Here is a 55,018-nt window from a genome sequence, read left to right as displayed (position 1 = left end):
CGACCGGTTCGATGCCCTCGGCCCGCAGTGCCGTCAGGGGGTCGCCGGGCAGGTCGCGCTCCCTGAGGAGGACGGCGTCCTGCAGCAGGGAGGTCACCGTCTCCTTGGCGCAGGACCGGTTCGTGCCGATGACGCCCGTCGGGCCCCGCTTGATCCAGCCCGCCACGTACTCGCCCGGAGCGACGGTGCCCCCGCGCAGCACCCGCCCGGCGAGGTGCGGCACCGTGCCTCCCGTGGCGTCGAACGGCACCCCCTCCAGCGGTACCCCGCGGTACCCCACCGACCGAAGCACCAACTGCGCCTCGATCTCCTCGAACCGCCCGGTGCCCGTGATCCCTCCGTGCCCGTCCGGCGCCGTCCGCTCGAAACGCACCGCGCCCACCCTGCCCCCGCGGGCGATCAGCTCGGCCGGGCGGAGGAAGAAGCGCAGACGGATCAGACGCCGCGCGCCCGGCTCCGCCGTCCCCCCGGCCCAGCCGCGCAGCACCTCGACGTTGCGGCGCTGCGGTGCGGGCAGCGCGGACGGGTCCGTGTACGCCGGATCCAGCGCGGAATCGGCCGGATCCACGGCGACCGCGGTGTCCGGCAGCGTCCCCAGCTCGCGCAGCTCCTTGGTGGTGAACCGGGCCTGGGACGGACCGCGCCGGCCCACCATGTGAACGAGCGTCACCCGGCTCGCCGCGAGTGCGGTCAGGGCCGCGTGCGGCATGTCGGTCGGGGCCAGTTCCGTCACGCCCCGGGCCAGCATGCGCGTGACGTCCACCGCGACGTTCCCGACGCCGATGACCACCGCCGACCGCACTCCGCGCAGGAAACCTTCCTGGACCGTGTCCGGATGCGCGCTGTACCAGGCCACGAACTCGGTCGCCGACCAGCTGCCCGGCAGATCCTCGCCCGGGATGCCCAGCCGCCGGTCCGTGGCGGCCCCCACGCAGTACACCACCGCGTGGTACAGCTCGCGCAGCCGCGTGACCGGCACGCCGCCCGGCCCGACCGGCACCCCGCCGAGGAAGCGCACCCGCTCGTGCTCGAGCACCGCGCGCAGGTTGTTCTGCAGGGACTTGATCTTCTCGTGGTCCGGTGCCACGCCGTAGCGGACCAGGCCGTACGGGCAAGGCAGCCGGTCCAGGACGTCGACGCGCACCTGGGGGTCCTGCTGGACCAGGCTCTGGGCGGTGTAGCACCCGCTCGGTCCGGAACCGATGACGGCGACACGCAGCACGGCGGAACTCCTCAGCCCCGGGGGATCGACAGGAGATCGCTGTATGTCTCCCAGCATGGCACCGTCCGCACTCCGCTGACAGGGTGCCGTCCGCCGGACGGGGAGCGTGTTCCTACGGAGGGAAACTGATCACACGGTTACGTTGCGTGTGTGCTCGAGGCATCTTTTCTTCATCTTTCCGATCGCTCTCCGGCCGAGGGTGCGGTGTCCGTGTGGCCCGCGTGGGAAGTGCGGGAGGGGGAGCGGGCGACCCGGTGGCTCCATGTGCGGCTGGCCTTCGGCGACGGGGCCAGGATCGACGCGCTCGCGATGGTGTGCGAGGGGTGGGTCTGCGTCGAGGACGTACAGGCCCGGCCCGCGCTCACCCTCGAGGACCTGGCGGTGCTGGCCGACTGGATCGAGGGCCCGCTGGCCCGCGCCTGCGGTGCCGAGGGTGAGCCGGACGCCGGGGGCGACCCCGGTACGGGTGCGCACCGTGACGGCTCCGGCCGGCCGCGAGGGCCGGAGGAGCGCCGGCTCGTGGCGCGGGCGTACCGCGCGGCCCAGGAGCGGGGGACCGATCCGGTGCTGGCGGTGATGGCCGAGACCGGCTACAGCAGGCGCGGTGCGCTCCGGCTCATCGGCCGGACGCGCGACGCGGGTCTGCTGTCCCCGAGGCACGCCCGCCGCTGAGCCGCCGCCGGCGGGAACCGGGTGGCGCCGGTGCGGGCCGGCGTACCGTCACATGAGGTTCCGCATCCGGCCGATCTCGCTCGTCTGCTGGGCCACCACGTCGTCCGCCATCTCCTCCATGGCGATGTTGTTGCCCTGCCCCTTCACGTCGGTGGACATCGTGATCGCGCCCTGGTGGTGAGTGATCATCAGGGTGAGGAACAGCTGGTCGAAGGCCTTGCCGTCGGCCGCGCGCAGCTGCCCCAGCTGGGCCCGTGTGGCCATGCCGGGCATCGTCGCGTGGTCGTGCCCGTGCCCCGTGTCCCGCTCCGCCTTGTCGTGGCTCTTCAGCCAGCCCTTCATCGCCTTGATCTCCGGCTGCTGGGCGGCGGCGATGCGTTCGGCCAGCTTGACGATCTTCGGCGATTCGGCGCGGTCCGGTACGAGTTCGGTCATCTCCAGGGCCTGCGCGTGATGCTCGATCATCATCCGCGCGTACGTCACGTCGGCCGAGTTGGGGGAGTCGTCCTCCGCGCGCTGCCGCGAGGCCTCCTCGGCCGACAGGGTCCGGTTGGCCTCCCCGGGTTCCCCGGGTGCGATGACCGCAGGCCCGCTCGATGCGGCGGACCCGGAGTCGTCCGAGCCCGAGTCGCAGCCCACGAGCCCGAGGACGGCCCAGGCGGTCAGCCCGGCGGCGACGGCGGACAGGCGTGGCACACGGCGGTGGTGCACAAGGACCTCCTGTGGTTGGGAGTACCCCTCTGGGGGGAGGGCTGCTGGACACCTCGTGAGTGTCGACGACCGTCCTAGCACGCTTCCGCGCAACTTTGATCAAAAAACTTTCTTGAGACGGCGCGGCCCTCTGTTGGTATGTGCATGTCCAGACGATACTGCCGATGCGAAAACCCGTTCCGAAGTGAACGGAACCAGGGAGGAAACAGTGATCCTGTTGAGAGATTCCCGAACCCGGCGCAGACGGCTGGGAGTTGCCGCGGTGGCCGGCGGCCTGCTGGCCGCCCTGCTCACCGCCGCCCCGGCCGGGGCGATCCCCGACCCCGGGGACTCGCCGGCCGACGGCAAGGAGGTCTCGCGCAGCGACCAGGCCGAGGCGCGCAAGGCCATCGAGAGCGGCGAGATACCCGCCCAGGACGAGATCGTCCATTCGGACAACATCAAGCACGTGGCCAACATCCCCAAGGACGTGCTGCCCGGCACCAATTCGGACCTGGCCTTCCAGGGCCGGTACGCCTTCGCCGGCAACTACGACGGCTTCCGCATCTTCGACATCGGCAACCCCAAGGCGCCGAAGACCGTGGCCCAGGTGCTGTGCCCCGGCTCGCAGAACGACATCTCCGTCTCCGGCGACCTGTTGTTCCTGTCCACGGACTCCTCGCGCAGCGACAGCAGTTGCAACAGCACCACGCAGCCGGCCACCGAAAAGTCCTCCTGGGAGGGCATGAAGGTCTTCGACATCAGCGACAAGCGCAACCCGCGCTACGTCGCCGCCGTCGAGACCGCCTGCGGCTCGCACACCCACACGCTGGTGCCCGAACGCAAGAACGTCTACATCTACGTCTCCTCGTACTCGCCGAACGCGGCCTACCCCGACTGCCAGCCGCCGCACGACGGCATCTCCGTCATCAAGGTGCCGCGCAAGGCCCCGCACAAGGCGGCGCTGGTCGGCTTCCCGGTGCTGTTCCCGGGTGAGGGCCCGGACGGCGGCGGCAATCCGGGCGGGCCCACCAACCCGGGTGTCTCCAAGACCACCGGCTGCCACGACATCACCGTGCTGCCGTCCAAGGACCTGGCCGCCGGTGCCTGCATGGGCGACGGCATCCTGTTCTCCATCAAGAACCCGGAGCGTCCCCGGGTGATCGACCGGGTGCAGGACAACGTCAACTTCGCCTTCTGGCACTCGGCGACCTTCAACCAGAGGGCCGACAAGGTCGTCTTCACCGACGAACTGGGCGGTGGCGGCGGCGCCACCTGCAACGCGGAGATCGGCCCGAACCGCGGTGCGGACGGCATCTACGACATCATCGGCAAGGGCGACCGCAGCAAGCTGGTCTTCCGCAGCTACTTCAAGATCCCGCGCCACCAGGCGGACACCGAGAACTGCGTCGCCCACAACGGTTCGATCATCCCCGTCCGGGGCCGGGACCTGATGGTCCAGGCCTGGTACCAGGGCGGCGTCTCCGTCTGGGACTTCACCAACTCCGCCAAGCCGAAGGAGATCGCGTACTTCGAACGCGGCCCGCTGACCACCGACCGGATCGTCACCGGCGGCTCCTGGTCGGCGTACTACTACAACGGCTACATCTACTCGAACGACATCGCCAAGGGCTTCGACGTCCTGAAGATCGACGACCGGCGCACGGACCCGGCCCGCTGGGTCCACATGCGTGAGCTCAACGTGCAGACGCAGCCGGACTACTTCGACTGAGCGTCCGGCTCCGTCGCGAAGAACCGGGCCACGTCCGTCCGGTCCTTCTCACACGTCCCGCCGGGCTTTTCGGTGTCCGGCGGGACGCCCATTGCCCAGTCGAGCCGGTAGCGCTTGAACAACTCCGCGCGCAGCACCGGCACGGGCATCGGCGCACCCGGCATCAGGGCCGCGTAGACGGCGCCCATCAGCAGGGCACGCAGCATCGGGTAGTCGGACTCGACGTCGGCGGAGCCGTGCCGGGCGACGGTGTCGCTCAGCAGCTCGGCCAGGCGCCGCTGCTCGGGACAGGGCACGAATCCCTCGGCCTGCAGCAGTCCGGCCATGTGCTGACGCATCAGCACCGGACGGTCCCGCGCCAGACCCAGGATCGCGTCGATGGCCCGCGCCATCCGCTCCCGGCCGTCGTCCGTGCACGGCTCGCGCTCCAGGGCCTCCTCCAGCGTCCGGTGCATCAGACGGTGCACGGCGGACTGCACGAGCTGGCGTTTTCCCGGGAAGTAGTACGAAACCAGGCCCCGCGCCGAACCCGCCCGGTCGGCGATGTCGCCGAGCGTCGTGGCCTCGTACCCGTGCTCGCTGACCAGCTCGACGGCGGCGTGCAGAAGCCGCTCCTTCGAACGCCTCCGCAACTCTTCATTGACCAGGGCGCTGCGCGGGGACATGCTGGACTCCTGCGTTGACTGGCTGCCAGCCAACTATACTCAACGCATGCGGCCGGACCTTCGGGCCCGGTCCGGGCTGCCGTCCGCCTCGGGCGACGCGGGGGATCGTCCGAGGCGGACGGCCCTGGCCTGTTCATGCACCGATGCGCGCCCTGGTGGGCGGGGCGTGCGGAAGGCCGCTAGCGGCTTCGCGCGGGCGAGCGGTGGCGGTCAGGGTGACGTTGCCTGTGGACGACCACGGCCCCCGTCATCAGCAGGGCGCCGAACAGCCAGCCGCCCAGGACGTCCGTCGGCCAGTGGACGCCCAGCCAGACGCGGGTGAGGCCCACGCCGGTCACCGAGACCACCGCCACGGCCAGCGCCGCGCGCCACAGGGCACGGTCCACCCCGTGGCGGTGCAGGAGCCACAGCAGGAGGCCGCACACGATCGTCGCGGTCATGGCGTGGCCCGAGGGGAAGGCCGCGTAGTGCGCTGAGTCGACCGGGTCGGGCCAGACGGGGCGGGCACGGCCCAGCGCGGCCTTCAGGCCCTGCTGCACAGCCGTCCCGACGGCCACCGTCAGCACCAGCCACGCCGCGGTCCACCGGTCCGCGTACCGCCACACCAGCAGCCCCGCCGCCACACCGCACAGCACCCGCATGGTCCATGGGTCCCAGACCCAGTCCGTCAGGATGCGGGCGGCCCGGGTCAGCCCGGGTTCCGCCACCGCCCAGCGGTGGGTGGCGCGGGAGATGTCGCCGTCCAGGCCGAGCAGCGGTCTCCACTCGACGGCGACCAGGGCCAGCAGCAGCACGGAGCACACCGCCAGCGCTCCGGCGTACAGAGCGGCGGGACGGTGCTGCGGCGGTCCGGGCGGGGATGCGGTGTGGGGGGTGCTCATGAGGCGATCCTTGTCGACCGGCGGCGTCCGGGGCCAGTCAGGTCTCCGCCGCCGGCCCCTTCTCGGCCCGCGGACTACCCCAGTGCCCGCAATCCCGGTACGAACGCCACCAGGACGGGCACCACCGGCACCAGCGATGCGACGGCGGTCAGCCGCAGCCGCTGCCCCGCGGGCAGCCGGTCCGCGGGGGTGAGCAGCCGGTGGACCCGGGCCGGTACCTGTGCCTGCGGGTCCGGACCGGGGCCGAACACGCCGCGGTGCTCGTTGAGTTCCACCAGGGCGAGGGCCGTGGTCAGCCGGCCGAAGCGGCGGGACGCCGTGTCGTCGGCGGCGAGTTCGACGAGCCGGTGCATCTCCTCGCGGAACGCCGCGAACACCGGCACCTGCGGGAAGCCGCCCGCCAGCGCGGACGAGCAGTGCAGCAGCCAGTCGTGCCGGGCCCGCGCGTGCCCCTGTTCGTGGGCGAGGACGGCGTCCAGCTGTCGGCCCTTCAGCCGGCGCAACGCGGCCGTGGTGACGACCAGTCGGGGTGGCGTGCCGGGCAGCCACCACGCGTCGGGCCGCTCGCCCTCCAGGACCACGAGCCGGTCGGTGCCGGGCTCCTCCCCGGGCAGCAGCGGTGCCCGCAGCCGCAGGTCGGCCCGGCGGGTCCGTCGGCGCCCGCGAGCCCGTACGACCTCCCGGACCAGCATCGCGGCGCTCCACAGCCCGCCGCACGCGAGTGCCACCGCGGTGGTCTCCGCCCAGAGTCCGGACGTGCCGAGGGCGTAGGCCTCCACGACGGCGCGGGGTGCGGTGGCGAACACCTGGCCGCCCACCGCGTGCCAGGCGGCCGCCGCGCTGAACGTCATCGACAGGGCGCAGCACAACAGGACGGCCGCGATGACGCACTGCCACGCCCACAGCGCCACCACCGGTTCACGGTCGGGCCAGTCGGCCCGGGCGAGCAGCCGGGGACCCACGACAGCGGTCAGGACGCCGAGCAGCAGCAGGACCGCGGGGAGGATCATGTCTGCAGCCTATGAGCGCGGGCCGCCCAGGGGTACGGGGGCGGGACCGAAGTGACACAGACAACGCCCGCGGTCCGCGGCCACCGGGCGGCCGTCACATCGTCAGCAGCATCGCCACCATCGCGATGCCCATGGACAGCCGGCAGGCCCGCGCCAGTTCCGGCCGGTCGCCCCAGCCGGGCTCGGGGCCGCTCCCCGACGGGGCGGTCACCGGCACCAGACGCGCGCCCGCCACGAGGACGTACGCGACGAAATAGAGCAGCAGGACGCCGGTCAGCAGGGGTATGCCCGTGCCGGGCCCCGGCGGATGTCCCTGCCCGTGTCCGGGAGAGGCGGAGGCCATGGTCACGGCCATGTACACCATCGCCCCGGCACCGATCAGATGATGCAGATGGCATGCGCCCGTGCGGGCCGCCCACAGCGCGTGCAGTCCGGCCGCCCCGAACACCGCGGCATGCGCCGGCCAGGCCCACGACGGCGGGCTGAACGCCGTGGCGGGCACGGCCATCACGGCCATGCCGAAGCCCATCAGCGCCTCGCCGCCCGCGGCCCGGCGCTGCTCCTCCACGAAGCTGCGCATCCGCAGCAGACAGTAGGCGCCGGTCGCCGCGCACAGCGCGACCAGCAGCCAGCCGGCCGACCCCGGTCCGTGCACACCCACCTCCCCCTCGACCCGTACAGCGGTCGGTCAGGGGATGCCCAACCCCGGCGGCGGGCACGCGGGCGCACGGGGGTACGTGAGGAGCGTTCGGGGGAGCGCAGCAGGTCAGCGCATATGCTTTACTAGTAAATTATCTGTTAACGTTGTCCGTCATGAGCAGTTCCCTCTCCACCCCGGCCGCCCGGCGCCTGCCCCTCGCCGGGCCGCTGCGCCTCGGGCGGCCCTCCGACATCTGGTTCAAGCCCGCCCTGAGCGTGGTCGCCGCGGTGGCCCCGCCCGGCCTGCTCCTGGCCGCACTCGGCCGGCTCGACCTCGCGATGTACACCATGGCCGGATCACTGTGCGCCCTGTACGCCCACAACCGCCCGTACGCGGTACGGGCCAGGGTGCTCGCACGGGTCGTGCTGGGCATGCTCGGCGGCCTCGCCGTGTCCCTGGTGGCCGCCTCCCTCACCGGGGACCCCGTCGTCCTCGTCACGGTCGGAGCGGTGCTGGCCGCCGTACAGAAGGCGCTGTGCGACGCCACCCGGATCGGACCACCCGTCAACGTGGTACTCACCTTCGTCACGTCCGCATCCCTCTTCCTGCCGCAGACCCTCGGGCAGGTCCCCGGCCACCTCGCACTCGCCGCCGCGGCCGGGCTCTGGGCCTACGCGGTCGGCATGGCGCCCGCGCCGCTGCGGCCGCACGGCCCCGAGCGCCGAGCCACCGCCCACGCCCTGAACGCCGCCGCCGCGTACGCCGAGACCGGCGGCACCGGCGCCCGCACCGCCGCCTACGCGGCCGTGCAGGCCGCCTGGCAGACCCTGCTCGCCGCGGGCAACCGGCCCTCCGCCGTCCGCCGCGGCCTGGAACGGCTCGCCGTCCGCGCCGAGGCCGCCCTCGCTGCACCGGCCGACGTCGACCCCGCGCGCCTGCGCACGTGGGCCCGCGCCCTGCGCGGCACCGGTGCCGTCCCGCGCCCCGAGGAGCCCCGCGCCGACGCCGGTGAACTCGTCGGCGTGGCCGTCGAACGCGCCACCCCGCCGCCGCCCCTGCGGGACCGGCTCGGTGCGCTCACCCCGATCGCCGTCCGCACCGCGCTCGGCTGCGCGCTCGCCGGCTACGCGTCCCTCGCCCTGGGCATCGGCCGCCCCTATTGGGCCCTGGTCACCGCCGCCGCGCTCTACCAGGCCAACCTGACCCTCACCTGGAGCCGGGCGGTGCAGCGTGTCGTCGGCAACCTCGTCGGCGTCCTGCTGTTCGCCGCCGTCGCCCCGGTCGCCCATCTCGGTCCGCTCGCGCTCGTGCTGTGCTGCCTGCTGTTCAACTTCGGAGCCGAGGCTCTCATCGGCCGCAACTACTGGCTCGGCACCGTCTGCGTCACCCCGCTGGCGCTGCTGGTCACCGAGTTCGCCGGCCCACAGCCGACCGGAGCCCTGGTCACCGAGCGTGCCGTGGACACCCTCGTCGGGGCGCTGGTCGGGTTCGCCGCCGCCGTGGCCGTCACCAACCGGCGTGCGGGCGACCGCGTCCAGCGGTCCCTCACCGCAGTGGACCGCGCCCGCGAGGCCGCCGCACGCGCCCTGACCGACCCGTCGGCCACGCCGGCGGACCTGGAGGCCGCCCGCCGCGGCCTCGCCGCCGCCCTGGTCGAACTGCGCGCCACCGCCGACGCCGCGTCCGGCGAGTGGTGGCAGCGCACCCCGGCGCAGGAGCGGGTCGTGCTCGCCGAGCAGGCGGGACACCGTACGCTCGCGGCGACGGTACGACGCCGGGGAGAGCTCCCCGACCCCGGCACGGGCACGCACACGGAGGACGCACGGCCATGACGGCGACCGAAGGACCACGGGCGAGAGGTGACGAGGAACCCTCGCCGGGCGACGGGAACCCGCCCGGACGGCGGGGCGACACCGTCGCCGCGGTCGTCCGGCAGTGGCGCGCCGTCCACCCCGGCCTGGACACCGGCCCCATGGAGGTCATCGGCCGCATCAACCGCTGCGCCGCCCTCCTCCAGCAGGCGGAGGACGCCCCGCTGCGCCGGGCCGGACTCTCCCGCGCGGAGTTCGACCTGCTCGGCGCGCTGCGCCGCACCGGCCACGAGCTGACCCCGAGCGAACTGGCCCGCGAGACCTTCTCCTCGGGCGCTGCCGTCACCAAACGCCTCAAGCAGCTCACCGAGCGCGGACTGGTGGAGCGCCGGGGCGACACCCGCGACCGCCGGGTCGCCCATGTCCGCCTCACCGACGCCGGACGCGACACGGTGGACCGCATCCTGCCCGCACAGCTGGCCTACGAGACCGCCGTGCTGTCCGGTCTGGACAGCCCGGAACTCGGCGAGCTGGCCGCCCTGCTCGGCGAACTGCTCGGACAGCTGGAGGGCCGCCTGGGCGCGCTGCGCGCGTGACGGCACACCCCGCGCCCCCTTCCGGCGCTCACCGTTCGCCGGCGGCCCGGTGGACGCCGAACATCGCGCCCTGCGGGTCCCGGAGCACCGCCATGCGCGGCCGCTCCGGGTGCGAGACGGGCTCCATCAGCACCGTGCCCTCCACCGTCGTGGTGGTCACCGCGGCGGCGTCCACGTCGTCGACGGCGAAGTACGGCAGCCAGTGCGCGGGCACCTCGTGCGGGAACTTCTCGTCCATCGTCACCATGCCGCCGAAGTCCGCGCCGTCGATGCCCCACTGGGGGTAGCGCAGGGACGGGTCCACGCTCCAGCCGAACACGGCGGTGTAGAAGGACACGGCCTGCTGGGGCGCGCGGGTCAGCAGTTCCACCCAGCCCAGCGACCCCGGGACGTTGAACGCCCCGGCGCCCGGGAAGGTGCCCGCCTGCCACAGCTGGAACACCGCTCCGGTGGGGTCCGCGGCCACCGCGAAACGGCCCTCGTCGAACACGTCCGTCGGGCCGAGCAGCGCGTGCCCACCCGCCGCGCTCACCGCGCGGAGGGCGGCGTCCGCGTCGGCCACCGCGAAGGACACGTTCCACGCGACCGGCTGGGACTCCTGGTACAGCGGTGCCAGCGCAGCGACCGGCGCGTCACCGAGGTGGGCGACCGTGTAGCCGCCCGCCTCCTGCCGCTGATCCGTCTCGGGGCGCCAGCCGAACAGCCGCGTGTAGAAGCGTGCGGCCGACTGCAGGTCGGTGGTGCCCAGCTCCGCCCAGCAGGGCCCGCCGATCACCGGTGCGGACAGTTCCATGGCGCTCCTTCCGTCCTCCAGCACGCCAAGGCCGGCCCCCGGACCCGGCCATCCGGCGCGAAAGCGGCTGGCGCGCCCCGGCGGTCCGGCCGTACCCTCGCCCCGTACCGCACCGCGTGGCGGCCCCCGGCTCCTTCACCCTGCCCGGAGGTACCCCGTGTCCGCGCTCGCCGTACGTCCCTTCCGCCGCACCGACCGCGACCAGCTCACCGATCTGGTCAACATCCATGTCGCGGCCGTCGTCCCCGGCGTCTCCGTCTCCGTGAACACCGTCCTCGGCGACCTGGAGCGCCAGCCCGGCGAATTCATCACGGACCCCTGGGTGGCCGAGCGGGCGACGCTCGTCGCCGAGCGCCGTGGACAGGTCGTCGCCGGCGCCCATCTGCTGCGCTACCGCGCCGACGCGGAAGTCGGCGAGAGCTACCGGGACGCCGGGGAGATCGACTGGTTCGTCTGCCGCCCGCCGACCTCGTTCCTGCCGGACGCCGCGGACGCCGGGCACCTCCTGATACGGGCCTGCCTGGCCCTGCTCGCCCGCTGGAACGTCCGCGTCCGCTACGCCGACGGGGCTCTGCCGGCCCCTGTCGTGTACGGACTGCCCCGGAACTGGCCGCATGTGCGGGCCGTCTACGAGGCCGCGGGCTTCCGGCACGTCGGGGACACCGAGGTGATCCTCCTGGCCCGCGTGGCCGACCTGCCGCGGGACGAGTCCGGTGAGGACCTCACCTTCCTGCGCACCGTGGGGGAGTGCGGCACCCGCTTCACCGCGTACGCGGACGGAAGCGCCCGCGGCTTCATCGAGGTCGACACGGCACTGGCCCGCCCCGAACGCCTCACGCGGGCCGCCGGCTTCGCGGACGTCGGCAACCTTCACATCGAGCCCGCCGCCCAGGACACCGGCCTGGAGAAGCGGCTGCTGGCCCGTGCCGCCGACTGGCTCCGCCTGTGCGGCGTGGACCGTCTGGCCGCCTACGAAGCGGAGACCGACCACACCGCGCTCGACCGTCTCACCCGCGCGGGTTTCCGTGAACTGACCCGCACCGACCGCGGCTGGGAGCACCGCCCGGACTGAACGCCCGCCGTCAGATCCCCGGCCGGTACCGCAGTGGATGGTCGGCCGGGATCTCGACGAGGACGATCGGCGTCCCGTCCGGATCCGCGATCCACATCTCGATCAGCCCCCACGGCTCCCGCACCGGGGGCCGGACGATTCCGACACCCTTTGCCTCCAGTTCCTCGTGCGCCGCCGTGAGGTCCTCGACCTGGAGCCACAGCCGCACGTCCGGCGCCCCGGCCGCGGCGGCGTCCGCACGGCCCGAGAGCTCCAGGAACCCGCCGCCGAGGAAGTAGACGGTGCCGCGCTCGGGACCCGTACCGAACTCGCGGTGGACGGCGAGGCCCAGCTGCTCGCCGTAGAAGGCGCGGGAGCGGTCGGGGTCGGTGGGGCGGAGCAGGACGCGGCTGCCCAGTACATGTACCATGCGGCCGAGCGTAACGGCCGGGTTAGTCTCGTTCCCGTCCGAGCCACGCCGCAGGCGGCGCACACGAACCGGGAGACCTGCCCATGGAATCCGCCACCGACACCGCACTGACCTTCCGCGACGCCACCGACGCCGACGTGGACGCCCTCGTCGCGCTGGTCGAGTCGGCGTACCGGGGAGACTCCAGCCGGGCCGGATGGACCACCGAGGCGGACATCCTGCAGGGGCAGCGGACCGATCCGGAGGGCGTACGGGAGGTCGTCACATCGCCGGACAGCCGACTGCTGACGGTGGAGCGCGAGGGCCGGATCGTCGCCTGCTGCCAGCTCGAACACCGCGGCGCTCAAGCCTACTTCGGGATGTTCGCGGTCAGCCCGGCCCTCCAGGGCGCCGGACTCGGCAGGACGATCCTCGCGGAGGCCGAGCGCCGGGTCCGCGAAACCTGGGGCGTGGCCGAGATGCACATGACCGTCATCTCCGTGCGGGAGGACCTGATCGCCTGGTACGAGCGGCGCGGCTACCGCCGTACGGGAAGGATGACGCCCTTCCCGTACGGCGACGAGCGCTTCGGCATCCCGCAGCGCGACGACCTGCAGTTCGAACTGCTGGTGAAGGAGCTGTCCTGACGGCCGCCCGGCACCGGGCGGGTCACGCGGTGAAGCGGCCGGTGCGTTTGATCTCCGGGTAGTCGGTGGTCGCACCGTCGAGTTCGAGGGCGCGGACCAGCCGGAGGTGGTCCTGGGTGTTGACCACCCAGCCGTGGACGGCCAGATCCGCCTTCCTCGCCCGCTCCACGATCTCCAGGGTGAGCCGGCGGATGTTGAGACAGACGGTCGAGGCGCCGGCCGCGACGGCCCGCTCCACGACGTCGGTGCCGTAGCGGCTGGCGACGAGCGCCGTGCGCACCCCGGGCACCAGCCGCGCGATCTCGGTGATCGCCTCGTCGTGGAACGAGGCGACCTCCACCCGCCCTGCCAGGTCCCGCCCGTTCATCACGTCGGCGAGCGCCCGCGCCGCCCGCACGTCCTTGATCTCCGCCTGGAGCGGTGCCCGGACGGCCTCCAGGACCTCGTCGAAGAGGGGGATGCGCTCGCCCTGCCCGGCGTCCAGGACGCGCAGTTCGGCGAGTGTCTTGTCGGCGATGAGACCCGTGCCGTCCGTCGTGCGGTCCACTGTCGTGTCGTGCATGACGACGAGCGCGCCGTCCTTGCTCAGATGCAGATCGAGTTCGATGACGTCCAGACCCGCCTCCTGGGCGGCGACGAAGGACCGGAGGGTGTTCTCGGGGGCGACACCCATGACTCCGCGGTGACCGATGGTGAGGAAGTTCAAGGTTCGACTCGCTTCCGTCGACGGCGGCGGGAGGCCGCGTCCCTGCGGCCCTCCTGGACCGTATCGCCTGTGACCGCCGCGTCCAGAGGCTGAACATCGATTGCACACAGCGTCGGCCGCCCGGGTGTTCCGCAGTAAAAAATGCGGTGAAGGCAGGGGTGCGGCAGGATAATTTCCGGAGGTGCCCCTTGCTGGGAGAAACCCTCTGTGTATACGGTCTCCTTACGCGAGGTTCTCCCGTGGAGGATGGGACATGACGGAAATTCTTGTGCAGGTGGGTGCCGAGGGGAAGGTTCCTTCGGCGACCAGGGTGATCGAGCACCCGGCATGGCCCGTGCTCAAGGATGCCGTGGAGCGGATCCGGCCCTGGCAGTCCAAGGACGGTTCGATCGACTTCGACGCCGACGGTGCCCCGGAGCGTGCCGACGCCGAGCGTGCGGTGCGGGACGTGACCGGTGCCGTCGAGGAGCTCTCCCCGCTCCTCCCGCACGACCGCGCCTACCACGAGGCCCTGGCCAAGGACCTGGCCCGCTGGGCCGAGGGCGGCTTCGAGGTCCCCGACTTCCTCGACTCGCTGCTCGCCTTCCAGCCCGCCGCGAACCGCGTGGACGGCCTCCAGCACCTGGTGGTCTTCCCGATGTACACCCAGAACGGCAACCCCGACCGCAACCTCGAGGCGGTCGTGCTGCGCATGGTCTGGCCCGACTGGCTGGCCGAACTGGAGCGCACCCGCTACGACAACCCGCTGTTCTGCGGCATCACCTTCGAGGACTTCACCGCGGGCTACGACACCAATTCCGCGGTCCTCTTCCCCGAGACCATCGCGGTGCGCGAGGCCCCCGAGCGCTTCACCTGGGGCGGCATCTTCTGCGACCGCGAGGCGGCCCGCTTCCGCCGCGTCACCGAGGCCGCCGTCGACATCCTCGGCCTCGAGCTGCCCGAGGACGTCGCCGCCATGGTGCACGACCAGAGGCGCTGCGAAGAGGCGTTCGTGCTCTGGGACATGGTCCACGACCGCACCCACAGCCACGGCGACCTGCCGTTCGACCCCTTCATGATCAAGCAGCGCCAGCCGTTCTGGATGTACGGCCTGGAGGAGCTGCGCTGCGACCTCACCGCCTTCAAGGAGGCCGTGAAGCTCGCGGGCGACGGCGTCCCGCAGGCCCGTGACGTCCAGGTCGCGGTGCTCTTCGACCGGATGTTCCGCTTCCCCGTCACCGGCGAGCGGACGCGCAACTACGACGGCCTCGGCGGCCAGCTGCTCTTCGCCTACCTGCACAAGCACGACGTCGTCCGCTGGACCGACAACAAGCTCTCCATCGACTGGGAGCGCGCCCCGCAGGTCACCAACCAGCTGTGCGCCGAGATCGAGGCGCTGTACCGCGACGGCATCGACCGTCCCAAGCTCGTCCACTGGTTCGCCGGGTACGAGCTGGTCTCGACCTATCTCTCCCCGCACCCGGGCTCCAAGTGGGCCAAGGGCCCCGATGCCCTGGACCTGACGCTGCCGCCGCGGAAACTCGTCGATGACGTGCTTCCGGACGAGTTTCCGCTGAGCATGTTCTATGAGGCACTGTCCAAGAAGCTGAAGAACGTGATCGCGTCCACCAAGGGCATCACGGCGGACGGTGCCGAGCGGGTCGCCGCGTGAGCGATCTCGTTCACAACACTGCTCAGGAGGCGAGGATCATGGGGAACGGGGCGCTCGACGGTGCGGTGATTGCGGTGGCCGGCGCGGGAGGACCCGCGGGACGTGCGGCACTGCTGAGGCTGGCCGAGGCGGGGGCGACGGTCGTCGGCTCCGACAACGACCCGGAGCGGCTGGCGGAGGCGGTCGACGCGGCGCGCTACGCGCACGGCGGCGCCACTGTCACCGGGGACACGGTCGACCTGCTGGACCTGCACTCCACCCGCGAGTGGGCGGCGCGGGTCGAGAAGGAGTTCGGCCGGGTCGACGGCCTGGTCCACCTCGTGGGCGGCTGGCGCGGCAGCGAGACCTTCACCAAGACCAGCGTGGACGACTGGGACTTCCTGGAGCTGCTGCTGGTGCGGACGGTGCAGCACACCACCCTTGCCTTCCATGAGGCGCTGCAGCGCAGCGACCGCGGCCGGTACGTCCTGATCAGCGCGGCCGGCGCGAGCAGGCCCACCGCGGGCAACGCCGCCTACGCCGCGGCCAAGGCCGCCGCCGAGGCGTGGACGCTGGCCATGGCGGACTACTTCCGCAAGGCCGGGGGCGAGCAGGGACCGACGTCGGCGGCTGCGATCCTGGTGGTCAAGGCGTTGGTGCACGACGCGATGCGCGCCGACCGCCCCCACGCGAAGTTCGCGGGCTTCACGGACGTCAACGACCTGGCCGAGGCCATCGCCGGAGTCTGGGAGAAGCCCGCCGCAGAAGTGAACGGAAACCGTCTGTGGCTGACCGAGAAGCCGTGAACCCACCGAGGACCGACGCGCGTCGTCATCACGACCCGGACGTCCGCGGTTTCGCCAGCGACAACTACGCCGGGGCCCACCCGGAGGTGCTCGCCGCCCTGGCCGTGGCCAACGGCGGGCACCAGGTCGCGTACGGCGAGGACGCGTACACCGAGAATCTCCAGCAGGTGATCCGCAGCCACTTCGGGCCGACGGCCGAGGCGTTCCCGGTGTTCAACGGCACCGGCGCCAACGTCGTGGCGCTCCAGGCCGTCACCGACCGCTGGGGCGCGGTGATCTGCGCCGAAAGCGCCCACATCAACGTGGACGAAGGCGGGGCGCCGGAGCGGGTCGGCGGGATCAAGCTGCTCACCGTGCCCACCCCGGACGGCAAGCTCACCCCGGAGCTGATCGACCGGGAGGCCTACGGCTGGGACGACGAGCACCGCGCGATGCCGCAGGTCGTCTCCCTGGCCCAGGCCACCGAGCTGGGTACCGTCTACACGCCCGACGAGATCCGCGCCATCTGCGAGCACGCCCATGCGCACGGCATGAAGGTGCACGTCGACGGTTCCCGGCTGGCCAACGCCGCCGCCACGCTGAACGTGCCGCTGCGCACCTTCACCAACGCGGTCGGGGTCGACCTCCTCTCGCTGGGCGGCACGAAGAACGGCGCCCTCTTCGGCGAGGCCGTGGTCGTCCTGGACCCGGACGGCATCCGGCGCATGAAGCACCTGCGCAAGCTGTCCATGCAGCTCGCGTCGAAGATGCGCTTCGTGTCGGTGCAGCTGGAGGCCCTGCTCGCGCGGGACCTGTGGCTGCGCAACGCCCGGCACGCCAACGAGATGGCACAGCGCCTGGCCGAGGGCGTGCGCGCGGTGCACGGGGTGGAGATCCTCTACCCCGTGCAGGCCAACGCCGTCTTCGCACGGCTGCCGCACGAGGTGGGCGAGCGCCTGCGCAAGCGGTTCCGCTTCTACTTCTGGGACGAGGCGGCGGGCGATGTCCGCTGGATGTGCTCGTTCGACACCACGGAGGACGACGTGGACACGTTCGTGGCGGCGCTCAAGGAGGAGATGGCGCGCTGGGCATGACTGTATAAGTATGCGGTCGACTGGAAATGCATTGACTGCCGGTCGGCCGCATACCTATGCTCTGGCGCCATGCAGCTGATCCAGGAAACGCCGGACCTTTCCGCGTATCTCGCCGCAGATGAGGCGATCGATCATCACCATCCGCTGGTCCGCGAGACGGCCGCACGGCTCGCCGCGCACGTGGCCGACTCGTATGAGTATGCGCGGGCGGCATTCGAGTACGTGCGCGACACCATCCCGCACTCGCACGACTTCGGCGATCTTCGCGTCACCTGGCGCGCCTCCGACGTCCTGGAGCAGCGCACCGGCATCTGCTACGCCAAGGCCCATGCGCTGGCAGCTCTGCTGCGGGCCGAGGACATCCCGACCGCCCTCTGCTACCAGAACCTCGGCGTCGTTCACGGCCTGGTCGCCGTGCGCTTCCACGGTGCCTGGCACCGGCAGGACCCCCGCGGCAACAAGCCCGGAGTGGACGCACGGTTCTCCCTCGACGGTGAGCGACTGGCCTTCACGCCCGACCCGGCGTCCAACGAGATGGACTACCCGGTCCTGTATGCTGCACCTCATCCGGTCGTACTGGGCGCCCTCAAGGCCGCCCCCGACCGGCCGCACCTGTGGCGGACACTTCCCACCGCACTCCCAGCCCAAGGCGGGTCATGACCTTCACGCCGGCCGTGTCCGACGCGGTGCGCGCCCTCGCACCCGGTTTCACCCATGTCACCGTCGAGGCGCACGGCCTGGCCAACGGGCCGAGCACGGAAGCGAGTTCCGCACTTCTCGACGACGCGGCGGGCCGGCTCGCCCAACGGCTGCGCGGCCGGGCCCCGCACGAGGATCCGCACATGGCGGCCTGGCGCGAGATCTACACGGCGTTCGGCTCCAAGCCCTCCCGCACCCGCAACTCGGCCGAAGCGCTGGCCAGGCGGGCCCTGTCGGGGGCGGGACTGCCCCGGATCAATCTCCTCGTCGACCTGTACAACGCCATCAGCGTCGCCCACCTGATCCCCGTGGGCGGCGAGGACATCGACCGCATCGACGGCGGGATGCGGCTCGTACGCGCCACCGGAGAGGAGGACTTCGTGACCGTCGCCGGGGGAGAGGACACGGTCGAGCACCCCGACCCCGGCGAAGTGGTGTGGCGTGACGACACCGGGGTGACGTGCCGCCGCTGGAACTGGCGCCAGGGCCCGCGCACCCGGCTCACCGAGGAGACCGCCTCGGGCATCTTCCTGCTGGAAGGCATGGCCCCGACGCCGGTCCCCGAGCTGGAGGCGGCGGCCGCCGAACTCGCCGGTCTGCTGGAGAAGTTCAGCCCCGGGGCACGCGTCACGGTCCACCCCGCGGCCTGACCGGCCCCGGCGGACGGGCGGTGGAACGGGTCAGTGCGCCTCGGCGCGGCGGACCTGCTCCGGGGTCGGGGCCGTGCCCCCGAGGTGGGCCGGCATCCACCAGGTGTCGTCCGGACCCTTCGGCCGCACCGGGTACGCGCGCTGCGCCGCCTCCAGCAGCTCCTGCACACGCTCGCGCAGCTGACGGGTGATCGCCCCCGCGTACTTGTCCTTGGACGCCTCGAGCACCTCGCCCACGCGGATGGTGATGGGAGTGTGACTGCGTCCGAAGTTGCGCGGGTGGCCCTTGGTCCACAGGCGCTGCGTGCCCCACACCGCCATCGGGATCAGCGGCACGCCCGCTTCCTGCGCCAGACGCGCGGCGCCCGACTTGAAGCTCTTCAGCGTGAACGACTGCGAGATGGTGGCCTCCGGGAAGACGCCGACGATCTCACCCGACCGCAGCGACCGCAGCGCGTGCTCGTACGCCGCCTCGCCCTGCTCACGGTCCACCGGGATGTGCTTCATGCCGCGCATCAGCGGACCGGAGACGCGGTGACGGAAGACCGACTCCTTCGCCATGAAGCGCACGAGCCGCTTCTGCGGAAGGGCCGCCAGGCCGTTGAAGACGAAGTCCAGGTAGCTGATGTGATTGCTCACCAGCACGGCGCCGCCCGTGCGCGGGATGTTCTCCGAACCCTGGCAGTCGATCTTGAGGTCCCACACCTTGAACAGGGTGCGGGCGAAACCGACGACGGGCCGGTAGACGAGTTCTGCCATGGGCGGGTGGAGACCCTTCCTTCTCTGCCTGGGAAGGGGGCTCCCAGTCGAAGTTACGCAGCCGTAGGTTTTACGGCTTGTCGCAGATGGTGCCCGAAGAACGGCCGGTGAACCAGCCCTGGCGCCCGTTGGCGGCGAGATTCTCGTCACGTCCGCCCCGGCCCACCTCGATCTTTGTGCGGCCACCGGGAATGCGCGAGGCTCCCGGGACGCTTGAAACGGCTGACAGGACAGCCATGACGGGAGAGGTCGAGTGCGAGGTCCGGACGGAGCGGGACGGCCCGGGGCGAGTGGGCCGCAGGCGGAGCTGGGCGGCGAACTGGGCGCCCGACTGGGGGAGCGCGCCACCCTGGTGCAGTTCTCCAGCGCCTTCTGCGCGCCCTGCCGGGCGACCCGCCGCGTGCTCGGCGAGGTGGCCGGTCTGGTGCCCGGCGTGGCCCACGTGGAGATCGACGCCGAGGCCCGTCTGGACCTCGTACGCCGCCTGGGGATCGTCAGGACGCCCACGGTGCTGGTCCTCGACGCGGCCGGCCGGGTCGTACGGCGCGCGGCCGGACAGCCGCGCAAGGCGGATGTCATCGCCGCGCTCGGGGAGGCGGTGTGAGGGCCTTGGGGACCACGGTGAGGCATCTCCCACATCACGGGACCGACTTGACTGTGCATGCCACCCGTCGTCAGCCTGACTCCATGCCTTCGGAACTCCTTCGCCCCCGGCGGGTACCCGGCCGTCAGGCGGCCGCCCGCGCCGCGCGCGTGCGCCGACCGGGCCGGTGAGCAGCCGCGAACCCGCTCGTCGTCTCCCGCAGAAGGACAGTTTCATGACGGCCCCGTCCGGCCTCGGCACCGCCCGGCCCGCCTCGCCCGAGCTGTTGCGCTCCGTCTTCCGCAGGCATGCGGCGGGCGTCGCGGTGATCACCGCGCGTGGCAGCCGGGGCCCCGTCGGCTTCACCGCCACCTCCCTCGCCTCGGTCTCCGCCGAGCCCCCGATGCTGTCCTTCGGCGTCGGTACGGCAGGCTCCAGCTGGCCCGTGATCGCCACGAGCGACCATGTCGGCGTGCATGTCCTCGGGGAGCACCAGCAGGAGCTGGCGGCGACCTTCGCGCGCAGCGGCGCCGACCGATTCGGCCCGGCCACCGCCTGGCGGGAGGGGCCCGAGGGCGTCCCCGTACTGGAGGACGTGCCGGCCTGGATGGTGTGCAAGGTGGTGGCGCGGGTGCCCGCGGGCGACCACCGGATCGTGGTCGCCGAGGTCCTGCTGGGCGACCCGTCCGGCCAGGGCCGACCGCTCCTCTACCACCAGGGACGTTTCAACGGTCTGCGTGACTGATCCGGGGTCCTTCCTGGTCGCGGACCCGTCGAGTTCCGGTTACGCTGCGTTGCGAAGGTCACAGTTCAAAGCGCTTGCTTAGCGGGGAAGAACTGGGTGTACTGACGAGTAATATTTCGTTCGGAGCGTGGGTCGCCCCGACCGGGATCGCCCGCTTCAGGCGCCTATGCTGCCTGCAGGCAGGCAGCCAGAAATGACGATGCAGTAGGAGAGCCGGCGTGAGCTTGAGGATCGTTGTCACTGTGAAGTACGTGCCCGACGCCACTGGCGACCGGCACTTCGCCGATGACCTGACCGTCGACCGTGACGATGTGGACGGTCTGCTCTCCGAGCTGGACGAGTACGCGGTCGAGCAGGCGCTGCAGATCTCGGAGAACTCCGACGACGACGTGGAGATCACCGTGCTGACGGTGGGCCCGGAGGACGCCAAGGACGCGCTGCGCAAGGCGCTGTCCATGGGTGCCGACAAGGCCATCCACGTCGAGGACGACGACCTGCACGGCACCGACGCCATCGGCACCTCCCTGGTGCTGGCCAAGGCCGTCGAGAAGGCCGGCTACGACCTGGTCATCTCCGGTATGGCCTCCACCGACGGCACCATGGGCGTCGTACCGGCGCTGCTCGCGGAGCGTCTGGGCGTGCCGCAGGTGACCCTGCTGTCCGAGGTGTCCGTCGCGGACGGCACGGTCAAGGGCCGTCGTGACGGCGACGCCGCCTCCGAGCAGCTCGAGGCCTCCCTCCCCGCGGTCGTGTCGGTCACCGACCAGTCGGGCGAGGCCCGCTACCCGTCCTTCAAGGGCATCATGGCGGCCAAGAAGAAGCCGGTTCAGTCCTGGGACCTGTCCGACCTCGACATCGACGAGGACGAGGTCGGCCTGGAGAACGCCTACACGGTCGTCGAGTCGGCGGCCGAGCGTCCGGCCCGCACCGCGGGCACGATCGTCAAGGACGAGGGCGAGGGCGGCAAGCAGCTCGCCGAGTTCCTCGCGAGCCAGAAGTTCATCTGAGCCGAGAGCTCGACTCGCGTCCCGCCCCCGCACACTTCGCAAGCAGGAGAGAAGAAGTCCCATGGCTGAAGTTCTCGTCTACGTCGACCACGTGGACGGTGCCGTCCGCAAGCCGACCCTGGAGCTGCTGACCCTGGCCCGCCGCATCGGCGAGCCGGTCGCCGTCGCGCTGGGCAACGGCGCCTCCGACACCGCCGCCACGCTCGCCGAGCACGGCGCGGTCAAGGTCCTCACCCACGAGGCCGCCGAGTACGCCGACTACCTGGTCGTGCCGAAGGTGGACGCCCTCCAGGCCGCCCACGAGGCCGTCTCCCCGGCCGCCGTGCTGGTGGCCTCCTCCGCCGAGGGCAAGGAGATCGCCGCCCGTCTGGCGCTGCGTCTGGGCTCCGGCATCATCACCGACGCCGTCGACCTGGAGGCCGGCGACGAGGGCCCGGTGGCCACCCAGTCGGTGTTCGCCGCCGGCTACACCACCAAGTCGCGTGTCTCCAAGGGCACCCCGGTCATCACGGTGAAGCCGAACTCGGCCGCCGTGGAGGCCGCCCCGGCCGCCGGTGCGGTCGAGGCCCTGAGCGTCACCTTCTCCGCCCAGGCGACCGGCACCAAGGTCACCGGTCGTACGCCGCGCGAGTCGACCGGCCGTCCCGAGCTGACCGAGGCCGCGATCGTGGTCTCCGGCGGCCGCGGTGTCAACGGCGCGGAGAACTTCGCGATCATCGAGGCGCTCGCCGACTCGCTCGGCGCGGCCGTCGGTGCCTCGCGTGCCGCCGTCGACGCCGGCTGGTACCCGCACACCAACCAGGTCGGCCAGACCGGCAAGTCGGTCTCGCCGCAGCTGTACATCGCCTCCGGCATCTCCGGCGCCATCCAGCACCGCGCGGGCATGCAGACCTCGAAGACCATCGTGGCCGTCAACAAGGACGCCGAGGCCCCGATCTTCGACCTGGTCGACTACGGCATCGTCGGTGACCTGTTCGACGTCGTCCCGCAGCTGACCGAGGAGATCAAGTCCCGCAAGGGCTGACCGTCTCTCCGGCTTGTCCGAGGCCCCCGCGACCGTTCCGGTCGCGGGGGCCTCGGCGTGTCACACGGTCAGCGCCGCCTGGACCGGGAGATGGTCGCTGGGGAAATGGCCGTCCACCGCGAAGGTGTTGACGGACGCCCGGTGCACCGTCACGCCGGGGGTGGCCAGGATCCAGTCGATGCGCGCACCGTCCGGCACCGGCGGGCGGTACCCGTGGAACGTCCCGTACGCCTCCCCGCGTTCGGCGGCCGCGTCCCAGGTGTCGACGAGCCCCGCGCCGAGCAGCGTGTCGTACACGGGGTTGCCGTGTGCGGCGACGTTGAAGTCGCCCGTCACCACGACCGGCAGCGAGCGGGCCAGTGCCCGGACGCGCTCGGCCACGAGGGCGCCGGCCCGCTCCCGTGCGTACTGGCTCGCGTTGTCCAGATGGGTGTCGAGGACGTAGAACTCCCGGTCGCCCCGGCGCAGGTCGCGGAAACGGACCCAGGTGACCATGCGGACGGAGGCGCCGCCCCAGGTGTTCGAGCCGATCACGTCCGGGGTGCCGGACAGCCAGAAGTGGTCGTAGGCCAGCGGGACCAGCCGCCTGGTGTCGTAGAAGACCGCCATGAACTCGTCGCGGCTGCCGCCGGCCCGTCCGGTGCCGATCCAGTCGTAGGACGGTCCGAGATCGGCCTCGATGTCGTGCAACTGCCGGTACAGGCCCTCCTGCGTGCCGAGGACGTGCGGGCGCTCACGGCGCAGCAGCCGCCGCATCACGGGCCTGCGGGCGGCCCAGCTGTGCGGCTCGGCCGTGCTCGCGAACCGCAGGTTGAACGACATGACGTCCAGGGGACGGTCCAGGCGCTCGTCCGCGGAGGCGGGAGCGGAGGGCAGTGCTGTACTGGACAGCGGAAGGGCGATTGAAGCGGCGAGCGCGCCCTTCAGCAGCGGACGGCGCGTGACACGGCGGTGAGTCGGCACGGACAAACGGTCCCAGATGGACGTGAACATGACCAGAGGGCGGGCGGACCGGTCCGCGGGACGGTGTTGACCCGCGACGAGGTCGCCCGATAGCTTCTTTCAACGAATTGTTGATTTCGTATCGCGGAATTCCGGGAGGATGTCGCATGGGCCAGGGGCAGCAGGAGCGGGTGTCGACGAGTCTCGCGGATGCCGTCACCGAGGAGATCGGGGCCTCCCTCGCGCCGGTCGACGCCGAACTCGAGCGTCGCTACCCCGGAGATCCCGGCACCCGCCAGCCCGTCCACACGGTGTACGTCCCCGCCGACGCCTTCGCCGCCGACACCCTCCGCGTCTGGGGGGACCGGGCCCTCGCCGCACTCGACGAACACGCCCCGGACGCCGCCTCCTTCGGCGCCGTTCTGGGGCTGGACGGCGCGCTGGCCGAGGACGTGTACGGACGCGTCCGCGCCAAACTGGAGCGCGAGCCGGTCGAGGACCTGCGCGTCGACTTCGAGGACGGTTACGGCAACCGCCCCGACGCGGAGGAGGACGAGGCCGCGGCCCGCGCGGCCCGGCTCGTCGCCGAGGCGTACGCGGCAGGCACCGCCGCCCCGTACACGGGCATCCGCATGAAGTGCTTGGAGGCCGCCGTCCGCGACCGGGGCATCCGCACCCTCGACATCTTTCTCACCGGTCTGCTGGAGGCCGGGGGCCTGCCCGGCGGACTGGTCCTGACCCTGCCCAAGGTGACCTATGCCGAGCAGGTCACCGCCATGGCCCGGCTCCTCGACGCGTTCGAGAGGGCGCGCGGCCTCGAGCCCGGCCGGATCGGCTTCGAGATCCAGATCGAGACCAGCCAGTCGATCCTCGCCGCCGACGGCACCGCCGCCGTCGCCCGCATGATCCAGGCCGCCGGGGGACGCGCCACCGGCCTGCACTACGGAACCTTCGACTACAGCGCCTGCCTCGGCGTGTCCGCCGCACACCAGGCGAGCGACCACCCGGCCGCCGACCACGCCAAGGCCGTCATGCAGGTCGCCGCCGCGGGCACCGGCGTACGTGTCTCGGACGGCTCCACCAATGTCCTGCCCGTCGGCCCCACCGCGCAGGTCCACGACGCCTGGCGCCTGCACTACGGTCTTACCCGCCGCGCCCTCGCCCGCGCCTACTACCAGGGCTGGGACATGCACCCCGGCCACCTCCCCACCCGGTACGCGGCCGTCTTCGCCTTCTACCGCGAGGGCTTCGAACAGGCCGCCGCCCGCCTCGCCCGGTACGCCGGCGACGGCGGCGGCGACGTCATGGACGAGCCGGCCACCGCCAAGGCCCTCGCCGGTCACCTGCTGCGCGGCCTGGACTGCGGCGCCCTGGACGACGCCGAGGTCGCACGGGCGACCGGCCTGACCCGCCCCGCCCTGGAGGGCTTCGCCTCTCCCCGGCGGGGCGGCTTGACGGCCTCCGCCCAGTAGCCCCGGCCCCGACGGCGCATTTGCCTCACCTATCGAATCTCGATAGATTTCCATCGTGGTTCGAGTGGAGGAGGGGCGATGGGACGGCTGACCGTGCTCGCGCTGCGTGCCGTGATCGTGATGCTGCTGGCGGGTTCCCTGGGCGTGCAGACGCTGATGGTCCCGCTGCTGGCGAGCGACCTCGAAGGACTGGACGCGGAGTACGGCTACCTCCGCGCCCCGCTCCTCCTCGTCGTGGTCCTCTTCGTGGTGGCGGCGCAGACCGTCCTCGTCTGCGTCTGGCGCCTGGTGACGATGGCGCGGCAGGGAACCGTTTTCTCCCACGCCGCCTTCCGCTACGTGCACATCGTGATCGGCGCGTTCGTCGCCGCGGCCCTGCTGGTGTTCACGCTCGGAGCGCTCCTGGCGCCGGGCGAGGCCGTGGCCCCGGGCATCGTGCTCCTGCTCGGCGGGGCCGGTCTGGCGGTTCTGGGCATCGCGCTCATCGTGCTGGTCCTGCGGATGCTGCTCGCCCAGGCCGTCGCTCGCGACGTCGAGGCTTCGCGGATGCAGGCCGAGCTGGCCGAGGTGATCTGATGGCGATCGCCGTCGACATCGACGTGATGCTGGCCAAGCGGAAGATGTCCGTGGGTGAACTCGCCGAACGCGTCGGCATCACGCCGGCCAACCTGGCGGTGCTCAAGAACGGCCGCGCCAAGGCGGTGCGCTTCACGACCCTCGCCGCGCTCTGCGAAGTGCTCGACTGCCAGCCCGGCGACCTGTTGCGCTGGGTCCCCGAGGACGCCCCGGCACCGTCGGCCGTCCCTTCCCCCTAGTCTGTACGCCACGCACGGTACGTGGTTCGGAGAACGGGGCAGCGGTGTCAACGGGGGCATACGGACAGGAGTATGGACAGGCGGACGGGGCCGGCCGGCTGCTGGCGGGTCGTTACCGGGTCACCGCCCGGCTCGGTCGCGGCGGCATGGGCGTGGTCTGGAAGGCGGTGGACGAGGTCCTCGGCCGCGAGGTGGCGGTCAAGGAACTCCGCACCTACAGCGACGCCGCCGGACCCGAACTGGCGGACCTCGGGCTGCGGATGCAGCGCGAGGCGCGGGCCGCGGCCCGGGTACGCCACCCCGGTGTCATCGCCGTCCACGACATCGCCGAGGTGGACGGCCGCCCGCTGATCGTGATGGAGCTCATCGACGGGCCGTCCCTGGACGACGTGCTCCGCGACCGCGGCACCCTCGATCCGCGCGAGGCCGCCGGGATCGGTGCCAAGGTGATGGACGCGCTGGCCGCCGCCCACCGGGCCGGTGTGCTGCACCGCGACGTGAAGCCCGGCAACATCCTGCTCGACCGCTCGGGCCGGGTCGTGCTCACCGACTTCGGCATCGCCACCATGGAGGACCCCGGCGACGGCGCGGCGACCCAGCTCACCCGGAGCGGCGAGATCGTCGGCTCCCTCGACTACCTGGCGCCCGAGCGCGCCCAGGGCGCCGTCCCGGGACCGGCCTCGGACGTCTGGGCCCTGGGCGCCACGCTGTACGCGGCCGTGGAGGGCGCCTCTCCCTTCCGCCGAACGTCGACGTTCTCCACGCTCACCGCCATCGTGTCCGAGCCGCTGCCCGAGACGCGCCGGTCCGGTCCGCTCGCGCCCGTCCTCGGGCGGCTGATGGACAAGCGGCCCGAGGCCCGTCCAAAGGCCGCTCAGGCGTGTGAACTCCTGGAGGCCGTCGCCACCGGCGCGGACGCGCAGACGGCCGCACTGCGCCCGCCGGCACCCGAGCCCGTTCCCGGACGGACCGAGACGGAACTCGCCGTTCCCGCGGTGCCTCCGGGCTTCGGGCCGCCGGAGGCGGGAGGTGCCGGACCCGGCGCCGTGGCGGCACATCCGGTCCCGGACGTCTCCTCCAGCCCTACCGGGCCCACGAGCTCCCCCTCGAAATCCCGCCGCAGGCGCCGTGTTCTGCTCGCCGCCCTGGCCGTCACCGTCGTCGTCACCGCGGCCGGAGTCACGGCCGCCGTGATCGACTTCCCGGACGACAAACGCGGTGACGCGCACGCCGGCGCCGCTCCCGCCGACGTCCCGTCCTCCCCCGCCGCGTCCGGCGACACGGACGCCGGCCGGCCCCTGGGACCCGGAGCGGACGCGGAGAAGAGCACGGCACCGCCGGAGAGGACCGACGCGCGGGACACAACCGCCGACCCGACCGGCGGCCCCGCCGCCGGCAGTGCCGCGGAGAAGACCCCCGAACGCGGCGGATCCGCCGAGGCCGACGGCGCCGACGCACCGGACGGCGACGGCGGTGCCGGAACACAGGACCCGGTCTGCCACCCCATCGGCGGCGGCAAGTACAACTGCGAGGTCTGGCGCACCGCCACGTCCCACACCGCCTCCGGCACCGAGGCCGGCGTCCTCAATGCGGGCACCAACTACTTCTACTGTCAGCAGAACCTGGGCCGCCGCCAGAGCCAGGGCGAGTGGACCAACGTGTGGTGGGCCAGGACGGACGACGACAGCGGCAACACCGACGTCTGGGTCAACGACGTCTACATCAGGGGCGGTGCCAACGACGCGCCCGTGCCCGGACTTCCGTACTGCTGAGACTCCGCGTACCGCTCCAGGCCGCAGGCCGTCACCAGCTTCTCCTCGGCGAACAGCCGGGTGCCCCGCGCGCACAGCTCACGGTCGGCGCGGGCCCTGGCGGAGAACTCCTCGGGGGAGGTGCCGAACAGCTCCCGCAGGCCGGGCACGTTCACGAGCAGTTCGGTGAGCAGCGGCCGCTGGCCCGGATGGGCGCGCGGCACGCCGGTGCCGTCGTGCAGCACACCGTGGCGGTTGACGTACGCGTACGCGCCGGGCAGCACCGAGTCGTCGGCCGGCTCGATGCGCACGTCGGGTGCGGGCAGCCAGGCGCGCCGGAAGTTGCCGTCCGGCCGCGGGGCGCCCTCGCTCGCGTCGATCACGGTGAGCTGCCGGGCGTCGAGCCAGAGGACGAACAGCTCACGCACCGCTCCCGGAGTGGCGACCGGTGAGTTGGACACGTAGCCCATGCGGCTGACGTGCGCCGAGACGCCGATGCCGACGCCCGTCACCCGGGCGCGCACCATCGGCAGCGGCGTGATGATCCCGGACTCGGCCATCTTGTGCCGCAACTGGCCGGGGCAGGCGTTGGATCCGACCGCCAGCACCGGGACGCGGTCCTCGTACACCAGACGGTCCAGTGGCAGCAGCCGGGGCCCGTCGAGCAGCCCCGAATCCTGTGGCCAGGCACCCGGGTACAGCAGCGGATGCTCACGCGGCGCCTCGTTCAGCCCCAGCGCCCGAAGGGTGCGGCCCTCCTCCACCGGCACCGCCCGCTCAGTCCGCCGGGGGCAGCTCGCCGGAGCCGCGGGTGATCAGCCGGGTGGGCAGCTCGATGCGCTCCGGGGTGAGCAGGGTGCCGTCCAGCCGGCGGAACAGCCGCTCGGCCGCCGTCCGGCCGAGCGCGGCCGCGTCCTGCGCGACGACCGTGACACCCGGGTTGAGGAGATCGGCCAGCTCGATGTCGTCGAAGCCGACCAGCGCGACCGGCCGGGTGTGCTCGGCCAGTACCCGGATCACGGTGACCGTCACCCGGTTGTTGCCCGTGAAGATCGCGGTGACCGGTTCCGGGCCGGAGAGCATCTCACGGGCCGCGCGGCGGACCCGCTCGGGGTCGGTGACGCCCAGCGACATCCAGGAGTCCGCCACCGCTATGCCCGCGTCCTCCATGGCGGTCCGGTAGCCGCGCAGGCGCTCGGCCGCGGTGTGGATACGGGGCATGTCGCCGATGAAGCCGATCCTGCGGTGTCCGTGCGCGATCAGATGCTTCACCCCGTCGCGGGCGCCGCCGTAGTTGTCCGACACCACGATGTCCGCGTCGATGTGCCCGGCCGGGCGGTCCACGAAGACCGTGGCGACGCCCGCCTTGATCTCCGGCTCCAGATAGCGGTGGTCGTCGCCGGCCGGGATCACCACCAGCCCGTCCACCCGCCGGGCGCACAGCGCCAGCACCAGCTCCTGCTCGCGGTCGGCGTCCTCCGCGCTGGAACCGTTGATCAGCAGCGCGCCGTGGGCGCGGGCCACCTCCTCCACCGCGCGGCTCAGGGGCCCGTAGAACGGGTCCGCCAGGTCCTCCAGAACCAGGCCGATGCTGGCCGTGCGGCCCTTGCGCAGCACCCGGGCGCTGTCGTTGCGGCGGAAGCCGAGCGCCTCGATCGCCTCCTGGACGCGGCGTTCCGTCTCGGGCGTGACCCCCGGTTCGCCGTTGACCACCCGGGAGACCGTCTTGAGGCCGACCCCGGCGCGCGCCGCCACGTCCTTCATCGTCGGACGGTTGCCGTAACGGGTCCCTGGGAGGCTTGCGGTGCGGCGGGTCGTCTCCGGCACGGTGCGGTGTCCTGTCCTGTCGGCCACGGGGATGCGTAGGTCCATGGGGTTGTATGAGGATGTGGCGTCGAGCATAGAGCCTGGACAACGTTGTCAGGCTCGTAGACACTGTCCCACGCGCACTCCGGCCCGCACATCGTCGCAGGACGGGGCCGCCGCCCGTGCTCCATGTGTTGCCTCCTGGTCGCGCATGGTCGTTCTCAGGGTTTCAGATGTTTTTCTATGTTTGACGGGGAGATCCGACGCTGATGCACACCGACCTCGTGGCTGCGCTCGACATCGGCGGTACCAAGATCGCCGGCGCTCTGGTGGACCGCCAGGGCCGGATCCTGGTCCGCGCCCAGCAGCCGACGCCTGCCCGCGAGGACGGCGAGACCGTGATGCACGCGGTCGAGACGGTGCTCGGCGAACTCACCGCCTCCCCGCTCTGGCGGCGCGCCGGCGCCGTCGGCATCGGCAGCGCCGGGCCCGTGGACGCCTCCGCGGGCACGGTGAGCCCGGTGAACGTGCCCGGCTGGCGCGACTACCCGCTGGTCGCCCGGGTCCGGGACGCGGCCGGGGGCCTGCCCGTGGAGCTGATCGGCGACGGCGTGGCGATCACGGCCGCCGAACACTGGCAGGGCGCCGCCCGCGGTCACGACAACGCCCTGTGCATGGTCGTCTCCACCGGGGTCGGCGGCGGCCTGGTCCTCGGCGGCCGGCTGCACCCCGGTCCCACCGGCAACGCCGGCCACATCGGGCACATCAGCGTGGACCTCGACGGCGATCTCTGCCCCTGCGGATCGCGCGGCTGTGTGGAGCGGATCGCGAGCGGGCCCAACATCGCGCGCCGGGCCCTGGAGAACGGCTGGCGGCCCGGCCCGGACGGCGACACCTCCGCCGCCGCGGTCGCGGCGGCCGCCCGGGCCGGGGACCCGGTGGCCGTCGCGTCCTTCGAGCGGGCGGCCAGGGCGCTGGCCGCCGGCATCGCGGCCGCCGCGACGCTCGTGGAGATCGACATAGCCGTGATCGGCGGGGGTGTGGGCAAGGCGGGCGAGGTCCTCTTCGCCCCCCTGCGCAAGGCCCTCGCCGAGTACGCCACCCTGTCCTTCGTCCAGCGCCTCGCGGTGGCCCCCGCACAGATGGGCACCGACGCGGGCCTGGTGGGCGCCGCCGCGGCGGCGCTGGTCAGCAGGGCGGACACGGCGGTCGCGGGGGTGTGAGAGGCGGCCGGGGACCGTCGGCGGGAGCCTCTCCGGGGACCCTGGGGAAGCCGTGCGTGACCCCGCGGCGGTTTCCGCAGTTGAGCCGGGCATGAAGAAGCGCAGCATGCTGGCCATCGCCTCCCTCGCCACCGGGTTCGTCGTCGCGGCCGTCTCCCCGTCGCACGCGCTGGGCGACACCCTCGGCGGACTCGACGTCGACGACAGCCTCAGCACCCTCGACCGTACCGTCGCCGAGGACAACACCCTGCTCCTGGACGTGGACCAGGACCGGGACTGACCCGGCCACGGCGGAGTCGTACGGCGCCGGCACCCCTCGCCGTGAGGGGCGCCGGCGCCGCTCTCATGCCTTCTCAACTGGATCTGGTTTCCGTGGCAGGGTGGAGCGGGCAAGCCACAGGGGGCCAACAGAAGAGGGGGAAACGTGATCGTCTGGGTCAACGGCGCGTTCGGTGCGGGGAAGACCACCACCGCGCGCGAACTGATCGAGCTGATCCCGAACAGCACGCTCTTCGACCCCGAGGTCATCGGCGGAGCACTGGACCGGCTGCTCCCGCCCAAGCGCCTCGCCGAGGTCGGCGACTTCCAGGACCTCCCGATCTGGCGACGTCTCGTCATCGACACCGCGGCAGCGATGCTCGCCGAGCTCGGCGGGACCCTCGTGATCCCCATGACCCTGCTGCGTCAGGAGTACCGCGACGAGATCTTCGGTGGCCTCGCCGCCCGCCGGATACCCGTCAGACATGTCCTGCTCGCTCCGGCGGAAACGATCCTGCGCGAGCGCATAGCCGGCCGGGAGGTCCCCGCGGACCTCCCCGACGGAGAGGTGCGCGTCCGCCAGTGGGCGTACGACCACATCGAGCCCTACAAGGCGGCCCTCGCCTCCTGGCTCACCGCCGACGCCTACCCGGTCGACAGCACCGCCCTGACCCCGTACGCCACCGCCCTGCGGATCGCCGAGGCGGTCGGCAGCGGGGTGGTTCCCGCCTGCGACATCGTCCAGACACCCGAGCCCACCGCCGAGACGGTCGCCGCCGGCGTCCTGCTCTTCGACGAGCACGACCGCGTGCTGCTCGTCGACCCGACCTACAAGGCGGGCTGGGAGTTCCCAGGCGGAGTCGTCGAACGCGGTGAGGCTCCCGCACGCGCCGGGATGCGCGAGGTGGCCGAGGAGACCGGGATCCGCCTCGATGAGGTGCCCGCGCTGCTCGTCGTCGACTGGGAGCCGCCCGCGCCGCCCGGATTCGGAGGGCTGCGGCTGCTCTTCGACGGCGGACGGCTCGACGCCGCTGAGGCCGGACGGCTGCTGCTGCCCGGACCGGAACTGCGCGGCTGGCGCTTCGTCTCCGAGACCGAGGCCGCCGAACTGCTGCCACCGGTCCGCTACGAACGGCTGCGCGGGGCACTGCGGGCACGCGAACGCGGCAAGGCGATGTATCTGGAGGCGGGAGTGCCGGTCGGCTGAGACCGGACTGTCGGGCGGCCGGGTCCCGACCAGGTGGCTGCCCTGCCTGGTTCTTTGCCCGGCCCGGCTCACCCCCTGGCCCGGTCGCCGCCCGGCCTGCTCCGTCCACGCGTGCAGCGCGGAGCGAAGCCCCCGAACCCGGCCGGGGACGGGGGCTTCGACCCGAGCAGGGGTCAGTTCGCGCCGGACGCGTAGGAGCGCAGGAAGAGCGCCTCGGCGACCGACAGCCGCTCCAGCTCGTCCGGGGACACGCTCTCGTTCACCGCGTGGATCTGGGCCTCCGGCTCGCTCAGGCCGATGAGCAGGATCTCCGCCTTCGGGTAGAGGGCGGCGAGGGTGTTGCACAGCGGGATGGAGCCGCCCTGGCCGGCGTACTGCATCTCCTGGCCCGGGTACGCCACCGCCATCGCCTCGGCCATGGCCCGGTAGGCGGGGCTGGTGGTGTCCGCGCGGAACGCCTGCCCCTGCCCGATCTGTTCGGTGCTCACCCGGGCGCCCCACGGCGTGCGCGACTCCAGGTGCGCCCGGAGCAGGGCGGTCGCCTCGGCCGCGTCGACGCCCGGCGGCACCCGCAGACTGATCAGCGCGCGGGCGCTCGCCTGCACCGAGGGCGTGGCGCCGACCACCGGCGGGCAGTCGATGCCGAGCACGGTGACCGCCGGACGCGCCCAGATGCGGTCGGCGACCGTGCCGGAACCGATCAGCTCCACACCGTCGAGCACCTTGGCGTCCTTGCGGAACTGGTCGCCGTCGTACTGCAGTCCGTCCCACGCGCTGCCGGCGCTCAGCCCGTCCACGGTGGTGCTGCCGTCCTCGGCGCGCAGCGAGTCCAGTACGCGGACCAGCGCGGCCAGCGCGTCCGGCGCGGCACCGCCGAACTGGCCGGAGTGCAGATTGCCCTCGAGCGTGTCGACGGACACCCGCACCAGCGTCATGCCGCGCAGCGTGGAGGTGACCGTCGGCAGGCCGGCGCGGAAGTTGCCCGCGTCGCCGATCACGACGGCGTCGGCCGTCAGCAGATCGGGGTGCTCCTCGGCGTACCGCTCCAGACCGCCGGTGCCCTGCTCCTCGGACCCCTCCACGATCACCTTGACGTGCACGGGGACGCCGCCGTCGGCCTTCAGCGCGCGCAGCGCCAGCAGATGCATGATCACGCCGCCCTTGCAGTCCGCGGTCCCGCGTCCGTACCAGCGGCCGTCGCGCTCGGTCAGCTCGAAGGGCGGGGTGGTCCAGCCGGACTCGTCCAGCGGCGGCTGCACATCGTAGTGCGCGTAGAGCAGGACGGTCCTGGCGCCCTCCGGGCCGGGCAGGTAGCCGTACACCGACTGTGTGCCGTCCGGGGTGTCCAGCAGCGCCACGTCCTGGAATCCCTCGGCGGTCAGCGCGTCGGCGATCCAGCGCGCGGCGCCCTCGCTCTCGCTGCGCGGGAACTGGCCGAAGTCCGCCACCGACTTGAAGGCCACCAGCTCGGTGAGCTCCTCCTTCGCCCTGGGCATCAGCGAGGCGACGGTCGCGGCGACCGGATTCGACGACATGGGCACGCTCCTTGTGGGTGCGACGTTGTACTTCTGCGTACGTCTTCGTACGAGAAGATCGTGCGGTGTGCGTGAGGACCCGTGTACGGGGCACTTACGCCGCCGATCCTCCCACAGTGGCCCCAGTCGATCGCCGCCGTAGGATGCGGGGGGACAGAGCGGCAGGCGGCTGGATCGGGAGCAGTAGACCATCGTGAGCAGCGAGAACTCTTCGGCGGACGACGTGCGGCAGGTGTGGGATGTCGTCGTGGTGGGCGCGGGACCCGCGGGGGCTTCGGCCGCCTACGCGGCGGCGGTCGCGGGGCGGCGCGTGCTGCTGCTGGAGAAGGCGGAGCTGCCACGCTACAAAACGTGCGGCGGCGGCATCATCGGCCCCTCGCGCGACTCGCTCCCGCCCGGCTTCGAACTTCCGCTGAAGGACCGGGTGCACGCGGTGACGTTCTCCAGCAACGGCCGCTTCAGCCGCACCCGCCGTTCCCGCCAGATGCTGTTCGGGCTGATCAACCGGCCCGAGTTCGACCAGCAACTCGTGGAGCACGCGCAGAAGGCGGGGGCCGAACTGCGCACCGGCGTCGCCGTGCAGCGCGTGGAGCAGCACGGATCGGCCGTACCGGACCGGCGCACGGTCGCCGTCGTACTGCAGGGCGGCGAGACGGTGCTCGCGCGGGCCGTGGTCGGCGCGGACGGCAGCGCGGGCCGCATAGGAGCCCATGTCGGGGTCAAGGTGGACCAGGTCGACCTGGGCCTCGAGGCGGAGATCCCGGTGCCCGAGACCGTCGCCGAGGACTGGAAGGGGCGGGTGCTCATCGACTGGGGCCCCATGCCGGGCAGTTACGGCTGGGTCTTCCCCAAGGGTGACACGCTCACCGTCGGTGTGATCTCGCGTCGTGGTGAAGGCGCCGCCACCAAACGGTACTTGGAGGACTTCATCGGACGGCTCGGCCTCGCAGGCTTCGAACCGAGCATCTCCTCCGGGCACTTGACCCGCTGCCGTGCCGACGACTCGCCGCTGTCGCGCGGCCGGGTGCTGGTGTGCGGGGACGCGGCCGGGCTGCTCGAGCCGTGGACCCGCGAGGGCATCTCCTTCGCACTGCGCTCGGGCCGGCTGGCGGGGGAGTGGGCGGTGCGGATCGCCGAGGCCCACGACGCCGTGGACACGCGCCGCCAGGCGCTGAACTACGCCTTCGCCGTCAAGGCGGGGCTGGGCGTGGAGATGAGCGTGGGCAAGCGGATGCTGGCCGCGTTCGAACGGCGCCCGGGAGTGTTCCACGCGGTCCTCACCGGATTCCGCCCGGCCTGGAAGGCGTTCAAGGACATCACGCAGGGCTCGACGACGCTCGGCGAACTGGTCCGCACCCACCCGATGGCCCACCGCGCCCTGCTGGCGCTCGACCGGCGTCCGGCGGGGGAAGAGGCCGGCTCCTGACCGTGGGGTGAGGCTGCTCCTGAGCGTGAGGGTGAGGCTGCTCCCGAGCGTGAGGCTGCTCCCGACCGTGGAGGTGGGGCTGATCCCGACCGTGGGAAGGGATCAGCTCTCGGCCGTGATCCGGAACACCGGATGGTCGGGGGCGATGCGGCGCAGTTCGTCGTCGGAGGAGTCGGGGCCGACGCCCTTGAAGAAGACCCCGACCTCCGCCTTCCACCGCTTGAGGTAGGCGCGCAGCAGCGGCGGCTTGTCGTCGTCGGCCACCTCCGTGGCGGTGAACACCTCGACGCTCTTGCCGAGGTGCAGCTCGCCGCCGCCGGCCGCGCGCATGTTGTGCGTCCACTGGACGTGGCCGCGCGGCGCCACGAGGTACCGCTCGCCGTCGACGGTGAGCAGGTTGACCGGGGTGGTCCGCCACTGGCCGCTCTTGCGGCCGCGGACGGCGAGGACGCGGGAGCCCCAGACGCTGAGCCCACGGCGGGTCAGCCATGCGACGAGCCGGTTGAAGACGTTGACGGTGAACCAGCCGGGCTTCTGAACGTGCGTGGACATCGGGGCTCCCGTGGGGCGGGTGGGTGGATGGGTGGAGTTGGGCGGGCGGGGCGGTGTGCAGGGCGGTATGCGGGGCGGTGAGCAGCGCTCCCTTGGGTGAGCGGTGCTCACTTTTCGGAGGCGTGTTCTTCTTCGGGAGCGGCGCTCCGTGGCGAGCGGCGCTCTTCTTTGAGATTGCTGCTCACATTTGAGAGCAGCGTTCTCGCTTACCGCTGCCGCCCAGTCTGCCTGAGATCGGTGCTCCAAAGCAAGAGCAGTGCTCTCCAGCGAGATCAGCGCTCCCCATTGTGCTCGCCGCTCGCATACGCGTTCGCCGCTCGCGTTTGTGTGCAGTGCTCTGCTTCGTGGAACACTGCTCCCATGAGCAGCACACACGGTGCCCGCGCCCGGGCCAGGATCGAAGTCACCGCGGCCATCAAGGAAGAGGCCCGCAGACAGCTGGCGAAGGAAGGCGCCACCAAGCTCTCCCTGCGAGCCGTCGCACGCGAACTCGGCATGGCCTCCTCCGCCCTCTACCGTTACTTCCCCAGCCGTGACGACCTGCTCACCGCCCTCATCATCGACGCCTACGAGTCCCTCGGCGAGGCAGCCGAAGCGGCACGCGACGCGGCCGCCGACGTCGGGCCCGTCCAGCGCTGGACCGCCGTGTGCGAGGGCGTGCGCGCCTGGGCGCTCGCGCATCCGCACGAGTACGCGCTGATCTACGGCACGCCGGTGCCCGGCTACACCGCGCCCGACACGACCGTTCCGGCCGCCGCCCGCGCCGTTCTCGTCGTCGTCGGCATCCTCAGGGACGCGCAAGCGGGTCTCGGCCTCGCCAAGCCGCCGCTGCCGCCGGAGCTGAAGCCGGAAGCCGTGCGGATGGCCGCCGAACTGGCCCCTGATCTGCCGCCCGAGGTGGTGGCGACGACCGTCGCGGCCTGGGCCCAGCTGTTCGGGATGATCGGCTTCGAGTTGTTCGGGCAGTTCAACCGGGTCGTGGAGGACCGCGACACGTTCTTCCGTCATGTGGTCGGGCAGCTCGCGCACACGGTGGGCCTGGTGTATCCGCAGCAGGGACCCGCAACCTGAAAGAACCCGCGCCGGCCGGCCGCGCGCGTACTTCGCCGGGAGTACGTGTGATCACCACGCCGGGGTGACGCCGTCCGGGGTGCCCGGCGTCTAGCGTGGCGGACATGGACGAGCAGCGTGGACCCGGAGACGGCCCGCCGGGGTGGTGGCGCCACGGGCGACCGCCCCGGTGGTGGCGGCACCGCCCGCCAGGCTGGAGCCGCTGGGTCGACGAGCCCGAAGAGCACGACGGGGCCCTTCAGGGCGACGGCGAAGGCAGCCGGCGCCCCCGGTGGCCATGGCGTTCCACCGTGCTGGTCACGGCGTTCGTGCTGGCCGGTTCCACCTTCGCGGCCCACGCACAGGAGGGCGAGCGGGTCGCCCTGGACCCGTTCGGGCGGGCCCTGCTCTTCGTGGCGGGCGCGCTCCTTCTCTGGCGGAAACGGCACGCCGTGCCGGTCGTGTTCGGCACCGTCGCCGCCGTCCTGGTCTACCTGGGGGCCGGATACCCGTACGGGCCGGTGTTCGTCACCGTCGTCGTGGCCTGCTTCAGCGCCATCGTCTCGGGGCACCGGCATGCCGCCTGGGCGGCGATGGCGACCTTCTGGACGGGGCACCTGCTGATCGCCCACGTCCTGTTCCGTTGGCTGCCGCCCTCCGGTGACCGGGCCGCCTCCTGGAACCAGGAGATCGTGATCGCCACCTGGCTGGTGGCGCTCGTGGCGGTGTCGGAACTGGCCCGCACCCGCCGTGAACAATGGGCACGGGAGCGGGCCGAGCGGGCCCAGGCGGCGCGGCGCCGCGCGGACGAGGAACGGCTGAGGATCGCCCGGGAACTGCACGACGTGCTCGCGCACAGCATCTCCGTGATCAACGTGCAGGCGGGCGTGGGCCTCGCGCTGCTGGACAGCGACCCGGAGCAGGCGCGCACCGCGCTCGGCACCATCAAGGCCAAGAGCAAGGAGGCGCTCGGGGAGGTGCGTCAGGTGCTCGACACGCTGCGGGCGCCCGGTGCCGCGCCCCGCGCCCCCGCCCCCGGTCTGGACCGGCTGGCCGAGCTGGTCGAACAGGCAGGGAGCGCGGGACTGACCGTGACCGTCGAGGGGGAGGCGCCGCGGCTGCCCCCCGGCGCGGACCTGGCCGCCTTCCGGATCGTCCAGGAGGCCCTCACCAACGTCGTACGGCACTCGGGCTCGCGCGAGGCGCGCGTGTGCATCGAGCGGGACGGGGGACGGCTGCGGCTGCGCATCGACGACGACGGGCCCGCCACCGGCGCCGACGCGGGAGGCAGCGGGAACGGACTCGCCGGGATGCGGGAGCGGGCCGCCGCGCTGGATGGCACCATCGAGGCGGGTCCGCGACCCGACGGCGGATTCCGGGTGCTCGCCGTACTGCCGCTCGAGACCAAGGAGGACCGGTGATCCGCGTACTGCTCGCCGACGACCAGTCACTGGTCCGGGCGGGGTTCCGTGCGCTGCTGGACGCGCAGCCGGACATCGAGGTGGCGGGGGAGGCGTCGGACGGCGAGGAGGCCGTGCGGCTGATCCGTGAACTGCGGCCCGACGTCGTGCTGATGGACATCCGGATGCCCGCGCTCGACGGTCTGGCCGCCACCCGTCGGGTGACGGAGGACGCGGAGCTGGCGGAGGTGAAGGTGGTCATGCTCACCACCTTCGAGCTGGACGAGTACGTCTTCGAGGCCATCCGCTCGGGGGCCTCGGGCTTCCTGGTCAAGGACACCGAGCCGGAGGAACTGCTGCGCGCGGTGCGGGCGGTGGTGGGCGGTGACGCGTTGTTGTCGCCCGGGGTGACGCGTCGGCTGATCGCGGAGTTCGCGGCCCGTTCCAAGGAACCGGCCGCCGCCGACGCCCTGGCCGAGCTCACCGAGCGGGAGCGGGAGGTCATGGCGCTGGTGGGCATCGGCCTGTCCAACGAGGAGATCGCCCGGCGTCTGGTCGTCAGTCCCCTCACGGCGAAGACCCACGTCAGCCGCACCATGGTGAAACTCGGCGCCCGCGACCGGGCCCAACTGGTCGTTATGGCTTATGAGTCGGGGCTGGTCCGGCCGGGCTGGCTGGGCTGAGCCCCTCGCCGGAAGCGCACCAGCACGGTGATCGTGCGGACGGCGAACAGGGCCGTGGCGAGTACCGGGCCGGCGTACGACAGCGACGCCTCGACGGCCTCCGGCAGGTCGAAGAGCAGCGCGGGACCCGTCACGGCGCCCAGGACGACCGCCGCGGCGAACGCCGCGCTGCACAGCGCGTACCCGATCTCGACGGTGATCGCGTCCCGTTCGGCCTGGGTCCGGCGTCCCCCGTGAACCGTCATGCTCGCCCCCCGATGTCCGTCACTCCCGGAGTCAAACAGGCGTGTGCCCGGCGGGCAAGCGACCCGCCGGGCGCACGGTGGACACGGTCTTACTGGGGGGTGCCCACGCGCTCCGCCTCCGTCTCCCGCACGGTGGACTTGGCCACGACCACGGAGCCACCCCGGCGGCGGATGCCGCGCAGTCCCGAGAGTGCGACGAGCAGGCCCGTGAGGGCGATGAGTGCCACGACCACGAGGCCGGGCCGGTAGCTGTCGAGAACCTGCTGGCGGGTGGCGTTCTCCGAGGAGTTCGCGGTCACCACGGCCGTCACCACCGCCAGGAAGACCGCCCCGCCCACCTGGACCGAGGTGTTGAGCAGACCGGAGACCATGCCCTGTTCGTGCTCGTCGACGCCGTTGGTGGCCTGGACGTTGAGCGAGGGGAAGGTCAGGGCGAAGCCGGAGCCGACGAGCAGCATGGTCGGCAAAATGACCGCCGCGTAGACCGGGTCGAGGTCGATGCGCAGGAACAGCACGTATCCGGCGACCATCAGGGCGAAGCCCGCCACGATCAGGCGTGCGGTGCCGAACCGGTCGATGACGGCGCCGACCTTGGTCGCCGACAGCGCCACCAGCGCGCCCGCCGGCAGGAAGGCCAGCGCGGTGTGCAGTGCCGACCAGCCGAGCAGCTGCTGCATGTACAGGGTGACCAGGAACTGGAAGCCGATGTAACTGCCCACGAAGGTGAACGCGCCTATCTGTGCGCGCACTTGCGGTCCGGAACGCAGGACGCCCAGCCGGATCAGCGGGCTCGGGCTGCGGCGTTCGACGGTCACGAAGAGGGCGAGCAGGACGGCGACGGCCACGAAGGACAGGGTCGTACGGGCCGTGGCCCAGCCCACCTCGGGCGCCTGCACCACGGTGAACACCAGCAGCAGCATCGAGGCCGTACCGAGCACCGCGCCGGGGATGTCGTAACCGCCGGGGCCGCGTTCGCGGGCACTGCGCGGCAGCAGCTTCCAACCGGCCACCAGGGCGATCAGCGCGATGGGCGCGGGCAGCAGCATGGTGAGTCGCCAACTGGCCTCGGTGAGCAGGCCGGAGAAGACCAGGCCCATCGAATAGCCGGTGGCGCCGCAGGTGGTGTAGATCGACAGGGCCCGGTTGCGCAGCGGCCCCTCGGGGAACGTGGTGGTGATGATGGACAGGCCGGCGGGGGCGGTGAAGGCGGCGCTCAGTCCCTTCACGAACCGGCTGGCGATCAGCAGCGGCCCCGAGTCCACCATCCCGCCGAGCAGCGAGGCGACCGCGAAGACGCCCAGGGCCACCAGGAAGACCTGACGGCGGCCCAGCAGGTCGGCCGCCCGCCCGCCGAGGAGCAGCAGTCCGCCGTAGCCCAGGATGTAGCCGCTGACGATCCACTGCAGCGACGAGGTGGACAGGCCGAGGTCGGCACCGATCGACGGCAGGGCGACACCGACCATGGACACGTCCAGCGCGTCCAGGAACATCGCGGCGCAGAGCACCAGCAGGGTGCCCCACAGCCGGGGGGTCCAGCGCCCGTCGGGCGCGGAGGTGATGAGCGGAGAGGTCATGCACGAGAGATTTGCATGCGCATGCATCGAATGCAAGCACATTTAATTCGGGTGCAATGAAACGGGCGCTCTGCTACGGTGCGCCCATGGCGGCGGAACAGGCCGAACAGGCGCTCGTGGAACGGTGGCGGGACGTGCTCGCACTGCATGCGCGCACGCAGTGCGAAATCGATCGCGCGTTGCAGGAACACTGCCTGTGCGCCAGCGACTTCGAGGTCCTGGACATCCTCGCGCGAAGCGCCGGCTCGGGCGGTGGCTCCTACCGGGTCCAGGAGATCTCCGAGCGCGTGCATCTGAGTCAGAGCGCGCTCTCCCGGCTGATCGCCCGGCTGGAGAAGGACGGCCTGCTGGAGCGCGGGATGTGCCCGGAGGACCGCCGGGGAGTGCGGGTGTCGCTCACCCCGAAGGGGCGCGCGCTGCACGGCGAGGCGCTGCCGGTACAGCGCGCGGTGCTGGCCCGGATGCTCTCGGAGGGCTGAACGGCCGGTCCGGGCGGGCGTCAGACGACGGTGGACGTCTCCCGCCAGAGCGCGGCGAGTCCCGGGTCCCCCGACTGCGCGGGAACCGGCAGGCGATTCCACAGCGCGAGATACAACTCCGCGGCCGGCCCGGTCAGTTCGCACTCCGCTTCCTCGGCCGAGTCCCGTGTGGTCACGGGCGGCTGCGCGGACAGCCGTACGGTCCACACCGCGTCCGCGTCGGTGGTGCGCACCCTCAGGATGCGGGGCTTCTCGCTGCGCACCCGGCTCTTGCGCCGCGCGTGGAAGCCGCGCAGCAGTTCGTCGATGCCGTCCACCGCGAAGTCCGTGCCGATGGGGGCCGGAGTGCCGCCGCGGGCGGACTCGGCGTCGAAGCGGTGGACCGCCGTCTCGTGCGCCTGGCGGCGGGCCCAGAAGGCGAGCGCGGAGGCCGGTCCGGGCAGGAAGGTGAAGCACTCCACGTCGGGCGTCGCCCCGGCCAGGGTGTCGACCAGCCGGCGGTGCGCGGCGCGGTACCAGGCCACCAGCTCGGCGCCGTCCAGGTCGGGGTGGTCATCCATCGGCCGGGGCTCGAGGTGCCCGTCGGCCACGAAGGCCGCGGCCCAACGGTGCACCACGCCGGTGTGCCGGAGCAGGTCCCGTATCTCCCATCCCGGGCAGGCCGGAACGGAGGCGGCCGTGCCCGCCTCCTCCGACGCGGCGGCCAGCAGCCGGCCCTCCTCCTCGAGGATGTCCACGAACCAGGCAGTGTCCATGGGGAGAAGTCTGCCGTACGGCGCGCCCGTGACCTACGGCAGCGGGGTGCCGCCCGTCGCGTTGACGATCTCGGCCGTGATGTACGACGCCTCCTGGGAGGCGAGGAAGACATACGCGGGAGCCATCTCGGCCGGCTGGGCCGGCCGGCCGATGGGCGCCTGCTTGCCGAACTCCTGGGTGTCCGGCAGCGTCGCCGGGATCAACGGCGTCCACACCGGGCCCGGCGCCACGGCGTTGACCCGGATGCCGCGGTCGATCACCATCTGCGCCAGCCCCTGGGTGAACGTGACGATGGCGCCCTTCGTGGTCGCATAGTCCAGCAGATGCGGACTCGGCTTGTACGCCTGCACGGACGCCGAGTTGATGATGCTGCCACCCTCCCGCATGTGCGGCAGCGCCATCTTGCACAGCCAGAACATGCCGTACAGATTGGTCCGCAGCACGCGGTCGAACTGCTCGGTGGAGATCGCCTCGATTCCGTCGGGCTGCGACATCTGGTACGCCGCGTTGTTCACCAGGATGTCGATCCGGCCGAACTCCGACACCGCGCGGTCGATCAGCGCCCGGCAGTTCTCCTCGTCCCGCACGTCGCACGCGACGGGCACGGCCCGCCGGCCCGCCTCCTCCACCCATCGCACGGTCTCGGCGGCGTCGTCCTTCTCGCTGTCCAGGTACGTGAAGACCACGTCCGCGCCCTCGCGGGCGAACGCCAGGGCGACCGCCCGGCCGATCCCTGAGTCCCCGCCCGTGATCACGGCCGTGCGGTCCGTCAGCCGGCCGCTGCCCCGGTACGAGTCCTCACCGTGGTCCGGCGGCGGGTCCATCGGGCCGGTCCAGCCGGGATGAGGCTGGTCCTGGGCGGGAAAATCGGGCGTCGGATACTGCTCGGCGGGGTGCTGCTGCTCGGTCACGGTCTCTCCCGTCTCCGTGGGGCGGTCGCGCGGTCGGCGCCCGCCAACGGAGGACCGGCGGACGCCGACCCCCGGGTACCCCGGCACCGGCGGCCTGATCCGCGCCGGTGCCCGGACGGCCGTACGGATTCAGTCCGTGCGCACGCGGCGGGTGGCGAAGCCGATGGCGGTGGCCACCGCGGCCAGCACCGCCACGCTGGTCAGGGCCGCCGGAAGGCTGAACCAGTCGGCCATGAAGCCGATCGCCGGCGGACCGAGAAGCATGCCGCCGTAACCCAGGGTGGAGGCGGTGGCCACCCCGCTGGGGCCCGCGAGGGCACCCGCCCGTTCGATCGCGACGGGGAAGAGGTTCGCCAGCCCGAGACCCGTGACCGCGTAGCCGAGCAGGGCCGCCCACAGGGACGGGGCGAGCGCGCCGAGGAGCATTCCGGCCGCGGCCGTGGAACCGCCCGCGAGGATGGTGCGGGTGCGGCCCAGCCGTTCGAGGAGGGTCGTACCGGTGAGCCGCCCGATCGTCATGGCCAGCGCGAAGAGGGAGTATCCGACGGCCGCCGCGCCCGGTGAGGCGTCGAGGTCCTCCTCGAGATGGAGCGCCCCCCAGTCGGCCAGCGCCCCTTCGCCGTAGGCGGTGCACAGCGCGATCAGCCCGAAGACGATCACCAGCGCCCGGGTGCGCCGGTCCGTCCTGCGCGGGGCCGACGGCTCGGAGCGTCCGGCGTCCGCCGGGGTGAGCGGCTCGCACCGCAGCAGTGCCCGCCCCGCGACCGCCGTCACCAGCAGGCCGACGACGGCGAGCCCCCACAAGTGCCGGGTCGGCGACAGCGAGCCGGCGACCAGCGCTCCCAGCCCCGCCCCGATCATGCCGCCCAGACTGAACGCGGCGTGGAAACTGGGCATGATCGGCCGCCTCAGCGCGGCCACCAGATCGACGGCGGCGCTGTTGAAGGCGACGTTGATCCCGCCCTAGGCCGCGCCGAACAGCAGCAGCACGGTGCCGAGCGCGACGGCGGAATGGGTCAGCGGCGGCAGGCCGACGCTGAGGCAGAGCACCACCGCGCAGACGACGGTGACCAGGTGGCTGCCGTACCGGCGGCACAGCCGGCCGGTGAGCGTCATGGTGACGACGGCCCCGGCGGAGACGCCGAGCAGGGCGAGGCCCAGCGCGCTCGCGGAGGCGCCGGTCTGTTCCTTGATGGCCGGGATGCGCACGACCCAGCCGGCGAAGACGAAGCCGTCGAGGGCGAAGAAGGCGGTCAGGGCGAGACGGAGGCGGACGAGGTCGGTACCCGGCACCACGCTGTGCGAACGGGTTTTGTTTATTAGCGGCACAAAGTCAGGTTAAGTGGCGACCGGGCCAGGAGCAAGAAGCCGTGGAGGCCGGAGCGCGGACGGCGGTGGGCGCGGCCGGATGACGCCGTACGGGTGGGGGCGGTACCCCGTGTGAACGTCCCGGATGGTGGGACCGCGCGGCATGACCAACCGTGGATCATGCCGGAGAACGGGACATCCGTGCTGACGCGGAGTCAGCTGCCCGGTCTCCCGCGGAAGGACTGATCGATGCGCTCTGCCCGCATGGTGCTCGCGGCCGCAACGGCCACGGCGGCACTCGCCATCGCCGCGCCCGCAGCCTACGCCGACCACACCGGTGACGAAGGCCACGACAAGTCTTCCTACAGCAAGGAGTACGACAAGGAGAGCAAGCACGACAAGGAAAGCGAGCACGACAAGCCGCGCGGCGGAATGCACACGGGCGGCGGCGCGCTGGCCGCCGTCGGCGAGGAGGACTGGGGCACCGCCAAGGACCCGAAGTACGACCCCGAGACGTACAAGGACAAGGGCGAATCCAAGAGCGAGGACTCCTGGAGCGGCAAGCACGACAAGGAGGGGAACCACGAGAAGCCGCGCGGCGGCATGCACACCGGCGGCGGCGGACTCGCCCAGCCCGGTGTCACCGCAGGCGGCCTGGCCGCCCTCGCTGTCCTCGGCACCGGCGCCTACGCGCTGCGCCGCAAGAAGATCACCGGCGACGTGGCCTGAGCCATGCCCGGCGACATAGCGGCCGGGGCCGTCGTACGCGCCGCGCGCGTCATGACGGCCCCGCTCGCCCGTTCGCGTGTCGTCTCGGCCCTGCCGGGCCCTTCGCGTGTCGTACCCGCTGCCGTGCCCGAATGAGGTGGTTCCCCCGATGCCGGCCACTCCCCCCACGCCCCTGGAAACCGATCCGCCGTCACCGTTGCGGCGGAGAGTGCGCGCCGTCATGACGGCGGTCTTCTGGAGCGGGGCCGGCCTGATGCTGGCCGTGACGCTGATGGGCGGCGGCGAGGATCCTCCCGACGACGCCCACGGACGGCAGGCGCCCCCCGCGGTCTCCGCGGCTCCGTCCGCCTCCTCCTCGACCGACCCGGCCGCGGGCGAGCCCGCGCCCCGTGCGTCGGCGCACAAGCATCTGCCGAGGTCCGAGCCGACCCGGCTGCTCATCCCCGGCATCGACGTCGACGCGCCGTTCACCGACCTCGCCATCGGAAGCAAGGGCCAGCTCGAGCCCCCACCACCCCACAACACCAACCTGGTCGGCTGGTACGCCAAGGGCGTCTCCCCGGGCGAACGCGGTACGGCGATCATCGCCGGGCACGTGGACACGGCGACGTCCCCGGCCGTGTTCGCCCGACTCGGCGAACTGGAGGAGGGGGACCGCTTCCGGGTCCTGCGCGCCGACGGGAGCAAGGCCACGTTCGTGGTGGACGAGACGGAGTCCTTCGACAAGGACGACTTCCCCGACGAGCGCGTGTACGCCGACACGCCCGACGCCCAGGTCCGGCTCATCACCTGCGCCGGCGACTACGACCGTGCCGCCAAGGACTACACCGAGAACCTGGTGGTCTTCGCCCATCTCGTCTGATCGGGCCGGGGAAGGGCTGCCCGGAAGGGGGAGGGATCCTTCCGGGCAGCGGTCCGTCAGGCCACGGAGCAGTCGGCGCCGTTCAGGCTGAACGCCGTGGGGCCGGGGTTCGCGGCGGACCGCGTGCCCGTGAAGCCGAGCGTGACCGAGCCGGAGGCCGGGATCGACGCGGTGTACCCGGCGGAGGTGACGGTGACCTCGGCACCGCTCTGGGCCGCGGTGCCGCCCCACATGTTGGTGATCCGCTGGTCGGCGGGGAAGGCCCAGCGCAGCGTCCACCCGTTGACCGCCGCGCTGCCGGTGTTGCGGACGGTGACCTCGCCCTGGAAGCCGCCGGGCCACTCGCCCGTCACCCGGTAGCCCACCTGGCAGGATCCCGCCGTACCCCCGGACGACGTGGTGACGGTCACCGTGGCCGAGCGCGGCGAGCGGTTGCCGGCGGCGTCCCGGGCGTAGACGGCGAACGTGTACGAGGTGTCCGCGGTGAGGCCGGTGACGGTGGCGGAGGTGCCGGCCGTCGTCGTGACGGCGCTCTCCTCGTCACCACTGACCCGCACCACGTCGTAGCCCGTGACACCGACCGCGTCCGTGGCGGCGCCCCAGTTCAGGGTGACGGACGACGCGGTCACCGCCGAGGCGCGCGGGGTGCCGGGGGCGGTCGGGGCCTTGGTGTCGTCGCCCGGGCCCGATCCGTAGACCGCGGCCTCCTCGGAGGTGGCGGCGATGCCGTCGGCGCCGTTGAACAGCCGCTCGCCCCAGCCGGTCAGCCGGTCGGGGTCGAAGTCCGTCACCATGTCCAGGTACTCGACCCCACCGCCGTTGCCGCTCCAGGACCAGCCGAGGTATCCGAGGCCGAGTTGCCGGGTGACCGCCAGGATGGTGTCCTCGTCGGGGTTGCCGTCGGAGTGGTCGTGACCGAACTCACCGACCACGATGGGAAGTCGGGCGGCGACGAAGCGGCCCAGGTAGTCACTGATCTCGGCGGCGGTGTCGAAGACGCCGTACATGTGGATGGAGAAGACCGTGTTGGCGTCGGGGTCGGCGGCGAAGACCGAGGCGGCGTTGTCGCGCATGGTGAACGCCCAGTCCTGGCCCCAGTTCGGGGCGTCGACCATCAGGGTGTGGTCGAAGCCGGCGTCCCGCAGCTTCCGGATCGCCGCCTTGGTGTCGTCCGTCCAGGCCGTGTAGTTCGCGTTGCCGTACGGCTCGTTGCCGATGTTGACGATGACGTAGTCCTCCTGGCCGGCCAGTGCGCTCTGCACGCTGATCCAGTAGTCGGCGGCGCGGGAGAGGGTGACCGCTCCGCTCTGTTCGCCGTAGCCGGTGGTGTCGTGCACCTCCAGCACGCAGATCAGCCGGTTCTGCTTGCACCGCGCGACGACGTCGGCCACGTCGGAGGCGTCGTTGCGGGTCCAGCGGTCACCGCTGGAGAGCACCACTCGTACGGTGTTGGCGCCCTTGGCCTTGATGTGCGCCAGCGAGTCGGTCCGGTCGGCGTACCAGGTGTGCGCGTGGTTGACCCCGCGCATGACGAAGTCGTTGCCGGAGGCCTCGAGGAGCCGGCCGTTCTCGACGCGGAAACCGGTGGGCGCCGCATGGGCCGGGGTGGTGAGGGCGACGAGCGGGAGGAGGAGTCCCAGAAGGAGGCCGAGGAGGCCGGCGGTACGGGGGACGGTGCGGCGTTGGGGGGATCTCATGGCGGCTCCAGTGGGTGGGAGGAGGAAGGGGTCGGTCCGTGTGCGCCGTGCGTCGGGTGGGGGGAGAGGGTTGCTGCGCGTGCACCGTGCGTCGGGTGGGGGGAGTGGGTTGCTGCGTGCGATCCGTGCGTCGGGGGTGGGGAGAGGGGGTCGGGCCGTTCGCCGTGTGTCAGCTGGCGGCCGTGACCGCGCAGTCGACGGTCGCGGCCGGGGCGGCGGACGTCGCCGGAGTCGTGGCGATGAGGCCGAAGGCCGCGCTCGCGCCGGGGGCGAGCGTGCCGTTCCAGCCCGCGTCGGTGACGGTGGCGGTGCCGTCGGGGGCCGTGCGGAGTGTGCCGTTCCAGACCTGGGTGAGACGGGCGCCGTCGGCCGGTACGACCGTCACCGTCCAGCCGCTGAGGGGAGCGGTGGAGGTGTTGGCCACCGTCACCTCGGCCTGGTATCCGCCCTGCCAGGCGGAGACGCTCCGGAAGGAGGCGGTGCAGGCGAGGTCGTCGCCAGGGTCATCCGGGTCGCCCGGACCACCCGGGACGCCGTCCTCCAGGAGTGCGGCCAGGGCCGGGAACCAGCGGGCGGCGATCTTCTCGTCGCCGGCGGCGTTCGGATGCACACCGTCGTACGTGTCGGTGGCCGTGTCGAAGCCCGTCCACTGGTCGACCACGGTCACCGGCGAGCGGCTGGTGCTCGCCGCCGCGGCCCACCCGGGGACACGGGCGTTGAAGTCGACGACGCGCTGGGCGCAGGCGGCGCACGAGGCGGGGTTCATCGGAATGAGCCGGGCGACGAGAACACGCATGTCCGGGTTGGACTCCCGCATCTGGGCGACCAGCCTGTCGTAGGCGGCGAGAATGCGGTCGGGGGAGAGGCCGCTCCATACGTCGTTGGTGCCGAAGTGCATGACAACGATGTCCGGACGGGTCGCGGCAAGCCGGGCGGGGAGCAGGTTCCGGTCCGCGACGGCGGTGACCAGTTCCCCGCCGTGTCCCTCGTTGTCGCCGTCGTACTCCACGCCGCAGCCCTGCCCGGGCAGTGTGCCGACGAAGTCGATGCCGGTGTGACCGGCGTTCCGCAGCCGGTTCCACAGCACCGCCCGCCAGCAGCCGGGCGAACCGGTGATGGAGTCGCCGAGCGGCATGATGCGCACCGGTGCGGCCGCCGCCGGTGCGGCCGCCGCGCTCGGTGCCGCGACCGGCGCGAGCGGCAGGAACAGGGCGACCAGCAGGCCGAGGAGCGGCAGCGTGCGTAAGCGCATGAGGCGGGTGCCGCGCATGATGTCCCCTTTCTCGGATGAGGTGGGAGCGCTCCCATGCCGGACATGAAGCCACTGTTGTCGCTGACCCGTCAAGGGGGTGGACGGATCGCGGTGCGAGCGCCGTGCCTTCCGTACGCCGTGGGGGCGCGGCTTCGACGAGCCGCGCCCCGAGCGTCGAAACCGGCGTTCGATCAGGTCCGCGCGGCCTTCCGGGGCAGGACCTTGCGCACCAGCGGCCAGGCCAGGAGGAGGATCACGACCACGTAAACAATCACCGAGAACGGCGTGTTCACCAGGCCCGTGACACTGCCGTCGCTGATCTGCAGGGCGCGGCGCAGCTGCTGCTCGGCGGCCGGGCCGAGGATCACCCCGATGATGGCGGGCAGCACCGGCAGTCCGTAGCGCCGCATCCCGAAACCGATCAGACCGATGATCAGCAGAATCACCAGATCGATCGCCTCACCGCCGACCGCGTACGCGCCCACCGCGGCGAAGAACAGGATCCCCGCGTACAGATACGGCCGCGGGATGCGCAGCAGCTTCGCCCAGACCGGGGCCAGCGGCAGATTCAGGGCGAGCAGCAGCACCATGCCGACGAACAGCGAGGCGATCAGACCCCACACCAGGTCCGGTTCGCGTTCGAAGAGCAGCGGGCCCGGCTGGATGCCGTACTGCTGGAACGCCGCCAGCATCACCGCCGCGACCGCCGTGGTCGGCAGACCCAGGGTCAGCATCGACACCAGCGTGCCCGCCGCCGAGGCCGAAGCGGCCGACTCCGGACCCGCGACACCCTCGATGGCCCCCTTGCCCCACTCGTCCTTGTGCTTGGACAGCCGCTTCTCCGTGACGTACGACAGGAAGGTCGGGATCTCCGCCCCGCCCGCCGGGATCGCACCGAACGGGAAGCCGATGAACGGGCCGCGCGCCCAGGACTTCCAGGTGCGCTTCACGTCCGCGCGGCCCAGCCACGGCCGGCCCACCGGAATCGGGTCCGGCGGCCGGCGCCGCAGATGCGCGGCGACCCACAAGGCCTCACCGATGGCGAACAGCCCCACCGCGACGATCACCACGTCGACGCCGTCGGCGAGTTGCAGCGAACCGAACGTCAGCCGTTGCTGGCCGGTCATCCGGTCCAGGCCCACCAGACCGATCGTCAGGCCGATCAGCAGCGAGGCGAGGCCGCGGATCCGGGACGAACCCAGCACGGACGTGACGGCGATGAACGCCAGCACCATGATGGCGAAGTAGTCCGGCGCGCCGATGTCCACGGCGAGGTCGGCGACCGTCGGGGCCAGCGCGACCAGCAGCACCGTGCCGACCATGCCGCCCGCGAAGTGCCCGATCGCGGCGGCCGCGAGGGCCTGGGCGCCACGCCCCGACTTGGCCATGGGGTTGCCCTCCATGGCCGCGACCACGGCCGCGCTCTCACCGGGCGTGTTGAGCAGGATCGAGGTCGTCGAACCGCCGAACATCGCACCGTAGTAGATCCCGGCGAACATGATGAACGCGCCGGTCGGCTCGAGCCCGTACGTCACCGGCAGCAGCAGGGCCACCGCCATCGCCGGGCCGATGCCGGGCAGCACGCCGATCGCCGTGCCGAGGAGCACACCGACCGCGGCCCAGAGCAGGTTGAGCGGGGTGAGGGCCGTACCGAAGCCGTCCAGGAGGGAGTTGAGGCCATTCATGTCACAGCACTCCCATCAGCGGACCGCCGGGCAGCGGCACTCCGAGCAGGTTGTTGAACACGACGTAGGTGACCAGGGAGATCACCGCCGCGATCAGCGGGTCGCGGTCGAGTCTGCGGCTGCCGAGCGCGAAGGCCGCCCCCCAGAACAGCAGTGCACCCGCGACGGGGAAACCGAGCGGCTCTATGAGCACGGCGGCGCCCAGGAACACGCCGGTGAGCAGCAGCACCGTGCGCCAGTCGGCGGGTTCGGACAGGTCGATGTCCTCGCCGGTCTCGGCCTGGCCCCGGCCGCCGCGCAGCACGTCGACCGCGAGGAGGGCGGCGACGACGAGCAGGCCGGTGCCGACGACGAGGGGCACGGTCTTCGGGCCGACCGGTCCGCGCTGGGTGATGTCGACGTCCATGGTGAGCGCGTCGGTCAGGACGAGCACGCCCAGCGCCAGCAGCAGGGCGCAGACGCCGAGTTCGGAGTGGTCGCGGAGCCAGGAGCGCCGTTCGGTGGCGGGGGGCGGGGTGCCGTCGGGGGTGCGGTCGGTCGTGGTCGGTGTCGTCACAGTCCCAGCTCCTTCAGCACCGAGACCACGCGCTCGTCCTCGGCGTCCAGGAACGCCCCGAACTCCTCGCCGGTCAGGAACGCGTCGTCCCAGCCGTTGCGTTTCATCGACTCCCGCCATTCCTGCGAGTCGTGCAGCCCTTCCAGCAGGCGTACGAGCTTGTCGCGCTCGGCGTCGCTGAGGCCGGGCGGGGCGACTACCCCGCGCCAGTTGGTGAAGTTGACGTCGTAGCCCGCCTCCTGCAGCGTGGGCGCGTCCAGGCCGGCGACCCGCTTCGGGCCGGTGACCGCGAGCAGCCGCAGCTCACCTGACTTGATCTGGTCGAGGTACTCGCCGACGCCGGACACACCGAAGGCGACCTTGTTGCCGAGGATCGAGGCGAGCAGTTCGCCGCCGCCGTCGAAGGGGATGTAGTTGACCTCCTTCGGCGGGATCCCGGCGGCCCGCGCCATCAGCATCGGCGCGAGGTGGTCGGGTCCGCCGGGGGAGGACCCGCCGCCCACCGGCAGCTTGCCGGGGTTCTCCTTCCAGGCACCGATGAGGTCGTCGATCGTCCTGTACGGGGAGTCCTTACCGACCACCACGACATCCTGCTCCTCGGTCAGCCGGGCGATCGGGGTGGTGTCGGCGAGGGTCTTCGGGGCGTCGTTGGAGCGGACGGCGCCGACCACGCCCAGGCCCATCGACATGGCGAGCTTGCCGTTGCCGTGTTCGCTCACCAGCCGGCTCAGGCCCACCGTGCCGCCGGCGCCGGGCAGGTTGAACACCTCGACGGAGTGGGTGAGCCCGGCGTCCTCGGCGTTCTTCGCGGCCGTACGGGCCGTGATGTCGTAGCCGCCGCCGGGCGTGTTGGGAACCATGAAACGCAGGCCCGGGATCTGTGTGCCGCTCTCGGAGCCGCTGCCGGTCGTGAGCAGCGGCGGGCCCACGAGCACGAGCACGGCGGCCCCGAGCAGGGCGAGGGGTGTGCGCAGGCGCACGAGTGCCACCACCTGTCGGTTGGTCGTCTGGGATCACGCCAGGCCCTGTGGGGGGAGGGTGACGCGGGCCACATGGTGCCCGCGTGCGGGCGGGCTGTCCTGCTTGCGGAACCAATGGAGGTTGTGGTCATTGCGTCAGCGCGGGTGGGTCGGTGGTGCAGGTCTCTTTCCCCTGCCGCAGGTGGGGGTCATGATGGGCGGCTCCGGGGGCTTGTGGCGTGGTGTGTGGTGTGACGTGGTGGTGCGTGGTGTGGTCCGTGGTGCGGTGCGGTGTGTGGTCCCGTGCAGGGAGGAGTGGAAGCGATGAGCAGCACGCAGGGCGGGCCTGAGCCCGCGGCTGTCGACGCCATCGGTGTACTGGTGGTCGACGACGACTTCCGGGTGGCCCGAGTGCATCGCGCGTATGTCGAACGTCTTGACGTGTTCCGGGTTGTGGGCGTTGCCGGCAGTGGTGAGGAGGCCATTGCGGCCGTGGACCGGCTCCGGCCTGACCTCGTGCTGCTCGATCTCTATCTGCCCGACCTCTTCGGGCTCGACGTCATCCCCCGGCTGCGCACCGCCGGGCACGACTGCGACGTGATGGTCATCAGCGCCGCCCGTGAGGCGGACGCCGTGCGCGGCGCCGTACGGCAGGGGGTCGTCGACTATCTGCTCAAACCGTTCGACTTCGAGGACCTGCGGGGGCGGCTCGAGCGGTACGCCGTTCAGCGCGGGCGGATGCTGGACACGGTGGTGCGTGGGCAGGCCGACGTCGACCGGGTGCTGGCGGGGGCCGCCGTGCCCGCGTCGCCGGTGCTGCCCAAGGGGATGAGCGCGGAGACCGCGGAACTGATCGAACGGACCCTGCGGGAGGCGGACGGCAGTCTGTCGGCGACCGAGTGCGCCGGTCTGACGGGGGTTTCGCGGGTCAGTGCCCGGCGGTACCTGGAGTACTTCCACAGCCTGGGCAGCGTGGAGGTGTCGCTGCGGTACGGCTCCACGGGGCGGCCGGAGCGGCGGTACCGGTTCCTGGGGGTGGAGGGGAGCGGGCGGGGCGGTGGACTGCGGTCCGGGGGGCAGGCGCGGGTGCAGTGACGGGGGTTGTCCCGGTCAGGGGGCGGCCTCTAGGGTCGTGCGGTGGAGAAAGCGCTTTCTCGGAGTCGCCTCATGTCCTCGTCCCCTGTTCGTCGTCGTGTCGCCGTGGTGGGCACCGGCGCCATCGCCGTGGGCGGCCATCTGCCCGCGCTGCGCGCCCACGCCGACCGGGCCGAACTGGTTGCCGCCGTGGACGTGGATCAGGGGCGGCTCGATGCCTTTCTGTCCGCGGTGTCCGCGGCCGGAGAGCAGGTCGCCGGGTTCACTTCGACGGGCGCGATGCTGGACGTCGTACGGCCCGACCTGGTGCTGATCGGGACCCCGCCGGCCCTCCACCGCGCGCAGGTGGTGGCGGCGCTCGAGGCAGGTGCCTGGGTGCTGTGCGAGAAGCCGCTGTGCCTGTCGCTCGCCGAGTACGACGACATCGCCGCCGCGGAGGCCGCCTCCGGTGCGTACGCCTCCGTGATCTTCCAGCACCGCTACGGCTCCGGCGCCGTCCACGCCCGCGATCTGATCCGCGGTGGTGCGCTGGGCGCCCCGCTCGTCGCCCACTGCCAGACCACCTGGCACCGCGACGCCGCGTACTACTCCGTGCCCTGGCGCGGGCGGTGGGCCACCGAAGGGGGCGGGCCGACGATGGGGCACGGCATCCATCAGTACGACCTGCTGCTGCATCTGCTCGGCGAGTGGGAGGAGATACGTGCCATGGCGGCACGTCTCGTCCACGACACCGAGAGCGAGGACGTCTCCACCGGGCTGGTCCGGTTCCGCAGCGGAGCGCTCGCGACCGTCGTCAACAGCGTGCTCTCGCCCGACGAGGTGAGCCGGATCCGGGTCGACTGCGCGGACGCGACGGTTGAGCTCACGCATCTTTACGGGCATGTCAATGACGACTGGACGTACACGCCGGCGCGGCATGTCCCCGCTGAGCGGGCTGCCGGCTGGGGCGCGCCGCTTCCGGACGTGCCGAGTTCGCACACGGCCCAACTGGGTGTCTTTCTGGACGCCTACGACGCGGGCGTGCGGCCGCCGGGCAGCGGGGCGGAGGCACGGGCGACCCTCGAGTTCGCCGCCGCCCTGTACAAGGCCGCGTTCACCGGGCGGGCGGTGCGGGCCGGTGAGATCGTGTCCGGGGATCCGTTCTACGCGGCCATGCACGGGGGGCGTCTCGACTGGGCTTCCGAGGTGCGGGTGTGAGTGTGCGGGTGGTGCACCGTGTCGGTGAGGCGGTCGAGGTGGGGGCGGGCGGGGTGGAGATTCTCCGGTATGTGTACCGGCCCGATCCGGAGTGGTTCGAGTCGCGCAAGCCGTACGCTCATCCTGTGCGCACGCTCGGCGGGCGCACGGTGACCGGGTATCGGCCGAACGACCATCGGTGGCACAAGGGGCTGCAGATGACGGCCAGTCATCTGTCCGGGCAGAACTTCTGGGGCGGCAACTCGTATGTGCACGGGCGGGGTTATCTGGCGCTGCCCGAGCGGGTCGGGTCGATGCGGCACGACGGGTTCTCCGCGTTCGAGGTGGGGGACGACCGGTTCGACTGCGTCGAGGACCTCACGTGGGTGGAGAACGGTGGGGAGGCGTGGGCGCGGGAGGAGCGGGGGCTGAGTGTCCACTCGGTCGATGAGGGGGTGGGGGTCTGGGTGCTGGACTGGTCGATCCGGCTGACCAACGTGCGTGGCGCCGTGCTGGAGTTCGGGTCGCCGACCACCGCCGGGCGGTCGATGGCCGGTTACACCGGGTTGCAGTGGCGCGGGCCGCGGGACTTCACGGGGGGTACGGTCTTCGGGCCGGGGGGTGGTGGGTTGGCTGGGGTTGGGGCCGGCGAGTTCATGGGGGCGCAGAGTCCGTGGCTCGCTTTTACGGCGGAGCACGATGAGTACGACGGTCACTCCACGCTGGTGTTCGCGCATGCGCCGGAGAATCTTGGCGGGCGTGCGATTCATCCGTCGCACTGGTTCGTGCGCTCGGAGCCGATTCCGTCGGTCGCGTTCTCGTGGGCGTTCTTCGAGGAGTTCGCGCTGCCGCCGGGGGAGTCGTTCGCGTATCGGTACCGGGTGGTGGTGGCGGACGGGGCGTGGGACCGGGGGAGGGTGGGGGCTTACCTCGACGGGCTGTCCTGGTGAGTGGTCGTATGCCTGCGGCGCCAGTGTCCCTCCGGTGGGGGTGCGCGTAGCGCCTACGGTGGGTGGGGGGTGCGGGGCCGGGGCGGGGGTGTCCGTCCTCGGACTGGCGCGATGGGGCTTGTTGGTGGGGTGCGGGGTGCGGACGCGCCAGCCACTGCGGGCG

General features: G+C 72.1%; 56 protein-coding genes and 1 pseudogene (1 of these 57 cut by a window edge). 32 read left to right on the top strand and 25 right to left on the bottom strand.

Annotated elements, in window-relative coordinates; translation table 11 throughout:
* On the bottom strand, positions 1–1,222 hold the 5' portion of the coding sequence (locus ACZ44S_RS15010) for an FAD-dependent oxidoreductase (RefSeq protein ID WP_466928680.1). 125 nt of this gene lie to the left of the window's left edge; the window shows 1,222 of its 1,347 coding nt (coding positions 1–1,222); it begins with the start codon at positions 1,220–1,222; its stop codon lies off the left edge, out of view.
* 204 nt (positions 1,223–1,426) lie between these two features.
* On the opposite strand from ACZ44S_RS15010, the gene ACZ44S_RS15005 reads away from it, so the two are divergent.
* Entirely contained in the window at positions 1,427–1,894 is a 468-nt protein-coding gene (locus ACZ44S_RS15005; protein WP_466928678.1) for a DUF6214 family protein, read from the top strand.
* 48 nt (positions 1,895–1,942) lie between these two features.
* Here ACZ44S_RS15005 and ACZ44S_RS15000 read toward each other — a convergent pair whose 3' ends face one another.
* The gene (locus ACZ44S_RS15000; protein ID WP_466928676.1) at positions 1,943–2,605 is read right to left on the bottom strand and encodes a DUF305 domain-containing protein; all 663 of its coding nucleotides are present in this window, start codon (positions 2,603–2,605) and stop codon (positions 1,943–1,945) included.
* Positions 2,606–2,813: 208 nt separating this feature from the next.
* On the opposite strand from ACZ44S_RS15000, the gene ACZ44S_RS14995 reads away from it, so the two are divergent.
* Positions 2,814–4,316, top strand: a complete 1,503-nt coding sequence (locus ACZ44S_RS14995) for an LVIVD repeat-containing protein (RefSeq protein ID WP_466928674.1) — start codon at positions 2,814–2,816, stop codon at positions 4,314–4,316.
* Here the strand turns inward: ACZ44S_RS14995 and ACZ44S_RS14990 are convergent.
* The 4 genes from ACZ44S_RS14990 to ACZ44S_RS14975 form a co-directional block, all read right to left on the bottom strand.
* Positions 4,304–4,981, bottom strand: coding sequence for a TetR/AcrR family transcriptional regulator (locus tag ACZ44S_RS14990; protein ID WP_466928671.1), 678 nt, complete (start codon positions 4,979–4,981; stop codon positions 4,304–4,306). The genes ACZ44S_RS14995 and ACZ44S_RS14990 overlap by 13 nt on opposite strands.
* 179 nt (positions 4,982–5,160) lie before the next feature.
* Positions 5,161–5,862, bottom strand: coding sequence for a phosphatase PAP2 family protein (locus tag ACZ44S_RS14985; protein ID WP_466928669.1), 702 nt, complete (start codon positions 5,860–5,862; stop codon positions 5,161–5,163).
* Between the two features lie 74 nt (positions 5,863–5,936).
* Positions 5,937–6,872: a M56 family metallopeptidase gene (locus tag ACZ44S_RS14980; RefSeq protein ID WP_466928666.1), complete on the bottom strand. Its 936-nt coding sequence runs from the start codon at positions 6,870–6,872 to the stop codon at positions 5,937–5,939.
* Positions 6,873–6,966: 94 nt separating this feature from the next.
* Positions 6,967–7,527, bottom strand: a complete 561-nt coding sequence (locus ACZ44S_RS14975) for a DUF5134 domain-containing protein (RefSeq protein ID WP_466928665.1) — start codon at positions 7,525–7,527, stop codon at positions 6,967–6,969.
* A 158-nt stretch (positions 7,528–7,685) separates the two neighbouring features.
* Here ACZ44S_RS14975 and ACZ44S_RS14970 point away from each other — a divergent pair, with 158 nt between their 5' ends.
* Positions 7,686–9,344: an FUSC family protein gene (locus tag ACZ44S_RS14970; RefSeq protein ID WP_466928663.1), complete on the top strand. Its 1,659-nt coding sequence runs from the start codon at positions 7,686–7,688 to the stop codon at positions 9,342–9,344.
* Positions 9,341–9,919: a MarR family winged helix-turn-helix transcriptional regulator gene (locus ACZ44S_RS14965; protein WP_466928661.1), complete on the top strand. Its 579-nt coding sequence runs from the start codon at positions 9,341–9,343 to the stop codon at positions 9,917–9,919. Before ACZ44S_RS14970 ends, ACZ44S_RS14965 begins: the two co-directional genes overlap by 4 nt.
* 28 nt (positions 9,920–9,947) lie before the next feature.
* Here the strand turns inward: ACZ44S_RS14965 and ACZ44S_RS14960 are convergent, their stop codons facing one another.
* On the bottom strand, positions 9,948–10,712 hold the full coding sequence (locus ACZ44S_RS14960; protein WP_466928659.1) for a VOC family protein: 765 nt from the start codon (positions 10,710–10,712) through the stop codon (positions 9,948–9,950).
* 157 nt (positions 10,713–10,869) lie between these two features.
* Between ACZ44S_RS14960 and ACZ44S_RS14955 the strand changes: the two genes are divergently transcribed.
* Entirely contained in the window at positions 10,870–11,784 is a 915-nt protein-coding gene (locus ACZ44S_RS14955; protein WP_466928656.1) for an N-acetyltransferase, read from the top strand.
* Between the two features lie 10 nt (positions 11,785–11,794).
* On the opposite strand, the gene ACZ44S_RS14950 is transcribed toward ACZ44S_RS14955, so the two are convergent.
* On the bottom strand, positions 11,795–12,193 hold the full coding sequence (locus ACZ44S_RS14950) for a VOC family protein (RefSeq protein WP_466928654.1): 399 nt from the start codon (positions 12,191–12,193) through the stop codon (positions 11,795–11,797).
* An 83-nt stretch (positions 12,194–12,276) separates the two neighbouring features.
* Here ACZ44S_RS14950 and ACZ44S_RS14945 point away from each other — a divergent pair, with 83 nt between their 5' ends.
* The gene (locus tag ACZ44S_RS14945) at positions 12,277–12,819 is read left to right on the top strand and encodes a GNAT family N-acetyltransferase (protein ID WP_466928651.1); all 543 of its coding nucleotides are present in this window, start codon (positions 12,277–12,279) and stop codon (positions 12,817–12,819) included.
* 22 nt (positions 12,820–12,841) lie between these two features.
* Here ACZ44S_RS14945 and ACZ44S_RS14940 read toward each other — a convergent pair whose 3' ends face one another.
* Positions 12,842–13,525: a glycerophosphodiester phosphodiesterase gene (locus tag ACZ44S_RS14940; protein ID WP_466928648.1), complete on the bottom strand. Its 684-nt coding sequence runs from the start codon at positions 13,523–13,525 to the stop codon at positions 12,842–12,844.
* A gap of 253 nt (positions 13,526–13,778) precedes the next feature.
* On the opposite strand from ACZ44S_RS14940, the gene ACZ44S_RS14935 reads away from it, so the two are divergent.
* The 5 genes from ACZ44S_RS14935 (at position 13,779) to ACZ44S_RS14915 (ending at position 18,383) form a co-directional block, all read left to right on the top strand.
* Positions 13,779–15,176, top strand: a complete 1,398-nt coding sequence (locus tag ACZ44S_RS14935; protein ID WP_466928647.1) for a DUF6421 family protein — start codon at positions 13,779–13,781, stop codon at positions 15,174–15,176.
* Between the two features lie 38 nt (positions 15,177–15,214).
* Positions 15,215–15,961, top strand: a complete 747-nt coding sequence (locus tag ACZ44S_RS14930) for an SDR family NAD(P)-dependent oxidoreductase (protein WP_466928644.1) — start codon at positions 15,215–15,217, stop codon at positions 15,959–15,961.
* The gene (locus ACZ44S_RS14925) at positions 15,958–17,034 is read left to right on the top strand and encodes a threonine aldolase family protein (RefSeq protein ID WP_190163516.1); all 1,077 of its coding nucleotides are present in this window, start codon (positions 15,958–15,960) and stop codon (positions 17,032–17,034) included. The genes ACZ44S_RS14930 and ACZ44S_RS14925 overlap by 4 nt, the downstream gene beginning before the upstream one ends.
* Positions 17,035–17,103: 69 nt before the next feature.
* Entirely contained in the window at positions 17,104–17,694 is a 591-nt protein-coding gene (locus tag ACZ44S_RS14920; RefSeq protein WP_466928641.1) for a transglutaminase domain-containing protein, read from the top strand.
* Positions 17,691–18,383 (top strand): B3/B4 domain-containing protein, encoded by a 693-nt coding sequence (locus tag ACZ44S_RS14915; RefSeq protein ID WP_466928639.1) that lies wholly within the window; start codon positions 17,691–17,693, stop codon positions 18,381–18,383. Before ACZ44S_RS14920 ends, ACZ44S_RS14915 begins: the two co-directional genes overlap by 4 nt.
* Positions 18,384–18,413: 30 nt before the next feature.
* Here the strand turns inward: ACZ44S_RS14915 and ACZ44S_RS14910 are convergent, their stop codons facing one another.
* A complete protein-coding gene (locus ACZ44S_RS14910; protein ID WP_466928636.1) occupies positions 18,414–19,142 on the bottom strand; it encodes a lysophospholipid acyltransferase family protein in 729 nt (242 codons plus the stop codon).
* A 253-nt stretch (positions 19,143–19,395) separates the two neighbouring features.
* Between ACZ44S_RS14910 and ACZ44S_RS14905 the strand changes: the two genes are divergently transcribed.
* The 4 genes from ACZ44S_RS14905 to ACZ44S_RS14890 all read left to right on the top strand — a co-directional run bounded on the left by ACZ44S_RS14905 (position 19,396) and on the right by ACZ44S_RS14890 (position 22,501).
* A complete protein-coding gene (locus tag ACZ44S_RS14905) occupies positions 19,396–19,746 on the top strand; it encodes a TlpA family protein disulfide reductase (RefSeq protein WP_466928633.1) in 351 nt (116 codons plus the stop codon).
* Between the two features lie 214 nt (positions 19,747–19,960).
* Positions 19,961–20,470, top strand: a complete 510-nt coding sequence (locus ACZ44S_RS14900) for a flavin reductase family protein (RefSeq protein ID WP_466928630.1) — start codon at positions 19,961–19,963, stop codon at positions 20,468–20,470.
* A 218-nt stretch (positions 20,471–20,688) separates the two neighbouring features.
* The gene (locus ACZ44S_RS14895) at positions 20,689–21,477 is read left to right on the top strand and encodes an electron transfer flavoprotein subunit beta/FixA family protein (protein WP_466928627.1); all 789 of its coding nucleotides are present in this window, start codon (positions 20,689–20,691) and stop codon (positions 21,475–21,477) included.
* Between the two features lie 61 nt (positions 21,478–21,538).
* A complete protein-coding gene (locus tag ACZ44S_RS14890; protein WP_466928624.1) occupies positions 21,539–22,501 on the top strand; it encodes an electron transfer flavoprotein subunit alpha/FixB family protein in 963 nt (320 codons plus the stop codon).
* A gap of 60 nt (positions 22,502–22,561) precedes the next feature.
* Here the strand turns inward: ACZ44S_RS14890 and ACZ44S_RS14885 are convergent, their stop codons facing one another.
* Positions 22,562–23,464, bottom strand: coding sequence for an endonuclease/exonuclease/phosphatase family protein (locus ACZ44S_RS14885; RefSeq protein WP_466928621.1), 903 nt, complete (start codon positions 23,462–23,464; stop codon positions 22,562–22,564).
* A gap of 146 nt (positions 23,465–23,610) precedes the next feature.
* Between ACZ44S_RS14885 and ACZ44S_RS14880 the strand changes: the two genes are divergently transcribed.
* The 4 genes from ACZ44S_RS14880 to ACZ44S_RS14865 all read left to right on the top strand — a co-directional run bounded on the left by ACZ44S_RS14880 (position 23,611) and on the right by ACZ44S_RS14865 (position 27,502).
* A complete protein-coding gene (locus tag ACZ44S_RS14880; RefSeq protein ID WP_466928618.1) occupies positions 23,611–24,915 on the top strand; it encodes a DUF6986 family protein in 1,305 nt (434 codons plus the stop codon).
* A 78-nt stretch (positions 24,916–24,993) separates the two neighbouring features.
* On the top strand, positions 24,994–25,491 hold the full coding sequence (locus ACZ44S_RS14875) for a DUF2975 domain-containing protein (RefSeq protein ID WP_466928616.1): 498 nt from the start codon (positions 24,994–24,996) through the stop codon (positions 25,489–25,491).
* The gene (locus tag ACZ44S_RS14870; RefSeq protein ID WP_466928613.1) at positions 25,491–25,730 is read left to right on the top strand and encodes a helix-turn-helix domain-containing protein; all 240 of its coding nucleotides are present in this window, start codon (positions 25,491–25,493) and stop codon (positions 25,728–25,730) included. The genes ACZ44S_RS14875 and ACZ44S_RS14870 overlap by 1 nt, the downstream gene beginning before the upstream one ends.
* Positions 25,731–25,774: 44 nt before the next feature.
* Positions 25,775–27,502, top strand: a complete 1,728-nt coding sequence (locus tag ACZ44S_RS14865; protein WP_466928610.1) for a serine/threonine-protein kinase — start codon at positions 25,775–25,777, stop codon at positions 27,500–27,502.
* On the opposite strand, the gene ACZ44S_RS14860 is transcribed toward ACZ44S_RS14865, so the two are convergent.
* Positions 27,448–28,251, bottom strand: a complete 804-nt coding sequence (locus ACZ44S_RS14860; RefSeq protein ID WP_466928607.1) for a hypothetical protein — start codon at positions 28,249–28,251, stop codon at positions 27,448–27,450. The two genes, ACZ44S_RS14865 and ACZ44S_RS14860, sit on opposite strands and share 55 nt — an antisense overlap.
* Positions 28,252–28,258: 7 nt before the next feature.
* Positions 28,259–29,353: a LacI family DNA-binding transcriptional regulator gene (locus ACZ44S_RS14855; protein WP_466928604.1), complete on the bottom strand. Its 1,095-nt coding sequence runs from the start codon at positions 29,351–29,353 to the stop codon at positions 28,259–28,261.
* Positions 29,354–29,556: 203 nt separating this feature from the next.
* Between ACZ44S_RS14855 and ACZ44S_RS14850 the strand changes: the two genes are divergently transcribed.
* From ACZ44S_RS14850 to ACZ44S_RS14840, 3 genes are all read left to right on the top strand, one after another.
* Positions 29,557–30,510, top strand: a complete 954-nt coding sequence (locus tag ACZ44S_RS14850; protein ID WP_466928601.1) for an ROK family protein — start codon at positions 29,557–29,559, stop codon at positions 30,508–30,510.
* Positions 30,511–30,601: 91 nt separating this feature from the next.
* Complete coding sequence (locus ACZ44S_RS14845) at positions 30,602–30,790, top strand: hypothetical protein (RefSeq protein ID WP_466928599.1); 189 nt, start codon at positions 30,602–30,604, stop codon at positions 30,788–30,790.
* A 144-nt stretch (positions 30,791–30,934) separates the two neighbouring features.
* Positions 30,935–31,975, top strand: a complete 1,041-nt coding sequence (locus tag ACZ44S_RS14840; RefSeq protein ID WP_466928596.1) for an NUDIX hydrolase — start codon at positions 30,935–30,937, stop codon at positions 31,973–31,975.
* A gap of 173 nt (positions 31,976–32,148) precedes the next feature.
* Here ACZ44S_RS14840 and ACZ44S_RS14835 read toward each other — a convergent pair whose 3' ends face one another.
* Positions 32,149–33,510 (bottom strand): M20/M25/M40 family metallo-hydrolase, encoded by a 1,362-nt coding sequence (locus tag ACZ44S_RS14835; protein ID WP_466928593.1) that lies wholly within the window; start codon positions 33,508–33,510, stop codon positions 32,149–32,151.
* A 193-nt stretch (positions 33,511–33,703) separates the two neighbouring features.
* Here ACZ44S_RS14835 and ACZ44S_RS14830 point away from each other — a divergent pair, with 193 nt between their 5' ends.
* On the top strand, positions 33,704–34,936 hold the full coding sequence (locus tag ACZ44S_RS14830; RefSeq protein ID WP_190163497.1) for a geranylgeranyl reductase family protein: 1,233 nt from the start codon (positions 33,704–33,706) through the stop codon (positions 34,934–34,936).
* A gap of 102 nt (positions 34,937–35,038) precedes the next feature.
* Here the strand turns inward: ACZ44S_RS14830 and ACZ44S_RS14825 are convergent, their stop codons facing one another.
* The gene (locus ACZ44S_RS14825; RefSeq protein ID WP_466928589.1) at positions 35,039–35,488 is read right to left on the bottom strand and encodes a nitroreductase family deazaflavin-dependent oxidoreductase; all 450 of its coding nucleotides are present in this window, start codon (positions 35,486–35,488) and stop codon (positions 35,039–35,041) included.
* 360 nt (positions 35,489–35,848) lie between these two features.
* On the opposite strand from ACZ44S_RS14825, the gene ACZ44S_RS14820 reads away from it, so the two are divergent.
* The 3 genes from ACZ44S_RS14820 to ACZ44S_RS14810 all read left to right on the top strand — a co-directional run bounded on the left by ACZ44S_RS14820 (position 35,849) and on the right by ACZ44S_RS14810 (position 38,621).
* The gene (locus ACZ44S_RS14820; protein ID WP_466928586.1) at positions 35,849–36,559 is read left to right on the top strand and encodes a TetR/AcrR family transcriptional regulator; all 711 of its coding nucleotides are present in this window, start codon (positions 35,849–35,851) and stop codon (positions 36,557–36,559) included.
* A gap of 95 nt (positions 36,560–36,654) precedes the next feature.
* Positions 36,655–37,959: a sensor histidine kinase gene (locus ACZ44S_RS14815; protein WP_466928584.1), complete on the top strand. Its 1,305-nt coding sequence runs from the start codon at positions 36,655–36,657 to the stop codon at positions 37,957–37,959.
* A complete protein-coding gene (locus ACZ44S_RS14810; RefSeq protein WP_466928582.1) occupies positions 37,956–38,621 on the top strand; it encodes a response regulator in 666 nt (221 codons plus the stop codon). The genes ACZ44S_RS14815 and ACZ44S_RS14810 overlap by 4 nt, the downstream gene beginning before the upstream one ends.
* Here the strand turns inward: ACZ44S_RS14810 and ACZ44S_RS14805 are convergent.
* Both ACZ44S_RS14805 and ACZ44S_RS14800 read right to left on the bottom strand, forming a co-directional pair.
* Complete coding sequence (locus ACZ44S_RS14805) at positions 38,582–38,866, bottom strand: DUF6332 family protein (protein ID WP_466928580.1); 285 nt, start codon at positions 38,864–38,866, stop codon at positions 38,582–38,584. The genes ACZ44S_RS14810 and ACZ44S_RS14805 overlap by 40 nt on opposite strands.
* Before the next feature lie 89 nt (positions 38,867–38,955).
* The gene (locus tag ACZ44S_RS14800) at positions 38,956–40,440 is read right to left on the bottom strand and encodes an MFS transporter (protein ID WP_466928578.1); all 1,485 of its coding nucleotides are present in this window, start codon (positions 40,438–40,440) and stop codon (positions 38,956–38,958) included.
* A gap of 86 nt (positions 40,441–40,526) precedes the next feature.
* Between ACZ44S_RS14800 and ACZ44S_RS14795 the strand changes: the two genes are divergently transcribed.
* Complete coding sequence (locus ACZ44S_RS14795) at positions 40,527–40,919, top strand: MarR family transcriptional regulator (protein ID WP_466928576.1); 393 nt, start codon at positions 40,527–40,529, stop codon at positions 40,917–40,919.
* 20 nt (positions 40,920–40,939) lie between these two features.
* On the opposite strand, the gene ACZ44S_RS14790 is transcribed toward ACZ44S_RS14795, so the two are convergent.
* From ACZ44S_RS14790 to ACZ44S_RS14780, 3 genes and pseudogenes are all read right to left on the bottom strand, one after another.
* Positions 40,940–41,674 (bottom strand): maleylpyruvate isomerase family mycothiol-dependent enzyme, encoded by a 735-nt coding sequence (locus ACZ44S_RS14790; protein WP_466928573.1) that lies wholly within the window; start codon positions 41,672–41,674, stop codon positions 40,940–40,942.
* A 33-nt stretch (positions 41,675–41,707) separates the two neighbouring features.
* Positions 41,708–42,586 carry an SDR family oxidoreductase gene (locus ACZ44S_RS14785; protein ID WP_466928571.1) on the bottom strand — a complete coding sequence of 293 codons (879 nt, stop codon included), beginning with the start codon at positions 42,584–42,586 and terminating at the stop codon, positions 41,708–41,710.
* 129 nt (positions 42,587–42,715) lie between these two features.
* Positions 42,716–43,879, bottom strand: a pseudogene (locus ACZ44S_RS14780) (MFS transporter).
* A gap of 264 nt (positions 43,880–44,143) precedes the next feature.
* On the opposite strand from ACZ44S_RS14780, the gene ACZ44S_RS14775 reads away from it, so the two are divergent.
* Both ACZ44S_RS14775 and ACZ44S_RS14770 read left to right on the top strand, forming a co-directional pair.
* Entirely contained in the window at positions 44,144–44,623 is a 480-nt protein-coding gene (locus ACZ44S_RS14775; protein WP_466928568.1) for a hypothetical protein, read from the top strand.
* A 220-nt stretch (positions 44,624–44,843) separates the two neighbouring features.
* The gene (locus tag ACZ44S_RS14770; protein ID WP_466928566.1) at positions 44,844–45,485 is read left to right on the top strand and encodes a class F sortase; all 642 of its coding nucleotides are present in this window, start codon (positions 44,844–44,846) and stop codon (positions 45,483–45,485) included.
* Positions 45,486–45,541: 56 nt separating this feature from the next.
* On the opposite strand, the gene ACZ44S_RS14765 is transcribed toward ACZ44S_RS14770, so the two are convergent.
* The 5 genes from ACZ44S_RS14765 to ACZ44S_RS14745 form a co-directional block, all read right to left on the bottom strand.
* Complete coding sequence (locus ACZ44S_RS14765; protein ID WP_466928564.1) at positions 45,542–47,182, bottom strand: cellulase family glycosylhydrolase; 1,641 nt, start codon at positions 47,180–47,182, stop codon at positions 45,542–45,544.
* 169 nt (positions 47,183–47,351) lie between these two features.
* Positions 47,352–48,452, bottom strand: a complete 1,101-nt coding sequence (locus ACZ44S_RS14760; protein WP_466928562.1) for a GDSL-type esterase/lipase family protein — start codon at positions 48,450–48,452, stop codon at positions 47,352–47,354.
* 173 nt (positions 48,453–48,625) lie between these two features.
* Entirely contained in the window at positions 48,626–50,119 is a 1,494-nt protein-coding gene (locus tag ACZ44S_RS14755; protein WP_466928561.1) for a tripartite tricarboxylate transporter permease, read from the bottom strand.
* 1 nt (position 50,120) lies between these two features.
* Positions 50,121–50,675: a tripartite tricarboxylate transporter TctB family protein gene (locus tag ACZ44S_RS14750; RefSeq protein ID WP_466928558.1), complete on the bottom strand. Its 555-nt coding sequence runs from the start codon at positions 50,673–50,675 to the stop codon at positions 50,121–50,123.
* Positions 50,672–51,655 carry a Bug family tripartite tricarboxylate transporter substrate binding protein gene (locus ACZ44S_RS14745; RefSeq protein ID WP_466929171.1) on the bottom strand — a complete coding sequence of 328 codons (984 nt, stop codon included), beginning with the start codon at positions 51,653–51,655 and terminating at the stop codon, positions 50,672–50,674. Before ACZ44S_RS14745 ends, ACZ44S_RS14750 begins: the two co-directional genes overlap by 4 nt.
* A 303-nt stretch (positions 51,656–51,958) precedes the next feature.
* On the opposite strand from ACZ44S_RS14745, the gene ACZ44S_RS14740 reads away from it, so the two are divergent.
* The 3 genes from ACZ44S_RS14740 to ACZ44S_RS14730 all read left to right on the top strand — a co-directional run bounded on the left by ACZ44S_RS14740 (position 51,959) and on the right by ACZ44S_RS14730 (position 54,855).
* Positions 51,959–52,729, top strand: a complete 771-nt coding sequence (locus ACZ44S_RS14740) for a response regulator (RefSeq protein WP_466928556.1) — start codon at positions 51,959–51,961, stop codon at positions 52,727–52,729.
* A 72-nt stretch (positions 52,730–52,801) separates the two neighbouring features.
* A complete protein-coding gene (locus ACZ44S_RS14735; RefSeq protein ID WP_466928554.1) occupies positions 52,802–53,926 on the top strand; it encodes a Gfo/Idh/MocA family protein in 1,125 nt (374 codons plus the stop codon).
* Positions 53,923–54,855, top strand: coding sequence for a DUF6807 domain-containing protein (locus tag ACZ44S_RS14730; protein ID WP_466928551.1), 933 nt, complete (start codon positions 53,923–53,925; stop codon positions 54,853–54,855). The genes ACZ44S_RS14735 and ACZ44S_RS14730 overlap by 4 nt, the downstream gene beginning before the upstream one ends.
* The last annotated feature ends 163 nt before the right edge of the window (positions 54,856–55,018 follow it).

This window comes from Streptomyces malachitofuscus (assembly GCF_055571035.1).
The sequence above is the reverse complement of the archived record's forward strand: the minus strand, read 5'-3'. Positions and strand labels throughout refer to the sequence as shown.

Coding starts and splice junctions, on each gene's coding strand:
- ACZ44S_RS14990 (WP_466928671.1), bottom strand. CDS start 4,981: ATGTCCCCGCGCAGCGCCCTGGTCAATGAAGAGTTGCGGAGGCGTTCG.
- ACZ44S_RS14985 (WP_466928669.1), bottom strand. CDS start 5,862: ATGAGCACCCCCCACACCGCATCCCCGCCCGGACCGCCGCAGCACCGT.
- ACZ44S_RS14980 (WP_466928666.1), bottom strand. CDS start 6,872: ATGATCCTCCCCGCGGTCCTGCTGCTGCTCGGCGTCCTGACCGCTGTC.
- ACZ44S_RS14970 (WP_466928663.1), top strand. CDS start 7,686: ATGAGCAGTTCCCTCTCCACCCCGGCCGCCCGGCGCCTGCCCCTCGCC.
- ACZ44S_RS14965 (WP_466928661.1), top strand. CDS start 9,341: ATGACGGCGACCGAAGGACCACGGGCGAGAGGTGACGAGGAACCCTCG.
- ACZ44S_RS14960 (WP_466928659.1), bottom strand. CDS start 10,712: ATGGAACTGTCCGCACCGGTGATCGGCGGGCCCTGCTGGGCGGAGCTG.
- ACZ44S_RS14950 (WP_466928654.1), bottom strand. CDS start 12,193: ATGGTACATGTACTGGGCAGCCGCGTCCTGCTCCGCCCCACCGACCCC.
- ACZ44S_RS14945 (WP_466928651.1), top strand. CDS start 12,277: ATGGAATCCGCCACCGACACCGCACTGACCTTCCGCGACGCCACCGAC.
- ACZ44S_RS14935 (WP_466928647.1), top strand. CDS start 13,779: ATGACGGAAATTCTTGTGCAGGTGGGTGCCGAGGGGAAGGTTCCTTCG.
- ACZ44S_RS14930 (WP_466928644.1), top strand. CDS start 15,215: ATGGGGAACGGGGCGCTCGACGGTGCGGTGATTGCGGTGGCCGGCGCG.
- ACZ44S_RS14920 (WP_466928641.1), top strand. CDS start 17,104: ATGCAGCTGATCCAGGAAACGCCGGACCTTTCCGCGTATCTCGCCGCA.
- ACZ44S_RS14915 (WP_466928639.1), top strand. CDS start 17,691: ATGACCTTCACGCCGGCCGTGTCCGACGCGGTGCGCGCCCTCGCACCC.
- ACZ44S_RS14910 (WP_466928636.1), bottom strand. CDS start 19,142: ATGGCAGAACTCGTCTACCGGCCCGTCGTCGGTTTCGCCCGCACCCTG.
- ACZ44S_RS14900 (WP_466928630.1), top strand. CDS start 19,961: ATGACGGCCCCGTCCGGCCTCGGCACCGCCCGGCCCGCCTCGCCCGAG.
- ACZ44S_RS14890 (WP_466928624.1), top strand. CDS start 21,539: ATGGCTGAAGTTCTCGTCTACGTCGACCACGTGGACGGTGCCGTCCGC.
- ACZ44S_RS14880 (WP_466928618.1), top strand. CDS start 23,611: ATGGGCCAGGGGCAGCAGGAGCGGGTGTCGACGAGTCTCGCGGATGCC.
- ACZ44S_RS14875 (WP_466928616.1), top strand. CDS start 24,994: ATGGGACGGCTGACCGTGCTCGCGCTGCGTGCCGTGATCGTGATGCTG.
- ACZ44S_RS14870 (WP_466928613.1), top strand. CDS start 25,491: ATGGCGATCGCCGTCGACATCGACGTGATGCTGGCCAAGCGGAAGATG.
- ACZ44S_RS14855 (WP_466928604.1), bottom strand. CDS start 29,353: ATGGACCTACGCATCCCCGTGGCCGACAGGACAGGACACCGCACCGTG.
- ACZ44S_RS14850 (WP_466928601.1), top strand. CDS start 29,557: ATGCACACCGACCTCGTGGCTGCGCTCGACATCGGCGGTACCAAGATC.
- ACZ44S_RS14845 (WP_466928599.1), top strand. CDS start 30,602: ATGAAGAAGCGCAGCATGCTGGCCATCGCCTCCCTCGCCACCGGGTTC.
- ACZ44S_RS14835 (WP_466928593.1), bottom strand. CDS start 33,510: ATGTCGTCGAATCCGGTCGCCGCGACCGTCGCCTCGCTGATGCCCAGG.
- ACZ44S_RS14825 (WP_466928589.1), bottom strand. CDS start 35,488: ATGTCCACGCACGTTCAGAAGCCCGGCTGGTTCACCGTCAACGTCTTC.
- ACZ44S_RS14820 (WP_466928586.1), top strand. CDS start 35,849: ATGAGCAGCACACACGGTGCCCGCGCCCGGGCCAGGATCGAAGTCACC.
- ACZ44S_RS14805 (WP_466928580.1), bottom strand. CDS start 38,866: ATGACGGTTCACGGGGGACGCCGGACCCAGGCCGAACGGGACGCGATC.
- ACZ44S_RS14800 (WP_466928578.1), bottom strand. CDS start 40,440: ATGACCTCTCCGCTCATCACCTCCGCGCCCGACGGGCGCTGGACCCCC.
- ACZ44S_RS14795 (WP_466928576.1), top strand. CDS start 40,527: ATGGCGGCGGAACAGGCCGAACAGGCGCTCGTGGAACGGTGGCGGGAC.
- ACZ44S_RS14790 (WP_466928573.1), bottom strand. CDS start 41,674: ATGGACACTGCCTGGTTCGTGGACATCCTCGAGGAGGAGGGCCGGCTG.
- ACZ44S_RS14775 (WP_466928568.1), top strand. CDS start 44,144: ATGCGCTCTGCCCGCATGGTGCTCGCGGCCGCAACGGCCACGGCGGCA.
- ACZ44S_RS14770 (WP_466928566.1), top strand. CDS start 44,844: ATGACGGCGGTCTTCTGGAGCGGGGCCGGCCTGATGCTGGCCGTGACG.
- ACZ44S_RS14765 (WP_466928564.1), bottom strand. CDS start 47,182: ATGAGATCCCCCCAACGCCGCACCGTCCCCCGTACCGCCGGCCTCCTC.
- ACZ44S_RS14760 (WP_466928562.1), bottom strand. CDS start 48,452: ATGCGCGGCACCCGCCTCATGCGCTTACGCACGCTGCCGCTCCTCGGC.
- ACZ44S_RS14755 (WP_466928561.1), bottom strand. CDS start 50,119: ATGAATGGCCTCAACTCCCTCCTGGACGGCTTCGGTACGGCCCTCACC.
- ACZ44S_RS14740 (WP_466928556.1), top strand. CDS start 51,959: ATGAGCAGCACGCAGGGCGGGCCTGAGCCCGCGGCTGTCGACGCCATC.
- ACZ44S_RS14735 (WP_466928554.1), top strand. CDS start 52,802: ATGTCCTCGTCCCCTGTTCGTCGTCGTGTCGCCGTGGTGGGCACCGGC.